Below are 57671 nucleotides of genomic sequence, written 5' to 3'. Positions count from 1 at the left end.
TTATTCTTGCGATCGCAATTATTGGGACAGTTTTAGTGTCTTGGACAGGACTTCAGGGTGGAATTATTCGCCACACAGAAGTAAGAGGAGATATACTGATACTGACACCTGACCATTCAGACACTGAAGAACAAAATAATCATTCCCATGAATAGAAAACCCGAAAGACAACGATTGATATAATTTATCTTACCTACTAGCGTCAGGATAAATTAATTTAATATGAGTCAAACGATTGATAAAGTAAAAGAAGCCTTATCGAACTTAGAAATTATTACCGATCCGAATCAAATTACCAAACTATCTCTAGATTATTATCATTTTAGTCCAATTCTACAACAGCAACTGCAAGATAAACGGGGAGATATCGTTATTCGTCCCACCACAGAAGAAGAAATCGTACAAGTCGCCCAAACTTGCGTTAAATATAAAGTACCCCTAACTGTCAGAGGTGCCGGAACAGGGAATTATGGTCAATGTATTCCCTTAGAAGGGGGTGTCATCCTCGACATGACCAAAATGAATCAAATTCTTTGGTTAGAACAAGGGGTTGCTTGTGTAGAACCTGGGGTGAAAATGGCCGCTTTTGATAAACTCGCTAGACAAACCGGGTGGGAGTTGCGGATGGCCCCTTCTACCTACCGTAGCGCAACCATTGGGGGGTTTATTGGGGGTGGTAGTGTAGGGATGGGATCAATTACCTATGGACAACTACGCGATCGCGGTAATCTTCAAGCTTTACGGGTGATTACCCTAGAAGATGAACCCTGTCTGATTGAGTTACGAGGGGACGAAGTACAAAAAGTTAATCATGCTTATGGCACTAATGGCATTATTACACAATTAGAAATCCCCTTAGCTCCGACTTATCCTTGGGCCGAAATTATTGTTATTTTTGATGATTTTATGCAAGCTGCAAGGTTTGGTCAAGGGTTAGGAGAAAGTGATGGTATTGTTAAAAAATTAATCACCGTTCACGCTGCACCGATTTGTCGCTATTTACATCAATTAAAAGACTATTTACCTGAGAATAAACACGCTGCTATAGTAATGGTTTCAGAATACGATTTAGAAGCATTTCGGGATTTGGTTTATGAATATAATGGGGAAATAAGTTATTTTAAAACCGCAGAAGAAGCCAGTCACCGAACCAGTTTATTAGAATACACTTGGAATCATACCACGCTTCATGCTCGTAGTGTTGATCCGACGATTACTTACTTACAAACTTTTTACTTTACCTTAGATAAGGTAGAACATTTCTATGAGCATTTTGGGGATGAAGTAATGATTCATTTAGAGTTTATCAAGTTTCAGGGTAAAGTAATTCCTGCCGGGTTACAGTTGTTTCATTTTACAACAGAAGAAAGAGTCAATGAAATCATCCGTTATCACGAAGAAAATGGTGCTGGCATTGCTAATCCTCACACCTATCTATTAGAAGGAGGCGGACGAAAAACCATTGATTCTCCACAGTTAAATTTCAAAAAAGAAGTTGATCCTTATGGTTTAATGAATCCTGGTAAAATGAAAATTAATAATTAGAAATTAACAAAAAAACTCTAAGTTTAGAAAGGAATAGGGAACAGGCAAGAGTGAGAATTTTATCTTCAGAAATCAAGTGAATTGTTTGTCATGTTTCCTTTCACGAAGCAAATTAAAGTCGTTTAATGAGGAATATAAATGATGACAATGTTTGGGTTTTTGGGGGGTACTATTATGGCTGTTGAGTCTGGTTATAAAGTTTGGCCCCATCCTAACTCGGAGAAAATTTATAATCGATTGAGTGATGCAAAATGGTTTTTAGCAGTAAGATGGTGTGATAATCTTCTAACCCCTGCTGCTATTATCAATAATATGGGAGAACTCACTTTTATCAATCAATTCGTTTTGAAAATGGGAGAAGAAAAGTTTATTCCTCAGCAATATCGATTAGATATTTTTGCTAAATGTTTGCCTTTATTACCTAATGAAATCGTTACTTATGAGTTAAACAATTCAGAGAAAATTTTAGAAATACGAGGATTAGAAATAGATTCTCGCTACGGCAAAGTTGCCTTAGTTACAACAATTTCAGTCGATCATTAAAATAGCGATCAGTCTTCAGCACTCAGCAATCAGTATTATAAGAAAATAGCTGATAGCTTCTTAAAAATTAAGAAATAGTTAGGGTGTGTGATGACCACCCTCTTGAATTGTCATAATAAGTCTTATTTTAATCCCAATGAAGTAATAGTTTTCAGATTTTTCAAAAAACTCTATTTTAGAAAATTAGCAACACGGTTATGCCTTTAGAAAACGCCAATGCTTTAGAAGAAATTAAACGACTTAAGGCTGAAATGGAACGTTCTGTAATCGGTCAAGATTACGTTGTGGAAAGGCTCTTAATTTCCCTAGTTGCTAACGGTAATGTACTCCTAGAAGGATTACCCGGTTTAGCAAAAACTCGCTCTGTAAAAAGCCTTGCCAAAACCCTAGAAGTCGGTTTAAGTCGGATTCAATTTACACCAGACTTACTTCCTTCTGATGTCACAGGGACAGAAATTTATCAAAACACATCCGAAGGAGGAAAATTTCAGTTTCAACCCGGGCCAATTTTTAATAATTTAGTTTTAGCCGATGAAATTAACCGAGCGCCGGCTAAAGTACAGTCAGCTTTACTAGAAGCAATGGAAGAAAGACAGGTAACTGTCGCTGGTACAACTTACGAACTTCCCAAACTGTTTATGGTTTTAGCCACGCAAAACCCCATTGAACAAGAAGGAACTTACCCCTTGCCTGAAGCACAAATGGATCGGTTTTTGATGAAAATTTACATCGATTATCCCGACCAAGAATCAGAAAAAAAAGTCGTTCGTTTGGTGAGAGGGGAAGAAAAACAAACAGTAGTACCCCCAGGAGAAAAGATAACTGTATCTCAACAATGTATTTTTCAAGCTCGTCAAGAAGTCCAGGAGGTTCATGTTTCAGAAGTCATTGAAACTTATATTACCGATTTAATTTTTGCGACTCGCTACCCCGAAAAATATGACTCTCAACTGGCAAGCTGGATTCGCATTGGTGCAAGTCCTAGAGGTTCTATTAGCCTTGATAAAGCCTCTCGTGTCTATGCTTGGATGCAAAGCAGGAACTATGTGACTCCTGATGATGTACAAGCTATTATCAAAGATGTGCTAAGACACCGCATTGCCTTAAGTTACGAAGCAGAAGCCGATCGCATTTCGAGCGATCGCGTTATTGAAGAAATGCTCAAGTTAGTAGCAGTGGCGTAAAATCATGACAACTGGTGTAACCATTGACCTCAAAGCATTAGCGCGTCTACGGTATCAAGCGAAAGGCTTTAGTTTTTTGCCCCGTCAGCCTATCAATAGTTTACTCGCAGGTCGTCATAATTCTCGGTTGCGAGGACGAGGATTGAATTTTGAGGAACTTCGTCGCTATCAACCAGGAGACGATATTCGTACCATTGACTGGAAAGTAACCGCTCGCACCGGGAAAACCTATACGAGAGTATATACCGAAGAACGCGATCGCCCTACTTTACTGATCGTTGATCAGCGAGTATGCATGTTTTTTGGCTCCCAAAAAGCGATGAAATCAGTCACCGCAGCAGAAGTAGCAGCCCTTACAGCTTGGCGAGTTGTTGATGCTGGAGATCGCGTTGGGGCAATTGTTTTTAATGATTCCAAGATCGAACAAATTCGACCCTATCGAAGTCGCGATCGCGTGATGCAAATTCTCAAAACCATTGCCATCCAAAATCAAGCCTTACGTCTGAATCGAGAGATGACTTCCAATGCAACCATGCTGAATCAGGCTCTGACCTATGGAGTGCGATCGGCTACCCATGATTACTTAATTTGCCTCATTAGTGACCTGAGAGGAGCCGATGAAACCAGTAAGGAACTGATGACGCGACTGGCTCGACACAATGATGTCATTGTTGTGTTTGTCTATGATCCCTTAGAAAAAGAACTGCCATCTGCTGGACGTTTAACCGTTAGCGATGGAGAACAACAATTAATTATTAATAGTAGTAATTCTAAATTGCGACAACAATATCAGAGTAATTTTCAACAAAGATTAAACATAGGAAAAGAAATTCTCTTAAAACAAAAAGTCCCTTTATTAGAAATTAATACCGATGAAGATGCGGCGATTCAATTAATCAGATTATTAGGAGGTAGCAGATGAAAGCAACTGAAACCCTAAAAGATCCTAATTTTGGCAGCTATATGCTCAACGGGTTTAGAGAGATTTCCTTACCAGAACCTCCCCGTTATTTTCCCCAGACAATTGGCTGGACAATACTGGCAAAAATTATATTCATTCTTGTTATTATTTGGGTCATTAAATTTTATCAATATTGGCAAAAAAACCGTTACCGTCGAGCAGCATTGAAGCGTCTTCGGCAATTAGAGAAAGCTCTGCAAACACCAGAAACTAAAGTTAATGCCTTAAAAGAACTGCCTATCCTTTTGAAACAAACGGCTTTAGCTGTTTATCCTCGGCAACAAGTTGCGTCATTAACTGGTCAAGCATGGCTTACTTTTTTAGAAAGTACCTATTCAGGAAACTTGCTCACCCCAGAACAAGGAAAAATACTCACTCAATTAGCTTATCAATCTAATCAGATGATAAGTCAGCTATCGTCTGAAACTGTAATTGATTTGTTTGATTTTGCTCGTCATTGGCTCGCTAAACATCAAGAAACCTCAACCTAATGTCTAACAATTAAGTAATACCAAATTCGCTTTTAAAAGACTGTTACTAAAGAAAAAATAAAACCCGATTTTGTAGGGTGGACAAGATTTTTAGAAATAGGGTTAACTGCTATCGAAATTTTTAACAAGCAACCGATTAGAATATAAGTTAAGAGAATTAGGAATTGATATTAATGATCTTTATATGAGTTAAAACATAACCTGTTAGTTCTTGTTTGCTCATTTTACTAATATGATATAATAAAAATGGTCATTTTATACTTAAGAAAGGGAATTGAGTGAGTATGTCAAGTTCTAAAAATATTTCCTTCATAGAAGCTCAAGGAAAGCTTTTAACTCTTATGGAAGAAGTTAATAAATCCCATAAACCTGTAACAATTACTGGTAAAAATAGTAACGCTGTTTTAGTCAGTGAAGAAGATTGGAAATCCCTTCAAGAAACCCTTTACTTAAAATCAATTCCAGGTATGTGGGAATCCATTGAAGAAGGAATAAATGAACCCATTGAGGATTGTTCAGACTCTCTTCCTTGGTAATAAATTTATGGCTTGGCAATTAAAATATTCTAAACAAGCACAAAAAGATTCTCTCAAAATAGGTTCAACTGGACTAAAAAGAAAAGTATCAAAAATTCTAGAACTATTAGAGGAAAATCCGTATCAATCTCCACCAAGTTTCGAGAAACTTAAAGGGACATCAGCACCTGTTTTCTCTCGTCGGATTAATATTCAACATCGCTTAGTTTATCAAGTTTTTGATGATGAAAAGATTGTCAAAGTTTTGCGGATGTGGACACATTATGGAGAATGATAAATGTAGGGAAAATTCATGAATCCTTTCCACAGATTAACGATTATCCCTTGTTTTGTAGAGAGGTTTCATGAAACCTCTCTACAGTGGTGTCAAAAACAGTTATTAAGCTTATTTTTTCTTAGCTAACTTGCGCTTAAATGCACCACCAAAAGCAAGAGCAGTTCCTGCACCTAAAATAAAATAGTTAAAGGTTCGGGGATAGGTTGAATACCAGGTTGAATACCGATACTAAATACCCCTGGAAACAATGAACAAAAATGTGTTATCCTAAATTCAATAAGTATGATAAGCATATTTGAGTTAAATATTCTCCATTCAACGCCATCTATCAAAATTCCTATTAAGCGAAAACGATGCAAATTATTTCTAAAAATAAGGAAATCCCATTAAGATTATGGACTGTTGAAGACTATCATCGTATGGTTGAAGTAGGACTATTACAACCTGATGAAGCGGTAGAATTAGTTGCTGGTCAAATCATACAAAAAATGAGTCCTCAAGGAACACCTCATGCGACAACCATTAGAATTGTTAGTCGTTTGTTAGAAAAAAGGTTAGGAGAAAAAGCATTAGTTCAAACCCAATTACCCATTCAACTGAATAATTTTTCTGAACCTGAACCTGATATTGCCATAATTGTAGCAGATGAATTGCTCTATTTAGATCATCATCCTTTCCCCTCAGAAGTGTATTTAATTATTGAAATAGCTGACAGTACCTTAAAAAGGGATTGTCAAATAAAAGCTATAGATTATGGAAGTTCTGGCATTAAGGATTATTGGGTTTTAGATATTAATAATCGTTGTTTGCACCTTTTTAGAAATGGGACAGAGCAAGGTTATGAAAAGGAGACAATTCTTCAAGAAAATGAAACCGTGTCTCTCTTAGCTTTTCCTGATCTTAAAATCGAGGTAGGTGAAATGTTACCACCGAATCCCCAAAACTATTAAAGTATCTTATGCTTGCAAAATGGGGGAATACATCACAATTTTTGTTCAAATGATTGAATTTGCCAGACCCTACTTGTTTGTATTAATGCCCTTGCCTTTATTGGTGTGGTGGTTGAGTCCTCCTTATACCACACCCCAAGAAGGTCTTCAAGTCCCTTTTTTTCAAGATATCGTCAAACTAACAGGGAAAACCCCAAATCGAGGGGCGACGGTACTCCAGCCTAACTGGTTACAAAAACTGCTCGTTCCTATCTGTTGGTTATTAGTGGTCATCGCCATAGCCCAACCTCAATGGTTAGGCGAACCCATCACTCAAGTTCAATCAGCTAGAGATTTAATGTTGCTGGTCGATTTATCCCAGTCGATGGAAGCTAAGGATTTTCAAGACCAACAAGGTAATAAAATTGATCGTCTTGAAGCGGTTAAATTAGTGGTGGATGATTTTATCGAACGACGAGAAGGAGATAGAATCGGTTTAATTCTTTTTGGCACTAAAGCTTATCTGCAAGTTCCCTTTACCCAAGACTTAGAAACCGCCAGATTTCTGCTGGATGAGGCTCAAATTGGCATGGCAGGCGCACAGACCATGTTAGGAGATGCCATTGGCCTAGCCATTCAAACCTTTGAGGACAGCAAAACCGAGAATCGAGTCTTAATTTTACTCACGGACGGTAATGATACAGGGAGTCAGGTTCCTCCCGATCAGGCTGCTAAATTTGCTGCTCAAAGAAATATTGTCATTTATACTATTGCCATTGGGAACCCAGAAACCGAGGGAACTGAAAAGATTGATGAAGAGACATTACAATTAATAGCAGATCAGACTGGTGGTCAGTTTTTTCGAGGAAGCGATCGCCAAGGACTGATTCAAATTTATGATATTCTCGATCAACTAGAACCCCAAGAGTTTAATAGTCGGTCTTATCAACCGAGACGAGATTTATTTTATGTTCCTGTGGCTCTATTTTTACTGATTGCTTTAAGCTATCATCTGGTCATGTCAGTGAAGAGTTTAAAATCACAAGAAAAGTTTTAAATAGACATTTTTTGCTAACTAGAGACTATGATTAGTTAAACCGAACTCAGGTTATATTAGTAAAAAACTATAGCACTAGGGTTTATGGTGAGATGAACTGTGTTTCTGTGGCCAAAGCAGCATATCTTTTAGGGATTTCCCGTCAACGAGTACAACAATTACTTTACGCCCAGAGAATTGAAGGGGCGTTTAAAGAAGGACGACGCTGGCAAATTCCTTTGTATAACGGCAAAATGCCCAAAATTATTCCAGGGAAGCGAGGTCCAAAAGGAACTTGGCGTAAACGTCCTCAAGAAGCAACAACTTATATTCATGTGAATCAACAACTGATTCGCGATAATCTTAAAAAAACGGAGAAAGAGCCTGTGATTTGTATAAAACAAGGCAGTAAAGTTAAGTATTGCCATCAAGTTAACATTTTAGACGGTTTATGCCAAATTATTTATGATCCTTATAATCCCAAACCCTGTGGCGCAACAGTTTGGGTGGAAATTGATCCAACTATTATGCAAGTGATCGCTTCATCTAATCCCTTAGTCACTCACGCTTTTGGCTGAATTAAGACATTTTAGCGACTACTCAGCCCAATCTACAAGATCGGCGATCGCACTTAAACGTCTTCAATTGAAGCACGGTTAATGCCGTAAATCTGCCGTTTTGATTTTTTAGCAATCACCTGGTTGTATACACGCACTTCCTCTGTAGTGAGAAGCTTCGTGGTGGAAGAACGACAAGGGGCATCAAAGTCAAATAGAACCCCTAAACTCGGAGATACTGGATAGTAGAGTTCAAGTTCCTGTGGAGATACGCCCGGCTCAAGATTAATTGCTTTCATGTTCACCATTGGTTGGTCGCCAGTAATGAAAGGAATAGAATTGGCACGGAGAAAAGTTACGCGCAGAGTCTTTCTACCAAGCCAAAGTGACCGACCGACGTTGCATGAGAAGATTGTGCGCATTAAACCGAAGGATGCCTCAGCATTGAAATCCGGTATTTTCTTAAGGACGCTCGTCATGCTCTCCAACATTGTCGGTGTACGAAAGTATTGTGAAGCTAGAAACCAAGTGTGAAAGATAGATTTTTCTGCATCGGTAAGCAAATTAGGATCTTCGTTACGAAGTGATTCAAGAAAAGGAATTGCCCGCTGTTCGAGTCCAGCCAGCATATCTTCCTCTAGATTATTGATATATTCATCCAGGACATCTTTGAACTCAGGAGATCCAGTTTCCTGATATTTGCGTTTGAGCTTGAATAAGAATGTGAAGTGAGGAATCCACCCCTCAGCGATCTCGCGTAGGTCTGATGCTAGTGGTTCTATTGCCAACTTTTTGACAACTAAAAGGTCAAACTCAGACATCTCGCGAAGGCGATAGAAATCCCTTTCATTGGCGACGTTTTGTGTGCTGGTTGAAAATACATTTTTACCAAGACGGTGGCACCATAAATTTCCATTGGATGCCCATGCTTCTAGATAATGTCTCCATACATAGTGTTGACGACGTTTCTTCATAGTCCTGTTTTGGGCAAGAGGTCTTTTCAAGAATCCATTGTTACCAATTTAGCAAGTGAAAAGGGGAACCTAGCTGCAGTAAGGCGTGGACGATCAAACCATTTATCATACCAACTCCTTTTGAATAATCACCGATTATAGAATACAAAACGGAAACTTTCGATCTAAGATACCCTATAATTACACTACCCAGAAACGCTTTAAATATTGCCCTCTCGACAAACCTAATAACTATATCTGCCAATTAGGGTCAAATGTCTAAGTCCATCATGATTATAGAATAAATTATGATTGAACTCTCCCAGTTTCACTTTATTTATCCCCTGTGGCTGCTGGCTTTAATTCCTAGTCTTACACTATACTTTCTACTCCAACGGCAGCAAGAAGCCACTTCTCAATGGCGTAACCTAATTTCAGCGAATCTTTTACCTTATTTAATCGATAAAAAGGGAGAAAAAGAGAGAGTACGCCCCTATAGACTGCTTTTGGCCGGATTTATTCTAGCGACTCTTGCTTTAGCTGGGCCGACTTGGCAACGAGAACCTTCCCCTTTTGCTGAAGATGAAGCACCACTGGCGATCGCTTTAGACCTTTCTCCTTCGATGACGGTGACTGATATTCAACCGTCACGCTTAGAACGGGGAAAGCAAAAAATTCGGGATCTCTTGGCGTTACGCAGCACGGGATCAACTGCTTTAGTCGCTTATTCCGGTAGCGGCCATTTAGTCATGCCTTTAACGGAGGATTCTCGCATTATAGAAACCTATTTAACGGTTCTTTCCCCCAATCTGATGCCAATACCTGGGAATGCTCCTAATCAGGCTTTAAAGGTTGCTGACACAGCCTTATCAAAAACCACTGTACCAGGTAGTATTTTATTTATTACTGATGGGATTGGAGTTGACCAAACTCAAGCATTTATTGAATATTCCCAGCAAAGTGAGAATGATATTGTGGTTTTAGGCATAGGAACCTTAGAAGGCGGTAATATTGCTGATGCTAATAATACAACTTCAACCTATAGCCGTCTTGATCGCCAAGGGTTGGAAAAGTTGAGTCGTCAAGCAGGGGTTTATGTAACCTATGTCAGCTTAGATAATAGCGATGTCGAGCAAATCTATCAACATATTCAGAAACACCTAACCGACATAGAAAAGTCAGATAGCGATCGCTGGCGTAATGAAGGTTATTGGTTAGTCTACCCCTTAGCCGGATTGTTATTATTATGGTTTCGTCGTGGGTGGACAATTCAATGGTTGGCGGTGTTTTTGGTCGGTTTTCTCCTGTGGGAATCTCCTGTTTTAGCTGATCCCTATGGGAATCAGGGCATTTATTTAGCTGAGCAACCGTCTTCTTTCGTTAACCTCTGGCTTACCCGTGATCAACAAGGTCGTTGGTTATTTGAACGGGGTAATTATGCAGACGCAGCCGAAAGATTTGATAATCCTTTTTGGAAAGGAATTGCTTATTATATTAATAAGGATTTTGAGCAAGCAACTCAGCAATTTTCTGAGATTAAACCGAAAACACCAGAAATCTATTTCAATTTGGGTAATGCTTATGCTCAACAAGAAGATTATAAAAATGCTCTGAAAAACTACGATCGCGCTTTAGGAATGCGTTCAGACTATGCTGATGCTCAAAATAATCGCGATCTCGTTCAAAAATTATTAGAAAAAGAAGAGGAATTAGCCAAACAACGTCCCGAAGAACAATCAGGAGATTTAAAAGCTGACAAAATAGTCGAAGACGATACGCCTCCCTCAGACGACGATCAAGATAATGATCATCCTCGACCCAATTTAGATGGTATCGGTAATACTGCGATCGCTGATTTATGGCTGCAAAATGTGCAAACAACTCCGGCTGATTTTTTAAAACAAAAGTTTCAATATCAACTCGAAACTAAAGATCAATGAAACAGATAATCGAAAAAAGATGGTTAAGTAGACTCAAAAAAGCCTTAATTTTACTGCTTATTTCCTTTATATGCAGTGGAATTTTAACGTCTAATGCTCTAGCTGATGATCATCCTGATGTATTTTTACGTACCAGTTTAGAACCCAAAAATCCCATCGTTGGACAACAAGTTACCGTTAATGTTGATGTTTTTGTTAACAGTTGGTTTGCTAAAGCACCCCAATTTTCAGACATTCAAATTGACGATACTATTGCTTTTCTGCCTCCCAATGCTACGTTAAATCTGACTAAACGCATCAAAAATCAAACTTATGCAGGTCAGCGTCACAGCTATTTCCTGTTTCCTCAACTGCCAGGCCGTTATTATCTTCCTACTATTTCGGTGAAAATCATTCCAGGGGGAGGCACAGGAGAAGCCATCACTTTGTCTACCCAAGAGACTAGCTTTATGGCTCAATTACCCTCAAAACTAGCCTCTGAGTCTTCAGACCCCATTATCGCTACATCCAATCTGGAGGTCAAGACAGAGGTTAACATAAATGGGAATTCAGAATTAAAGTCATTGCAAGTCGGTGATACCATTGAACGCATAGTGACGATCGCTGCTGTAGATACATTAGCAACATTTTTACCGTCTATTAATCCTGGCGATACATCCGGTTTAGCTGCTTATCCCGATCCACCTTTATTAACTAATCGTTTTGAAAGAGGTCAGTTAACAGCCATTAGAAGCGATCGCATCTCTTATATTGCCTCTGAACCAGGTCGATACCAATTACCTTCTTTATCCATTATCTGGTGGAATACTCAAACCCAATCTTTAGAAAAAACGGATATTTCTAAGGTTAAAATTCGAGTAAAAACACCTCTTAAACAATTATTTATACAAGGGTTGATTGGCCTCACTGGGGTTATATTTTTGTTGGGTATATTTTTTTACTATCGCCAAAAGTTACAACTTTTTTATCAAAATTATCAACAGAAAAGAAGTGAAGATGAACCAGTGATTTTTCAGCGTTTACGTCAAGCTACTTTAAATAATAATGCCCAAAAAACTTGGAGAGAATTGCTAAAATGGCTGAATTCTACAACTAAAGATTCTAAAACTCTTACTGTAAATGATTTTTTAAGTCAAGTCAAAGATCCTTCTTTAACTCAAGAAATCAAACAACTTGAAGCCCTTTTATTTGGAAAAAATAGTAATAAAGATAGCAATTTAAACTGGTCGGGAGCTAAGTTGGAAAAAAGTATTCATCGAGTTAGAAAACATTGGTTACATCTAGCATCTAAAACCAGTCAAATGTACTCAATAGACTTAGACATTTTACCGCCTCTTAATCCACACTTTTAGCTTATGTTTTAACAAGCTATCAGTTATCAGTCGTCAGCTATATTTTTATAATACTGACCGCTTTTTTAATCCTCATCTTAATAAATTACGGCTATCCTCACTGCATCCCTTGCCAAAAAACGATAAAGTGTAAATATACTATGAAGAAATGTAACGAGAAGTAAGCCAAAATTTATGTTTGAGAATTTTACTGATAAAGCCATCAAAGTTATTATGCTTGCCCAAGAAGAGGCGCAACGCATGGGACAGAACTTAGTCGGGACAGAACACCTGTTATTAGGATTACTGGGTCAAGGAAACTCTTTATCCGCTAAGATTTTACAAGGGATGGGGCTGAACTTAAACACAACAAGACAAGCCATAGAAAGATTAAGGGGCAAAGGGGCGGGATTTAGTCCAAACAATTTACCGTTTACACCTACGGTTAAACAAATTTTAGAAAAATCTTTCGAGGTAGCCAGAAAAGATAATAGTTATGTCACCCCAGAATACATCTTTTTGGTACTGCTATCTGACCCCAACACAGTAGCAGTCAAAGTTTTAGTCGCTCAAGGTATCGACATTAAGGAATTACGCACTACCTTAGTGAAAAGGCTAGGAGAAGAACCTGTACCTGTGACCGCAGGACAAAAAACCTCTCCATTCGATAGTTTTTCCCAACCTAAACCTACCTTAGAACAGTTTGGGACAGATTTAACTAAAAAAGCTAGAGAAGGGCAATTAGACCCCGTAGTGGGACGAACGCGAGAAATAGAAAGAGTCATACAAATACTCGGTCGTCGTACTAAAAATAATCCTGTTTTAGTGGGAGAACCTGGGGTGGGTAAAACTGCGATCGCAGAAGGATTAGCTCAGCGTATTATAGAAGGGGATATTCCTGAACTGTTACAGAATCAGAGAGTTATTGCCCTCGATATGGGGTTATTAGTGGCCGGCACTCGTTTCCGAGGTGAATTTGAAGAACGACTAAAATCCATTGTCAAGCAAGTTAAAGAAGACGGCAACATTATTCTTGTTATCGATGAAATTCATACCTTAGTCGGTGCAGGAAGTATGGGAGGGGCGATGGACGCTTCTAACCTCTTAAAACCTGCTTTAGCGAGGGGTGAATTACAATGTTTAGGGACAACAACCTTAGATGAATATCGTCAACATATTGAAAAAGATACAGCCCTCGAAAGACGATTTCAACCGGTGATGGTAGGAGAACCTTCTGTTGAAGAAACTATCGAAATTTTACAAGGATTACGTAAAGAATACGAAGCTCATCATCAAGTCAAATTTTCTCAACAAGCTTTAGAAGCTGCTGCTAATTTAGGAGAGAGATATATTAGCGATCGCTTCTTACCTGATAAGGCTATTGATCTCATTGATGAAGCCGGATCTCGCATTCATTTACGTCATTCTTTACAGAAGAAAATGCAGCCTTCTTTTGAAGCCGAAAAAGAAGCGCCTGTCATCAATCCTGACTCTTTAGTTCCTGTTGTTGATGAAGAAGATATCGCCCAAATTGTTACCGCTTGGACAGGTGTTCCTGTTAACAAGCTGACAGAAACTGAGTCAGAATCTTTGATGTATTTAGAAGATAATTTACATGAGAGGATTATCGGTCAAGAGAATGCGGTAAAAGCGGTATCTAAAGCGGTTCGCAGATCAAGAATTGGTTTACAAAACCCCAAACGTCCTATTGCTAGTTTCATTTTTGCTGGACCTACGGGAGTAGGTAAAACGGAATTAACCAAGGCATTAGCTCAATTTTTATTCGGTTCAAAAGATGCCATGATTCGGTTAGATATGTCTGAATACATGGAACGTCATACGGTTTCTAAATTAATCGGAACTGCTCCTGGTTTCATCGGTTATGAAGAGGGAGGCCAACTAACCGAAGCGGTACGTCGTAAACCTTATAGTGTTGTTCTCTTTGATGAAATCGAAAAAGCTCATCCCGATGTCTTCAATTTACTCTTACAACTGTTAGAAGATGGAAGACTCACCGATAGTAAAGGCCGCACTGTCGATTTTAGAAACACCTTAATTATTATGACTTCTAATTTGGGGTCAAAAGTAATTGAAAAAGGCGGTTATAACTTTGGCTTTGAAACCGAAAATGATGAGGAAAATGTTCAGTATAAGCGAATTCAAGAAGCGGTTAATGATGAATTAAAACAGCATTTTCGTCCTGAATTTTTGAATCGTTTAGATGAGATGATTGTCTTCCGTCAATTGACTAAACCTGAAGTCACAGAAATCGCTGATATTTTATTAGGAGAAGTGGCTCAACAATTGTATGAACAACGTCAAATTACTTTAACGGTTAGCGATGAATTCAAAGGGTTAGTGGTTGAAGAAGGCTATGATCCCAGTTACGGAGCAAGACCCCTACGTCGCGCCATTATGAGACGTTTAGAAGATAGTTTAGCTGAATCAATTTTAGCTGGAAATATCCAAGATGGTGACACTGTAAACGTGGATGTTTCTGAGGATAATCAAGTCATGGTTCAGTCTACTTTACAACCGAATTACGCTTACGTTGATCGCTAATTTGTCTCACTAAAAATTAAATATTCTTTCCCAACAATGCGCCATATTTTTATAGAGAATATGGTGCTTTTTCTATTTTATTTTCAAAGACAGTAGGGTGGGCAATGCCCACCTTACAATACAATTATAGTTTATGGATGAATCGTTCCATCTGGCATAATAGCACCTCTAAGTTGTACTCCTTTCCAATTAACTCCTTTAAAAGAAGCACCTCGTAAATTGGTATTTTCAAAATTAGCGTCTGTTAGAATGGGATTATCTAGGTTAGCACCACTCAGATTAGCACCACTTAAATTAGCACCAGTTAGATCAGTATGTTGCAAATTAGCACCACTTAAATTCACGCCTCTGAGATCAGCGTATTTGAGCTTAGTAATTATTAGGTTAGTTCCCTCCAAGTTAGCATTTTGAAAGTTATTTCCACCTAAAAAATAAGCTCCCCGCAAATCAGCATTTTTTAAGTTGGCATTTTGAAAGTTAGTTTTATCAATGGAAGTTTCTTTAAAAAGAGATCCTTCTAGGTTAGTGTTACTGAAATTGCTAAGCATAATTTTTGCTAGCTCAAAATCACTGTTTTTTAAGTTAGCGCCACTTAAGTTTGTCCCCCATAAACTTATACCGTCTAAGTTGGCATTTTCTAAATTGGCACCTCTTAAGTCACCATCGACTATCTCAGAATGTTCAAAATTAGCACCTTTTAAATTTTTAAAAGTTAGTTCAGCCTGAAATAACTCACATGCAGGACAATTACCAGTTCTCCACAGTTCAAAAAAAGGATCTATCCTGAACAAAAACATGAAAATTATAGAGCTAACGAAGATTAGAATAAGAATAATGGGAATTGCTATTTTTCGCAAGCAGACAAAAAATCGTTTAAAAAGCTTGAGAAAGAACCTTATTAGATAGAATAAAAAAGATACAATATAGTTCATAAATTTAGACCCCAGGGTGGGCAAATCCGAAATTTATTCTAGACGACCTCTAAAAGAAAAAACTTTGCCCACCTTAGAGAAATAGCTTTAAATGTTCGTTTAATAAACATTCCCTTACATCTGGAACATTAATAATAATAAGTGTTGATGTTGGGTTTCTACAGGCTATAGTGCTGAAAAGCAACAGTAATAGACAAAATGAATGTAGAATATAAGATGAATTTAATTATAAATTATAAATTCTTTATTCTTACCTCCCTACAGCGAGTTTTTTTGTGAAACAATTATCCCTCGAAACCATCAAACAAGATTACCCTTATCAATATTTTGGGGCCCATTTTAATGAGACAGAAACCACATTCCGAGTCTATGCACCCCGTGCAACAAGGGTTAGCCTGATGCGTGAGGGGAACGGATGGGATAGTTTTGCTGAACCAATGACGAAAAATGAAGACGGGGTTTGGGAGATTACCATTCCTGAAAATCTGACTTGGAGCGAATATAAATATTACATTGAGAATAATGGTGATTATCTAAGCGAACCCTACGGAATGGGGCGTATTGATCCATTTAGTCCCCAGTTAGCTTCGACTTGGGGAGACGATGGCACTCGTAACTTTAATAGTATTGTCTGCGATCGCAATTATTTTAACTGGACGCATAAACATATTGATCTTCCCCATGAACCCATGAGCATCTATGAGATGCACCTGTCTACCTTTCATGATGGAAATTACCGCGACATTGCCCATAAAATTGTCGATCATCTGGGTTATATGGGGTTTACCCATGTTCAGATTATGCCACCCTTTCAAACTCCCATACATCAATCTTGGGGCTATTTGGTAGGATGTCCTTACGCTATTTATGAACGTCACGGAACCATAGATGACTTCAAATATTTAGTTAACCACTGTCATGCTCACGGTATTGGGGTTATTGTCGATGTTCCTCTGGGGTTTGGGGTGCAAGACTGGGACTGTGGACTAGCAAACTATGATGGAACCGATCTTTATCATCATTCTGGGTCAAGAGGTTGGAATAATCAATGGAATACTCGCATTTACAATGTGGGAGATCCCTATGTTAAAAATTATCTCATTGGCCTGTGTACCTATTTACATCATGAATTAGGGATAGATGGGGCGCGTATTGATGCAGTCGCGTCACAAATCTTTTTCGATTATGATCGCGGATTTTGGGACTGGCCAAGAAACGATCGCGAACAAGTTGAGTTAGAAAACTGGGATCTGTTCAACGGTTTAGGCGGCGATCGTTATTTTGAAGAACGAGGCTACTGGTTATCTGAAGCGGTTGATTTTGCTGGATTACGTTTTCTCAAGGACTTACACGCCCGTTTACAACACACTGCACCCAAGTTTATCACCATCGCTGAAGAATCCCGACGGGTATTCCCAAAACTAGCTGCCCCTGTGGACGAAGGAGGACTAGGGTTTACCTATGCTCAAAATATGGGAGAAATGCACCGCGTTCGCAATTATTTAAAAATTCCTATCGAACATCGTTTAATTGAACATATTGAGATTCTAATCCATAATAACAGTGCGGAAAAAATGGTTAACGCCATGAACACCCATGATGAATGTGCTAATGGGAAGGTGCGACTAATCACAGAATTGGGTAATCATATTCCTCTCATTGGTTTAGCTGCCTTATGTTGGTTTCGACCGGGCGCACCAATGATTTTTCAGGGGGATGAGTTTGGGGAAGAGGGCTATTTTGATGTATTTCAGGGGGTTGACTGGTCAAAAACAGGGGATTATGCAGCCCTTCATCAGCAACAAATATCTAACAATTTTCATGATCTTAATCAACTGCTTCGTAATGAACCAGCATTAAGGAGTCATAAAATCACTTCTATGATTCGGAATGGTTCTAATAATGAGCGAAAATGGTTTAGTTTTATCCGATGGGGTGGGGATGTTGGTTTTGAGTCTAGTGATCCCAAAGATCACAAAGATGATATTATTTTCGTCCGAAATGAAACTCCTTATCAGGTTGAGTGTAATGTAGAGATATATGTGCCGGTGATTGGGGAATACAAGGTTATTTATAATTCCATTGACCAGCGTTATATTGGCTCTCAGCATTATAACCAACATGATCCCTATTGGACTATTCACAGTTCAGGCCAATTTCTCTATTTTGATGTTCATCCCTTTCAAAATATTGCTTTTAAATTGAAATAGGTCAATATGCGTGTCCTTATCCTCAACCCACCTCATCCTGCTATTGGTAGTCGTATTCCCCGTGAACAACTTCCCCCTTTAGGACTTCTGTGCATCGGTGGGCCTCTATTAGAGGCGGGTCATGATGTAACCCTACTTAATGCTGAACTAGGCCCTCTTTCTCATGATGAGATTATTGATCGAGTTCTCAAACATCAGCCACAAGTCTTATTAATAGGTCATTCTGGCTCAACTTCAGCCCATCCCATTGTCGCTGAATTGACACGTCATATTCGTGCAATCATGCCTAACTTGATCATCGTTTATGGCGGTGTTTTCCCAACCTATCACTTTTACGACATCTTGCGACAAGAATCGCAAATTGATGTGATTGTTCGTGGAGAGGGTGAGGCCACTGTCCCTAAACTTATGGATGCGTTGGAGAGGGGTGAAACCCTTGATACGGTAGAAGGAATTGCTTATCGTAGCAATGGACAAATTCGAGAAACACCATCCGCAACTATGATCGAGGATCTCGATGCTTATCGCATTGGCTGGGAGTTAGTGGATCTCAAACAATATAGCTATTATGGGGGTAAACAAGCTGTTGTCATCCAATTTTCGCGAGGATGTCCTCATCTGTGTAACTATTGTGGTCAACGGGGTTTTTGGGCGCGTTGGCGACACCGTAACCCTAAAAAGTTTGCTCAGGAAATCGCTTGGCTTCACCGAACCCACGGAGTAGAATTATTTAATTTAGCGGATGAAAATAATCTAATACAAAGAATATATAATAAACAACAACAACAAAGACCCCTTTTTTTATACAGTGTTACACTATATCTTAATACTTTTTTGTATCTATATGGTGTAAAATGTCTTTAAGTCTTCAGAAGGGCATCGACCCTCATACCCAGGAGATCATTTGGTTAGTGCTTGATGAGGATTACCAAGTGGTAGAACCAATTCAGCGTTACCTAACCTTCCTATCAGGAACAAAATCCCCCAACACTGTCGAATCCTACGGTTACGGGTTAAAAGCTTGGTGGGAGTTCCTACAAAGTAAAAACCTCGACTGGAAAGAAGTTCAGTTAACGGATTTAGAAGACTTCGTTCATTGGTTAAGAATAGGAGATACCAGTAACATCGTGTCCATGCAACCTGTGAAAGCAAAGCGTAGTGAACGCAGCATCAATCTGGCACTAACGGCTGTTACCACCTTTTATGAGTACCACGACGCTCATAAAAACATTGACCCCAAAAAGTTTGACCGTCTCATTACTACCAGGGGAAATACTCGTAGAGGGTTATTAGATGGCATTAGTAAGTCCAAACCAACCAGACAGAAATTAGTCAAACTCAAAGAACCTAAAAAGTTTCCTGGTTGTTTAACAGATGAACAAGTCGAAACCTTAGTTAATAACTGTCACCGACTTAGAGATAAATTCCTAATCCTCTTACTTAATGGAACAGGCATTAGAGTCGGGGAATTACTGGGATTACAGCATGAAGATGTAGGAGATGGTAGCGATTACTTTATCCATGTCAGAAAGCGTCGTCATGGCAATGAAGCTAGGGCAAAAGGACAAGAAAGAACCATTCCTGTTATTCCTGAACTACTGCAAATGTATAACGATTACCTCATTTATGAGTATCCAGAAGTCGAATCCAACTATGTTTTTGTCAACATCTGGGAGGGTGCAATAGGGATGCCCATGAAAGCCCCTGTCATTAATACTATGTTTACTCGGTTGAGTAAAAAGACAGGAATTAAAGTGTATCCTCACCTCTTTCGTCATACCTACGCTACCCGTTTATTGAAAGCAGGAATGAGAGTTGATAGGGTTAAATATTTACTAGGACACGCATCAGTTCAGACAACCTTAGATATATACTCTCATATTATTGATGAAGCAGATTTAAACTCAGTAATTAAGTTAGAGGAAGAAGAATGAATCAGTTTGATTTTACCGATGATTATCAGAATCTAATACAAAACCAAGAAACAAGAGGACTGCTATCTAATCCTTTGCTTAAAAAAGATATATGGCATACAGTAGATGATTTAGGATTAAAAGTTAATGAGCATCAAAAAACATTAACAATTAATTTCAGTGACGTGAAATTAGACTGGTTCAGGTTTGTTGTTAAACTCTATATCCTAGTCAGAAGTCGATTAAAACTATCACCAGGTTATTTAAAGGATAATGTCAGTCATTTAAAAAGGTTTTCTAGATTTTTAGAAGCTAATTCAGTTTATAGCTTTGACCAGATCGATAACCAAACTTTTGATGATTTTGACTATTATTTACGGTCATTAAACATTTCAAAAAGAACAATATCCTTGCACTACGTCACTCTCAAAAACTTCTTTGATACTTGCCGATTAGAGGGATGGGTAGAAATTAATACCTATTGGTTTAATGGTAGGCGCACAGGAGTTTCTACTCCGAAAAATGATGAAATCAATTATATTCCTGAAGAGGTTTGGCATCAGTTAGACCAAAACCTTCATCATTTACCAGAGCAACTACAAAGGATGGTGCTAATCATCAGAACGACAGGAATCAGAGTAGGTGAATTACTGAACTTACCGTTAGATTGTTTAAGAAAAAGAGGTGAACAATGGCGACTAAGATTTACAACTGAAAAATATAAAACTGAAGATGAATTACCAATTATTCCTGACTTAGTAGTAGTTATTAAAGAACAACAGGATTATATAAAAGATCACTTTGAAGATAGCTATAACAATTTATTTTCTACTCATTCTGGAAATCATAGGAAAAGATTGAATCCGCAGCCCAAAGTGATGAATACATTAACATTTAATACTTGGCTTAACAAGTTAAGCAAGCAATGTAATATCCAATCAAAAAATGGGCAACTTTGGCATTTTTCTTCCCACCAGTTTCGCAGGACGGTTGGAACAGTGATGACCAATGCAGGGGTTAGAGATTTGATTATCCAAAAATACCTGAGACATCGTTCACCAGATATGCAAAATCATTACAAACATTTGCTTAAACAAGTTTTAGGTGAAGAGTATCAAGAATTAATGAAGGATAAAAAGTATGTAGATATCTCAGGAAAAGTAGTAGCTCGTTATCAACCATCTAATCCTATTACTGAGTTAATGAGACGCAAAATGTATCAAATTACAACTCAATATGGAGAGTGTCATCGACCAATTTTAAAGTCACCTTGTCAGACAGTTAATGCTTGTTGGCGGTGCGAACATTGGCGAACTTCCACTGATGATTTAGTTTACTTGAAAGATGATTTAAAACGATTAAATGAAGAAATTAATGTTGCTGAAAGCCTAGGAATGGTTAAGCAACAGCAAGGGTTAGAAGATGATTGTAATAGTTTAGTCACTCGTATTCAAGGATTGGAGGCTGTTGATGAGTAAGATTAATTGGGAAAAAGATTATCAAAGAGAATTTATTTGTCCCCATTGTAAAAACAGTAAATTAAGGCTACACGGTAGTAATCAGAAGAAAAAGAGACTATTCAAGTGTTTTTGTTGTTTTAAAAAATTTAGTGAATCTATTGATATCAACCTTCAATCAATGACTGATGTAGATACCCATACAATTTGGTATGTAGGTTATAAAGTTCCTCATTTTATTTGCCCAAAATGCCAGGAAGAGGAAATGAGTTATTTTACAATAACACAGGGAAAAAAGCAGTTTCGATGCAAAAGCTGTGGGCATCTGTGTTTTGATTCAATTGATTTAACTCAGAGTAATCTATCTCGCTATGGTCAGCAAAATTCTATTGTACAGCCTTTTAGGTTTGAAGATAATAAATGGGACTTAAGAGCGATTAATCCTTGTTGTACAACAAAAAATAGTAGATTTATTGTTAATTTTCAGTCTATCAAGTTGGAATGCTTTAGAACACTGGTTAAACAATATGCTTATCATCTCTGCAAACTTAATAAACCTTCTGGTACTGTTGATAAACATATTATGGGATTGAGAGCTTTTAGCAGATATCTTAATAATAAAAATCTAACATTTAATGACATAAATCGCAGTGTAATTCTTGATTTTTTAAGTAGCCAAAAAACAGGATGTGATGGACTAAGAAATAGATTATGGACGTTAAGAGATTTCTTTAGAGTTGGCAATGTTCATGGTTGGTTCACCATTAACCAAGACATTATTCGAGATGAAGATTACCCAAAAGTAATTAAAGGTAATCCTGACCCTATATCAGATGTCGTTAGAGAACAAATAGAAGCTAATTTACATAAACTACCCGAACCCATAGCCCGAATGTGGTTTGTTGCTTTTTTCACGGCAATGCGTCCCAATGAATTAGCTTTATTAAAGAAAGATTGTTTAATTCAAGAAGGACAGCATTGGAAGTTAGTCTGGAAAAGAAAAAAGACCAATGATTACCATGAAATCCCTGTTACTCGCACCATAGCCAAAGTAATTCAAGAGCAAATTGAATACATTAATAGTTTATGGGGGGCTGATTGGAAATATTTATTTTGTCATTATCATAATCTTTCTCAATCTGACATTAATCATCCTAAACTTAAACCTGTTAAAAAGGTCATTCCCCAACATGGAACTCCATTACAAAAAGCGATAGTTTGTCTAATTAATAATCTCAATATTAGAGATGAAAATGGAGAATTAGCATCATTTAGTACCAAGTTAGTAAGACCCACTCGGTTAACTCAACTCTTTAATCAAGGGCATGATTTAGCAGTAGTAAGTGTTTGGGCAGGCCATCAAAGATTAGCAACGACTAGCACTTATTACACACAGGTTAGTTGTGAACTAATTGAAAAAGAAGCAGGGCATATACAACAGGCTTTATTTAATGCTGATGGTCAACCATTGTATTACGAATCAATGCCAAAAAGCTTTTGGGAAAATCCAGTTTCTCATCAATTAGAACTGTCTGGTAATCACATTAATACCCCCATTTATGGTTATTGTGGACTTGATTTAGACCAACGTTGTGATAAGTTCAGAGCTTGTTATACCTGTCAATCTTTTGTCGCTGTTCCTGAAAAGCTTCCTCAATATCTCAAAGTTCGTGATGAACTAAGAAATAAAGAAGCCAAAGCCTTAACCAGTGGTCAAGACGTATTAGTTGAACAATTTAGCAGACAAGCTGACCAACTCGACAAAATCATCGCTAGTTTACAGGAGGCAGCATGAGCAAAAAAACCAAAGAGGAAAGAATTAAAACCCTCAAAGCCACACAAGAAGCCCGAAAACAAGAAACCTTAGATAAGGTCAATAAAGCTATCGAAAGGTTACTCAAAACAGGGGCAAAAATCAGCTTTCAAGCCATTGCTAGAGAAGCCAATGTTAGTGTTCCTTATCTATACAAATATCCTGAACTCAAAGAACGCATCCAACAGCTACGTTCACAACAAAGGAAGATGCCAAGTCATCAGGTTAATCAACCTCCTGTTAATGCGAAAACCCATTCTCAAATGGTGGGTCGTCTCAAGAAACGGATTCAACAATTAGAAGAGGAAAATAAGGAACTAAAACGGAAAAATGAAGCCTTAGCAGGACAAGTTTATCGGGTTCATACTTTACAAGAGCAAGTTGAGAGACAAAAAGACCTGATTGTGACCCTTGAATCTCGTCTTAAAGAGCCTCCTAAAGCGGAAGTCATACCCATTACCAGCAAAGCCAAAGCTCAGATTAATGACAGTATTAAAACTCAATTAGATGAATTAGGAATCTCCCTCAATACTACCCTAACTAAAACCATTAAAGGAGCTTCTGAAGATACCGTATTAGCTGCTGTAGAAGCAGTTAAACATCAATTAGATAAGAGTGAAGTTGATAATCCTGGCGGACTATTAAATAAAGCCATTAAAGAGGGTTGGATTAAACCTGAACCTACTTCTGTTCCTTCTTCTCCCACTCCCAAACCTCAAATTTACCATTCTCAAGAGGATGAAGAGAAGAAAACTCTCTCATCAAAAGACTTAGCTAAACTCAGTAACTTATTCAAGGATAAATAATCATGACTAATAACATTCCCCCTCAGAATATCGAAGCAGAAGAAAGCATTTTAGGAGGCATACTCTTAGATTCTAATGCCATAAGTAGAGTGGCTGATATGTTACCCCCTGAAGCTTTTTATGTAATGGCTCATCAACAAATTTATCAAGCTGCTTTAGACCTTTACCATAAAGACGAACCCTGTGATTTTATGACAGTCAAGAGTTGGTTAAAAGACCATAAACTCTTTACCAAAGTAGGGGGAGAAAATAAGTTAACTCAGTTACTTGATAGGACGGTTTCTGCGGTTAATATAGACCGTTATGCTACTTTAGTGGTTGATAAGTATCAACGCCGTTTGCTGATTAATGCAGCCCGTGAGATTGAAGAATTAGGCTATGATACGGTAACGGAATTACCGGATGTTTTAGAACAGTCAGAAGAAAAGTTATTTAAGGTCACAGTTGACGAAAAAGATCCTTTTCAACCTCAACCGATTCATGACTGTCTGAGGGACGTTTTCAATGAGTTGGAAGAAGGGAAAAGTCCTGCTTATTCTACTGGGTTAGCTGACTTAGATAAGTTAACAGGAGGATTAACCAGAAAGGATTTAATTATTATTGCTGGTCGTGCTTCAATGGGTAAGACTTGGTTTTCTATTTATTTAGCTAATCATGTTGCTCTGACTTACAAAGTTCCTGTGGTTTTCTTCTCAGCCGAGATGTCTAAAACTCAGTTAACGAAACGCTTTCTAGCCATACATTCAGGGATAGATTCATCACGATTAATGCGGAATGAAATCTATCAGGATGAATATGATTCTTTGGTTAAAGGATTAGGAATACTGAGTGAGTTACCGATTATTATTGATGATACTCCTAGCTTAACATTAACCCCTTCAAGAATGCGCTCTGTCCTGCGTCGAATTAAAGCAGAAAGGGGAATTATTGGGTTAGTGGTGATGGATTATATTCAAAAGCTAGGGGATAGAGCAGCAGGGAATAGAGCGCAAGCGGTGGGTAAGTTTTCAGGGGCATTTAAGGATATGGCTAAGGAGTTTGATTGTCCGTTTCTTGCCTTGGCACAAATTAACAGAGGCGTGGAAGGACAAGCTAACAAACGTCCGTTTATGAGTGATATAAAAGACTCTGGGGATATTGAACAGGATATGGATTTAGGATTACTTTTGTATCGGGATGAGTATTATAATCCTGAGACTGATGATAAGGGAATTATGGAAATTAATGTAGCTAAAAATAGAAATGGACAAACGGGAGTTTGTCAGGTGCAGTTTAATCCTGTAGTTGGAGCATTCTTCAATAGTTAAGTTCAGTCAATATCTCACTATCTCTTTTGAATATTTCATAAAACGATTCTGAATAGAAGTCTCCTAACTAACTCGTTCTGTTAAAAAGACATCAATTATAGCACATAGCTGATTTAATTCTTGATGCTTTTGGCTAATCAAATTCTTGTCTTTATAATGTTTTTCAAGATTTTCCTGATGTATTTTTTCTTGTTTCTTCAAGAAATCCTCGCAACATATAATAATTTGATCTATGCCTTCTTTTGCCTTTGTTAAAATTGATTTTAAAATAGTAGCAATAAATTCGTCTAAATCTTTTTCAATTGGCTTTTGAGATTTTTCAATCTGTTGAATCGTTTCTTCTATTACTTTATTTTTTATGGTATCATGAATATTATCGACATCTAATAAACCTAGCCCGAAAGAACTAGCAATCCATGATAATATTGCAGCTATAATTATTCCAATAAATCCTACCCCGGTAAAAGCTAATAATCCCAGTGCAACAGCACCTCCTCCTAATCCACCAAACAAGACTCCTCCTCCTCCTGTGATATCTACTTGAACAGCCTTAATCAACTGAGAAACTTTTTTGCTAAGTGTTAGGTTATTTTTTTTGTCTATTGACTGTAAATTTTGATCAATGATAGTCATTTTTCTTGTTATAAATTCCTCTAATATTTCAATTTTTGGTAACAAAATGTTTTTTACTAAATCATTATCTACCCATGTATCTATATCTTTTTTCAAACAAGCTACACATTGATTAGTATAGTCTTTAGCTAGTTTGTTTTGATTCCATAAATGCGAATACTCAGATGTCCATGATGATTTTTTCTGATATAGCCGATGACTTAACCCTTCTAACCATCGATTGAAAGACTCTTTGGTTTGGACGCTTGCTTCGCTTAATAATTGCTCCATTTTTTTCTGAAATTGTATATCATACCCCGTAGCTTCTCCTATTTGTTCTATAATCTCTTGTTTAGCTTTTTCAGAAAGGGTAACTTCATTGTTGAGGAAGCTTTGATATTCTGTTAAATCGGCTATACATCGCTGAATTACTAACTTCAATTCATGGAGATATTTTTTAATTACTAAATAACCTCTTTCTTCACTCATAAATTTTTCTAAGGTTTGAGCAAAGCATTGAAATTCTCTTAAATACTCACTCTCAGCTTGATTAATAATAGAATCTAAAGCTTCTTGAGCAGATAAAAAATGAACTCGATTATCTCCACTTATTAAGGCGGGTGGACTAAAAACAATATTTTCAATTCGTTCTTTAACTTGTTGACGATCCTTTTCTCTTCGCAAGAGATCCCATTTATTAACCACAAGAAAAATATTTTCAGCAGAAACTTCTGAGTTGTCTCCATTTAAAAATTGTTTTAACTCTTGAAGAACTTCTTTTTCTCTTTGAGTTAGGGGACGAGAAGCATCCGTTAGAAAAATAATGGCATCCGTATCTTCGAGAATTTGCTTAGTTATAGCAGTACGGTCAGGATGTTCATTTAACCCTGGAGAATCAATAATTATTACCCCATTTTTACACAAAGCTAAATTGGGATGCTCGAAGATAACTTCTTTGATAGGGTTTTCTATTAGTTGTTGATTGATATCACATTGTTCTAATGCAACCTCATAGTCAATAGTGACTTTATCCTCATATTCTTCAAAAGGAATTTCTTCTTCTGTACCATTTTGATAGTGACAGATAACTCGTTTTTGCTCTCCATATTTTAAAAGACTCACTGTTCCACTACAAGGGATGGCTCTAGTGGGTTGAATTTCTTCTCCTAATAGCGCGTTTAACAGGGTTGATTTTCCTTGACTAAAATCTCCAATAACCGCCACTCTGAACTGTTGTGATTTCAGAGATTGAGAAACTTTTTCCATATCTTTTATTAACGTCTCAGTCAATAATCCCTTTTCGTGGCTATCTTTCAAAATTGAAGATACTTGATTGAATAATACTTCTAGCTGTTGTCGATGGATTTGGAAATTTTCTAATTCTTGATAGGAAATACTTGCTTTAGGAGGAGAGATATTATCCTGATTATCAAACTTATTAATATTCTGTTTTTCTAATTGGGGTAATTGTTCACAAATCTGTTGAGCAGCCAAAACAAAGATTTTGTCAAGTTCTCGAAAACGACAAGGATCTAATAAGGAGTGTAAATCAGCTAAAATATCTGGTTCAACATTTTCTTGATTAGTTAATATTGCTTCAAGTGCCTTTTGATATTGACTTTCAATCTCAAGAACAAAAGCAATGTGCTTCAGGTATTTCTGCTCACTTATATCAATTTTCCCATCGGAAACTGATATTTCGTAGCCTAAACTGAGAAGAAGTAGCTTTTCTGATTCTGATAAAGATTCTGTAAGAGTAATTATATTATTGACAGAATAAAGTTTCTCTTGTTGAATATTTTTACTAATAATTTCTGCTAATTCATAAAGATTATCTGCATGAGAGCATAAACACTGAAGAGTTATTTCTAATTTTTCTTTCTCCTTCTCTGCTACTATTCCATCGGCACAAATTACCCCATTTAAAACCGCTAAAACAGAAGTCAGAAAAATCACCGGGTGGCTAATATTTTGTGTTTCTAACTTTCGACCTGTTAACTGTGATATTAAACTGTCAACTTTTGAACTCATTAAGGACATATTCATAGATTTTAGCTTCATCAAAGGGGTCTGAATTTAACATTCCCAAATGTCACTAAAAAATCAACAACATTCCCAAAAAATACGGATGAGTTAGTCAACCTAATCCATTAATCTGGACACAGATAGTTCTTTACACCAGGAAAACAGCAAAATGTTGTTTCAGTTCTCTCCCCTCATTGAAGCAGGAATCGCAGCAGGTAAATATGCACCTGTTATGTCTTCTGGGGTTCCCATTGGACTTGCCAGAGATGTCGCTACAGGCCAGTTTGTTGCTCATGCCCAAGGTTTGATCAATACGGTAGGAATGCCACTTAACCCCCTAATTTCTCCTATTCAACTGCTGTCCAGTGGCGCACAAATGTATCAAACCCACAGAGGTTTTCAAGTAGTTCAACAAGGGCTTCAATCTCTTCAGGCTAGTGTAGGAGTTTTGCAAGCTACCACTGCTGTCATTGGGGTAGGAGTGGCCGCAGGGGTTGCTCTTTCTGCTGTCAATCTCTATCACACCCTAAAATTAAGAAAAGCTGTAGAAAGACTCGAAATAAATGTCGAAAACGGCTTTATTGATTTAAAACAAGTCTTGAAAGATCAAGGACGAGAGATTATTCAACTCATAGAAGAAGTCGCTCAAGATATTAAATTTGAACAACATCGTTTAATTTTAGTCAAAGCCTATGGCTTGTTTACAAAAGCACTAGATCGTTTGCGTTCAGCCCTTTACTTACAGGATCTTAGCCGTAGAAATGCTGAAATCGATGCAGCACGGGGAATGTTATTTGAAGCCTTAGCAGACTATACTAATCCTCAATTACTTGAAGAAATATCCGCCCCAGGAATCCTACGCCGAGCAGAATGTGCGTGGGGTATAGAACAAACCATTATTGCAACTTACCAAATGCAAGGAGAATTATCCGTTGTCGGAGATCGCCTTGAGTCCCTTCAAGGTAAGATCCGTCAAGATACAGTTAAACTCGTTGAATCTTTGGAAACTGAAGACGAGCTTGATTTTCTGTTTCCTGAAATCAGCCGAATTCGTCATCATGATTTAGTTGTCATAGAGTCCTGGCAAACTCAAAATGATTGGATCAAGGCTCTCCCTTCTGAAGACCTTAAATTACTTCAAAGTGCTGATTTTAGCCAGACAGATATTCCCCCTAATGCCAGTCAACAAGAAAGCCAACTTATCCTCTCAGAACCCCTAGAACTTTCACTTTATAAAGACTTACAAGAAAAGTCTCATCCTGGTTCTCTACGAGATCAGTTATTGTTCATGATGGACTCTAATTTACGTCAAAATGCTGAATCGTATATTAGTCAGCAAGCAAGTTTATTGGGACATGAAACCTTAGCTTTATCTAATTTACAAATCGCTTCACATTTAACCATTGCTAATCTTTACTGGTATTTTAAATAGCCACAATTGAACAAGCCTCGATGTACATTCTTCACCAAGTTAAATCATTTCATTACTCGTACTCACTCCCCTCCGCTTTCATAAACTAAAAAATGCAGTGTTGATTTCTTCAAGCCTACAGTTATCATGAGGTATTATAATTTATGTTGTATAAATTTTTGAATTTTGACTTCAATCATTTATTGTATAAAACGTAAATAACAACAAAAGGTATGTATATCGATACTTGTCGCGACTGTGTACTAGATAACTGGAATCCCACGGTTAATAAAAAAGTCTGGCGAGAATTGTGTGAAGCGATTATTGCTGAGAATTTACCCATTACTATTATTGGTTCAACTCGCGCGGATGATATTGTTCGCGATGCAGACATCTTGCATCTTTATCGTCAAGCTGGTGTCGAAAGGTTTTTATTGGGGATGGAAAATACCGATGAAGCTACCTTGAAAACAATCCGCAAAGGAAGTAATATCAGTACCGATAGAGAAGCGATTCGTTTATTAAGACAGCATGGAATTCTATCTTTAGTTACTTGGGTAACGGATTTTGAGGATGTAAGCGATCGCGATTTTGTGCGTGTTTTAAAACAATTATTTTGGTATGATCCTGACCAAATTATGTCACTTTATGTTACTCCCCATCGATGGACTCAATACTATAAAATTGCGTCTGAACGTAGGATTATTGACTTAGATCAACGAAACTGGGATTATAAACATCAAGTCTTAGAAACTTATAACATGAAGCCGTGGCGTATTTTCCTGTGGGTCAAGTTGATTGAAATTTTCCTTCAGTTACGGCCTAAAGCTTTATGGCGATCTTTTTTTCAACCCGATCAAGCTGCTCGATACGGAATGTCTTGGTACACTAAAATGGGTCGCCGTGTTTTGGTTCATGAATGTTGGAATTTCTTGTTTCGCGATCGCAGAATTAGTAATGGACCGACGCTTAAACAATTTTGGGGAGAATCTCAAGAAGATCGAGAGATTCCTTTGCAACTTCTAACCCAGTCTAAGAAGACTTGAACTTTGGCAAGACTAAGAATAGATTGTTTAACATCAACCTAAAATTGGCAAATAAACTATAAAAAAACTTCCTTTACCGACTGTGCTTTTAACCCATATTCCGTAAATAGAAGTTGTAAAGTTGAATTATCCTAAAATCACTTTATAATTTGAAAAAATGCTTAAAATTATAACACCAAGACTAAAACTAAGGGAATGGAAAGAAGAAGATAAAGAACCATTTTTTAAGCTAAATTCTGATCCTAGAGTGATGGAATTTATGCCAAAACGCTTATCAAAAGAAGAGAGTGATCAATTAGTTGAACGGATAAAATTACAGTTTAAAGAAGATGGATATAGTTTCTTTGCGGTAGAATTAATTGAGGATAATACATTTATTGGATTTATTGGCTTATCTATTCCTAAATTTGATGCCTTCTTTACTCCTTGTGTTGAAATTGGTTGGCGTTTGGCTTACGATTATTGGGGAAAAGGTTATGCTACAGAAGGAGCAAAAGCAACTCTTAATTATGGATTTAATGAATTAGGTTTATTAGAAATTGTCTCTTTTACTGTTCCTCAAAATGTCCGTTCTCGTCAGGTTATGGAACGTATTGGCATGAAATATATTGATGAATTTAATCATCCAATCTTGCCAAAAGGACACGCCCTAGAAAAGCACGTTTTATATAAAATAGTTCAAAAATAACTCATGAGTAATCAATTAAATAAAAATTAATTAACTATTGATTATTTATAGCCAATTTCCAACTAAGGTATAAGCAGACCAATAAAAAGGATGTTTATACCAACGATTCTTTAACATCGATAATTGTGCTTGTCTTAAAGCCTCTGCTTTTGATAATTTATTAGTGGATAATTGCTTATAAAATTGCTGCATAATAACTGCAGTAGCTTGGTCATTAACTGACCATAATGTTGCTAGGGTACTTCTGGCACCAGCGCGTACAGCAAACCCGGCTAATCCTAATGCAGCGCGACTATCTCCTGATGCTGTTTCACAAGCACTTAAGATTAATAATTCTATGGGTTTGTTGTCTCTGGGATCATTTTCTGTGAGTAACTTTTCTAATTCTAATACATTAATATAACTATCCCAAGCAACGATATAAGTTTGTTCAAATTCAGAACTAAATTGACCATGAGTAGCAAAATGAACGATAGGAAATGATTGATTCTCTAAAATATTTTGTAAATTATCTAAAGTAAATTCTTCATTAAGTAAATCTGTCGTACGAACTTGTTTTTGAATTGCTCTTAATTCTTGTTTGACATAAAATAAAGGAACTAATCCGTCTTGTTCAAATGTTTCGGTTAGTCCTCCAAAAAGTGTATTTAATCCTTGATTTTGTAAAGGTTTTGGCGATAATAAACTGAGTCCAGGACTTAAGACTACTTGATAGTTTTCGATCAGATATTGTTTACCATCATATAAAGCGCTCATGGGAGCATTTCTAAATATTCCATCAGGTACAAATACTAAGGTTTTAATCTTATTTTTGTGTAATTCACTAAGAAAAGGATTAACTAACCATTCATATAAAACTTTACCATCTGCAAAAAAGGCTCTTTGACTTCGGATAACAATATTATAGCGAAATTGTTTGACTTGTTTTTCTAATTCTTCTGGAGAAATGTCAGTGATATGAACTTGCAAAGATTGATTCGGTAAACTGACTAAAACAGCCAAGCGATCGCTTAAAATTAAAGGATAAATAATAGCAGCACTCCGGTCAATTTCAGCGATATCAACTGGTTCATTTTCAACACAAATGTCATTGAAAAAGTTGTTGAGTTGGGCTGCTTGTAAGGCTTCAATTTGTTGACGAGCTTCTTCTAAGGTTTCTTGACTAACAATTTCTTGATTATTTTTTGGTAATAATAAACTCAGTAATTCTCTATAGACAGGTTCAACTTTTTCTTGAAAAGAAAATTTATATTCTCTATTATTAGCTAAATCATCTCTTAAACTTTTCAGAGTATTGACGGCTCCCAAATAAGCGGAAATGGCTTCTTGTTTAAGTTCTAAATTATATAAAATTCTTCCTAATTGCCATTGTAATATATAAGTTATATTATTAAGTTGTTTGGCTTGAGATTTTATTAAGGCTTGTTCTGTTAATTGTTTTGCTGTTCGATTTAATTCATCGCTGGTTAAATTAATTTGATTAATATCAGTAAATTGATAGATTTGAGAACAATCAAATAAATCACTGACCATAGTATTTTGCTGTTGACAAGTTTGCGTAAATGCAAGTTTTTCATATAGTTTTCCTAAATCACCAATCGCATAAATAATTCCTTTTTCATAGTTAATTATTTCAGCTTCTTGTTGAGCATTTTCTAATAAAATTTTAGTATTTTTCCAGGAGGGCAATAAATCAGAGAAGTTAGCTAAATTACTCCATTTTAGTAAACGATTAGCTAAGTAAATTTGACTATCAACTTTAGTTTGATTTAAAGGTAATTGTGGTAAATTGTTCTTTATATCAATTAATAATCGTTGTGCTTCTGTCCATAATTGTTGGCTAATTAATAAATTTAATTGAGCTAATTGACTCTTTATTTTACTTTCTAAATTAGTAGATATTAGTATAGACTGCTGATAATTTTTTCTTGCTTCTTCAATGTCATTTTGTAATTCCAAATTTTGTCCTAAATTAAACAAAATAGAAGCCTTTACATCAGAAGAAGCGACTTGAGAAAAAATATTATCGAGTATGAATTGAGAACTATCTAAATTACCCTGCTGCCGTATAATTTGCGATAAACTTAACCATCCAGCTTGTTCTAAAGGTGTTAAATTATCAGATAATGGAGCAGTTATATTATCAAGGGTTAACTCATAACATTTTAAAGGATTATCCATTAGCTGATCTGCTAGCTTTTGACAAGCTTGTGTATATAATCCTAATGCTTGTAATGCTCTAGCTTGATTAATATTTGTGCGAAGAATACCAGAATCATTTTTGATTTTTTCATAGTTTTTTGTGGCTTTTTCCCAACTAGATAAAGCAGCCAAAGGATCACCTTTAGCTAAAAATAATGTTCCTTGAATATTTAACGCTTCAGCTATAATAGGGAGGGCTTTATTATCCTGTGATTGAGATTGTAACAACTCCAAACTATTATTAATAAAATGGTTTGCTTGTTGCCATTGTCCCAATTGACTATAAGCTAAAGCGAGATAACTTAAGACTCTCCCTTGACTAAGAATATCTTCTTGTTCTTGATAATCTTGCAAAGTTTTTAACCAAGTTGCGATCGCTTGATTGATATCTCCTTGTTGATACCATTCTCTGCCTTGTTGTTCGGGTACTAATGGAGGGTATGCAGCAATAACTCTATTCAGAGGAAGAATAGACCAAGAAAGAGTTAAACTCAAGCTAAGAAATAATAACAGTAAAAAACGAAGCAAAGAAGGGATAATAAACAGCATTTTACCTGGGTTTGTTGCCTTTTACCGGCTGATTGCAGCATCAATCTACTCTAAAATAACACTACGGATAATCTAGAGATTTTCTATAAAATTTTCAGATCCCTAACGCGATCGCATTATTCTAAGATTAAGACAGGGTAAATTGCTGATGAACCTATTCTCTGTGGCCAAACCCAAACCATCCTCGAAATGATTTTAAACACTTCAAAAACTATGAAACATACCCTTTCTGTCCTAGTTGAAGATGAAGCCGGCGTTTTAACCCGTATTGCTGGTTTATTTGCTCGTCGTGGGTTTAATATTGAGAGTTTAGCCGTGGGTCCGGCTGAACAATCTGGCATTTCTCGTATTACAATGGTAGTTCCTGGAGACGATAATACAATTGAACAGTTAACCAAACAACTCTACAAATTGATCAACGTCCTTAAAGTTAACAACATTACCCAAACCCCTTGCGTCGAAAGAGAATTAATGTTGGTAAAAGTCAGTGTCACTGCTACTAATAGGGCCGAGGTGTTAGAAGTGGCTCAAGTCTTCCGAGCTAGAATTGTGGATATTTCTGATGATACAGTAACCGTAGAAGTGGTGGGTGACCCCGGAAAAATGGTGGCCATTGTGCAAATGTTAAACAAATTCGGTATTCGGGAAGTCGCACGGACTGGAAAAATAGCCTTAACTCGTGAATCTAGGGTAAATACAGAGTACCTTAAGTCCTTAGAAGCCAAAATTCAGTAACTCACTCTATTACTTATTTCAACGAGTATGGAGTCAGCAAAAAAAGAGAATTTTGATTGTTTTACGGATATCCTAACCAGATAGGGTGTTATTTCCCTAGTCTGTTCCTTTTCTCAACTTGTACTATAGTATTAAGAGCCAAGTTAAAATACTGCTGATCTAAGTTCCTATTATTTATTAATTGAGTAGGAAAAAATGTCAGAAGTTGCAACTAAGCTCAACATCAAATGCTAGATTACACAAAAAATCTCTATTCGTCTATGCGATAGGGTTATTCAACAACTATAATCAATAGGAGTGTTTAAGAGATTAGCAATTATGAGCAACATTGACGACCAAATCCAACAGGAAAGAGAAAACGCAAAAAACGTCTGTAGCACTGACGGTAGTGATTCTGGAAATTGTGCAGCTGCTTGGGATGCAGTAGAGGAACTTCAAGCAGAAGCTTCTCACCAACGTCAAAAACAAACCCCAAAAAGTAACTTTGAGCAATATTGTGACGATAATCCCGATGCAGTTGAATGTCGAGTTTACGATGATTAGGGAAAATAAGTATTTTAATTGGCTTATTGTTCTTTAAATTTATCTAAAGCTTACAGCAGTGAAGGTTACCTAGAATTTTCACTGCTTTTTTGGCAAAAATCTAAGATAGTAGAGACTTTAACAATTCAGAATAAAGATAAGATAACCTTTCCTCCTAGGGAAATAATATTATCTAAAACCTTACCTTTTAAGTTAGAACGTTTTTACAGAAGAGAGCAAATTCTCTTGAAAAAAATAACTTCTCATATCTGATTTATGACGTTTGACTTCGTTAACAGTGGTCAAAAGATCATAAAAATGTAAAACTAAACAAATGTTAAATATTTGATAATCCATTAGTTTATTATGTCAGTCTTGGCCGCGATCGCAGTTTTAATCATATTAATTGTTGTACATGAGTTGGGTCATTTTTCAGCAGCTAGGTTACAAGGAATCCATGTAACTCGTTTTTCTATCGGTTTTGGCCCCGTTTTAGCTAGATATCAGGGAAAAGAAACAGAATACACCCTTTGCGCCATTCCTTTAGGGGGATTTGTGGGATTTCCTGATGATGACCCCGAAAGCGATATTACCCCTGATGACCCTGATTTACTTCGGAATCGTCCCGTTTTTGATCGTGCTATTGTCATTAGTGCAGGGGTTATCGCCAATCTTATTTTTGCTTATTTTCTCTTGGTGGGACAAACCGCTACCATTGGGATTCAAGAGTTACAACCGGGGTTAAGTATTCCTCAAGTTGATGAAAATTCGGCGGCCATGGTAGCCGGTATCGAATCGGGAGATGTAATTATTTCAGTGGATAATCAATCCTTGGGAGACTTTCCCGATGCAACAACCGTATTCATTGAAAAGGTTAAAAATTCTGCTCAGCAACCTCTCGATTTAAAAGTGAAAAGAGAGGATAACATTGTCGATTTAACCGTCATTCCCGAAGCTAATGAAGAGGGAGAAGGAAAAATCGGAGTAGCATTATTACCCAATGTACAATTAAATCGCTCTCAAAATATCCTCGAAGCTTTCAGTTATAGCGCGGAAGCTTATCAAAATGTCACCATGTTAACCTTGCAAGGATTTTGGCAATTAATCAGTAATTTTCAAGAAAATGCCAAACAAGTGGCAGGCCCTGTAAAAATTGTTGAATATGGAGCAAGTATTGCTCAAAATAATCTGGGTAATTTGTTTCAGTTTGGTGCTTTAATTAGCATTAATTTAGCGATTATTAACACCCTTCCTTTACCTGCTTTAGACGGGGGACAATTAGTCTTTTTATTAATCGAAGGGTTATTTGGTAAACCCTTACCTTTAAAACTTCAAGAAGGTATTATGCAAACGGGTTTAGTATTACTCCTCAGTTTAGGTATCTTTATCATTATTCGGGATACAGTTAATTTAACGGTTGTTCAAGATTTAATTCAACAAATCGGTTTATAATCTTAAAAGAATTAAGATAATCAATTAAGGGAGATAGTAACTTACTGTCTCTCTTTTGTTTATGAAGTAAAATAAAATAACTGCATCCTCAGTCAGATTAGCCTTATGCAAACAACTATCCCTAAAAATGTATCAATCGAAGATTACTTAAAACAAGAAGAAAAAGCAAGCTTTAAAAGTGAGTATATCGAAGGAAAAATTATTCCAATGGCAGGTGGAACAGTTAATCATAATCAAATTGCAGTAAATATTACAACTGAACTTAATTATGCGTTTAAAAAGCGAGATTATCGGGTGTATATGGGAGATGTTCGCTTGTGGATACCAGAAAAAAATATTTTTACTTATCCAGATATTATGGTAATTGAAGGAGATCCTATCTATTATGAAAATCGTAAGGATACCATATTAAATCCTAGTTTAATTATTGAAGTTTTATCTCCTTCTACCAAAAACTATGATAAAGAAGGAAAGTTTTCTGCTTATCGAACGATTCAAGGGTTTTCTGAATATATTTTAGTTAGTCAAACTAAAATTTATGGGGAAAAATTCACCAAAACTGACGCTAAAACATGGTTGTTTCAGGAATTTTACGAAGAAGATCAATCTATAAAAGTACAATTAGAAAATATATCTTTGCAGTTTGATGATATTTATCATAAAGTTGATCTTTAAGTTTATTCTCACTTGAAACAGTAGAGATCAACCACTGCTGACCCCTACAATAATTAATTAGAATGGTTTTGTGGCAACAATTGTTCGATGACGATGATCACTCGGAACCGTCGTTTGATAATTGAAACCTAACTCTTTTAAGGCATTTTCTACATTAAAAGTATAGTAATCATCACTATGAGGTTCGGTACTTTTCATCAAGGTAAATAATACTGGTGGTAAGTTTTGAATGACTTCTGACCTAGGGTTATTATCAACAATACCAAGAACACCTCCAGGACGTAAAATACGTAACGCTTCTTTAAAAATAGCGATCGCAGCATGACGGGGTAATTCATGCAGAACAAACTGAATGGTAACGACATCAAAAGAATTATCGGCAAAGTTGGTTTTTTCAGCTAAACCGTGTATCCATTGACTAATTTCTTGCTGTTCATCAGTGACTTTAGCCACAGCTAACATATAGGGAGATAAATCTATTCCTATGGTGTTTATAGATGCATTTTGCCGTTTTTTATAGTAACGATGTAATGTTTTCGTTGAAATGCCGACAGAACAACCAATATCAAGGATATTCTTAACTTGAGGTGGATTATAGGGTTCTAAAACAGCATGAAAACTAGATCGAAGTCGTTTTTGTGCTTCTTGCCAGGTTAACTCTTCATTTTTCCAGACTCGAAGACCTAAAGATTGTGTAGCAGGAATAGCTTCAAAAGCAGCTTTCCAGCATAAGTTACCTTCTTCGTAAGCATGAAAAGGAACCAGATAATAATCAGGATAAACGATATCAGGGTTAGTAATTTGTCCGAGTAAGCTTTTAGCCGGAGATTTTTCTAAGGTTTGACAGTTTCCTTCCCAAGAAATACCGTTTTTTTCTGCTGTTTTGATAATAACTTGTCTCGCTTGGTGGGTCATGAGGCGATAAATAGGCTTTGTTTGTATCATTACATTGACAAAGCGCGAGAGAAAATCATCACCTGTCCAGTCAGGTTTCACTTTATCGGCCATAATTTGAAAATGAGGATTAATGGTTTTAAGATACTTTTAACTATATCACTATTGAGTAATATAAAGTATTTTGTTGATTAAACTAAGCAATTAAACTTATCTAATCCTAAAAATAGGCGATCGCTTTAATGAACCTAATAAATTGTTTTAAATTTGGTCTATGGTCACGAGAATAACCTTTGCTTATGGTAATTAGCACTAGCTTTTTAAGTTGAATATTCTTCTTGTAAAAGAGGAGTTAATTCATTGGTTAAATACCTTCTATGAACTAAGAATGAAGAAGAGTCTAGATGAGAAAAGCTAGTTAAAAATTCATAGTTTTAAACAACAGCTAAAGCAATGTTCAAAAAAATTGATGATAAACGTTATGATAAATAAGGTTAAGGAGTGTTAAGCTTGGGGAATATGGCCGACTCAAACAGCATACGTATTCGGGGTGCGAGACAACATAATCTAAAAAATATCGATCTTGAACTACCGCGCGATCGCCTGATTGTCTTTACAGGGGTGTCCGGTTCAGGAAAATCATCTTTAGCGTTTGATACCATTTTCGCTGAGGGACAACGACGTTATGTAGAGTCCCTGAGTGCTTATGCAAGACAGTTTTTAGGACAGTTAGATAAACCGGACGTAGATGCGATCGAAGGGTTGAGTCCGGCTATTTCTATCGACCAAAAATCAACATCCCATAACCCTCGTTCAACGGTAGGAACGGTAACGGAAATTTATGATTATTTAAGATTATTATTTGGCCGTGCGGGAGAACCCCATTGCCCTCATTGCGATCGCTTAATTGTACCCCAAACCATTGATCAAATGTGCGATCGGGTTATGGAACTCTCAGATCAAACAAAATTCCAAATTTTAGCCCCTGTAGTCCGAGGAAAAAAAGGAACCCATAAACAACTCTTGTCTAGTTTAGCATCCCAAGGATTTGTACGGGTACGAGTTGATGGAGAGGTTAGAGAACTTTCGGATAATATTGAATTAAAAAAGAATCATTTTCATAACATTGAAATTGTTGTGGATCGCCTCATTAAAAAAGAAGGAATAGAAGAAAGATTAGCAGATTCAATTAGCACTTGTTTAACCCATGCAGAAGGGTTAGCTGTAATAGATATTATCGGAGAAGAAGAAAAAAATAGACACTCAGAAATCATGTTTTCCGAGAACTTTGCTTGTCCTGAACATGGCGCGGTCATAGAAGAATTGTCACCTCGTTTATTCTCCTTTAATTCTCCCTATGGTGCTTGTCCAAACTGTCATGGATTAGGAAGTTTACGGCAATTTTCTCCTGAGTTAGTCATTCCTGATCTCAACGCTCCCTTATATGCAGCCGTTGCTCCTTGGTCAGAAAAAGATAATTCTTATTATTTATCATTACTTTATAGTATTGGACAAAGTTACGGCTTTGAAATCCAAACTCCTTGGAATCAATTAACCCAAGAACAACAAGACTTATTACTTTATGGAAGCGATGAACCGATCTGGTTTGAACAAGATTCTCGCTTTGATACAGGAAAAGGATACTATAAAAATTTTAAAGGAATTTTAGCTATTTTAGAGCGAAATTATCAAGATACTAGCTCAGAAACTATTAAACAAAAGATGGAGAAATACATTGTTGATCAAATTTGTGAAGTTTGCCAAGGAAAACGCCTCAAATCAGAGTCATTATCTGTTCGTTTAGGAGAATGTAGCATTGACGAGTTAACCAGTGTTTCTATTGATAAATGTTTACATAAAGTTGATAATTTAGAATTAACTTCCAGACAAAAATTAATCGGAGAATTAGCTCTAAAAGAAGTTAGAAACCGCTTACAATTTCTTCTTGATGTGGGTTTAGATTATTTAACTTTAAACCGAGGAACAGCAACTTTATCAGGAGGTGAAGCTCAAAGAATTCGTCTCGCTACCCAAATTGGATCAGGGCTAACAGGAGTATTATATGTATTAGATGAACCTAGTATCGGCTTACATCAACGAGACAACGGACGTTTATTAAATACTTTAAAAAAGTTACGAGATTTAGGGAATACTTTAATTGTCGTTGAACACGACGAAGAAACCATAAGAACTGCTGATCACCTCGTTGATATTGGTCCGTTAGCAGGAATTCATGGAGGAAAAATTGTTTCTCAAGGGGATTTAAAAGCCCTATTAAAAGCTAAAAAATCCTTGACTGCTGATTATTTATCGGGAAAAAAAGTAATTAAAACACCAGCAAAGCGTCGTGCGGGAAATGGCCATAAACTATGCTTAAAAAATTGCTGTGCTAATAATTTAAAAAATATCGACGTAGAAATCCCCTTAGGAAAATTAGTGGCTATTACCGGGGTTTCAGGGTCAGGAAAATCCACCTTAGTTAATGAATTATTATATCCTTCCTTACAACATCATTTAACCAAAAAAATTCCCTTACCTAAATCTCTGGATGAAGCAATGGGACTCGATGCTATTGATAAAGTTATTGTGATTGATCAATCCCCTATTGGAAGAACACCTCGATCTAATCCTGCAACTTATACAGGAATTTTTGATAGTATTAGACAGCTATTTTCTGAGACAGTAGAAGCTAAAGCTAGGGGTTATAAACCGGGTCGTTTTTCTTTTAATGTTAAAGGAGGAAGATGTGAGAATTGTGGAGGACAAGGGGTTAATGTAATCGAGATGAATTTTTTACCCGATGTGTATGTTCAATGTGAAGTTTGTAAGGGTGCAAGATACAACCGAGAAACCCTACAAGTTAAGTATAAAGGTCATTCTATTGCTGATGTTTTAGACATGACAGTAGAAGAAGCATTAAGCGTATTTGAAAACATACCAAGGGCAGTCAATCGATTACAAACCCTAGTCGATGTTGGCTTAGGTTATGTTAAATTAGGACAACCTGCCCCTACTTTATCAGGAGGAGAAGCACAACGGGTTAAACTAGCCTCAGAATTGTCTCGTCGTGCAACTGGAAAAACCCTATATTTAATCGATGAACCTACCACTGGATTATCGTTTTATGACGTTCATCACTTATTAAATGTCTTACAAAGATTAGTAGATAAAAGTAACTCTATTTTAGTTATAGAACACAATTTAGATGTCATTCGTTGTTCAGATTGGATTATTGATTTAGGACCCGAAGGAGGCGATAAAGGGGGGGATATTGTTACCGTTGGAACCCCTGAAACGGTAGCTAAACATCCCACTTCTTACACAGCAAAATATTTAAAAGAAGTTTTAGAACAATACCCAGTAGAAGCAATAAAAGAAGATAATTAATTCAGAAATTCTACTTTATGAACGGAAACGACTATAGCCAGTCTAACTGAACTGTGAAAAAGCATTGTAGTTTTTAAAATCAGGAGGATTAATCTGTTATCATTAGTTTGTTTCTTTTTGAAGTTACTCTTTTGCTTTTACCTAAGCAGAGCTTTTTTTGTTCACAACTCATTGAGAAACGCTATATAAAATAAAAGATATTCCTAGAAACTATCAATAATGATTACTATTGCACTACCCAAAGGGGCATTATTATCAGATTCCATTGAACTCTTTAAGCGCCTTGGATTAGATTTTACTGCCTTCTTAGACTCCAAAAACCGTCAATTGCAAATTACTGATCCTACCAATACCGCCAAAGGTTTATTAGTTAGAGCAACAGATGTGCCTGTTTACGTCGAATATGGACAAGCACAACTAGGCATAGTTGGCTATGATTTACTATTAGAAAAAACCCCAGACGTTGCCCATCTTGCCGACTTAAACTTTGGGGGTTGCAGGATGTCCGTGGCTGTTCCCAAAACCAGTCCTTACCAAACCCCCACAGAATTACCACCCAATGGCAAAGTTGCCTCAAAATTTGTAAACTGTGCTAAAACTTATTTTCAACAGCTAGATTTACCGGTAGAGATTATCCCCCTATATGGTTCGGTTGAACTCGGACCTATTACCGGAATGTCAGAAGCAATCGTCGATTTAGTCTCCACAGGCCGCACCCTCAAAGAAAATGGCCTAGTGGAGGTGGATACCCTATTCCAAAGTACGGCTCGCCTCATTGCTCATCCCTTAAGTTATCGGTTAAATTTAGATAATCTTAATGATTTAGGCGAACAAATCAAAAATTCTGTGTCAAAATCATAAAAACAATTGACCCTAGAATATTATTAATGGAGGAACAAAGACACGCAAATTCAACAAAAAAACGACAAACCGTAGTTAATGCTACAAAATCCTACATTAATAATAACTACAAAAAAGCTGTGTTAAAATCAGCTTACAAGGGCAAGCAGCAGGTGATGGATTAATAAAGATATGTTTGAACGCTTTACAGAAAAAGCTATTAAGGTAATAATGCTGGCGCAAGAAGAAGCACGCCGACTCGGCCACAACTTTGTGGGGACCGAACAAATTCTTCTTGGCCTCATCGGTGAAGGAACCGGAGTCGCTGCCAAAGTTCTCAAATCAATGGGGGTTAACTTAAAAGATGCTCGTATTGAAGTTGAGAAAATCATTGGCCGAGGCTCTGGGTTTGTCGCCGTTGAAATTCCTTTTACCCCAAGAGCAAAACGAGTTCTAGAACTCTCCTTAGAGGAAGCTAGACAATTAGGACACAACTACATCGGGACAGAACACCTTCTTCTAGGTTTAATTAGAGAAGGGGAAGGCGTGGCAGCCAGGGTTCTCGAAAACCTTGGTGTTGACCTCTCTAAAGTCAGAACCCAGGTCATTCGCCAATTAGGGGAAACCGCAGAGGTAGCCGCCGGCGGTGGTACACCAGGCAGAACCAAAACTCCTACTTTAGACGAATTTGGTTCCAATTTAACCCAGTTGGCCGCTGATGGGCAACTTGATCCCGTTGTCGGACGACAAAAAGAAATTGAACGGGTGATCCAAATTCTCGGTCGTCGTACCAAAAACAATCCCGTTCTCATCGGAGAACCTGGTGTCGGTAAAACAGCGATCGCAGAAGGTTTGGCACAACGCATTGCTAACAAGGATATCCCTGATATTCTCGAAGAAAAACGAGTTGTCACCCTCGATATTGGTTTATTAGTCGCTGGAACCAAGTACCGTGGGGAATTTGAAGAACGACTCAAGAAAATTATGGACGAAATTCGTCAAGCTGGAAACGTGATTCTAGTGATCGACGAAGTTCATACCCTTATTGGTGCTGGTGCAGCAGAAGGGGCGATCGACGCTGCTAATATTCTCAAACCAGCGTTAGCGCGGGGTGAATTACAATGTATTGGGGCAACCACCCTCGATGAATACCGTAAACACATCGAACGGGATGCAGCCTTAGAACGTCGTTTCCAACCTGTGATGGTAGGAGAACCCTCTGTAGATGAAACCATTGAAATTCTCTACGGACTCAGAGAACGCTATGAGCAGCATCATAAGCTAAAAATCTTAGATGAAGCGTTAGAAGCAGCAGCCAAACTGTCAGATCGTTACATTTCTGACCGTTATCTCCCCGATAAGGCCATTGACTTAATTGACGAAGCTGGTTCACGGGTACGGTTAATCAATTCTCAACTGCCTCCTGCGGCCAAGGAATTAGACAAAGAACTACGGACTATCTTGAAGCAAAAAGACGACGCGGTTCGCTCCCAAGACTTTGATCGCGCTGGAGAATTGCGGGATCAAGAAATGGATATTAAAGAGCAAATTCGTTCTATTTCCTCTGCTAAGAAAGGAGAAGGAGAAAACGACGAACCCTTTGTGGATGCTGAAGAAATCGCTCACATTGTGGCTTCTTGGACTGGGGTTCCTGTGAACAAGTTAACGGAAACCGAATCTGAAAAACTTCTCCACATGGAAGACACCTTACATCAACGTTTGATCGGTCAAGAAGATGCCGTTAAAGCGGTTTCTCGTGCCATTCGTCGGGCAAGAGTTGGGTTAAAGAACCCCAACCGTCCCATTGCTAGTTTTGTCTTCTCTGGACCTACTGGTGTCGGTAAAACCGAGTTAACTAAAGCCTTAGCGACTTATTTCTTCGGGTCAGAAGACGCTATGATTCGTCTGGATATGTCCGAATACATGGAACGCCATACGGTTTCTAAGTTAATCGGTTCTCCTCCAGGATATGTGGGATATAACGAAGGGGGACAACTAACCGAGGCGGTTCGTCGTCGTCCTTATACCGTTGTGCTATTCGATGAAATTGAAAAAGCACACCCCGATGTCTTCAATATGCTTCTACAAATCTTAGAAGATGGTCGTTTAACGGACGCTAAAGGGCGTACAGTGGACTTTAAGAACACCTTATTAATCATGACCTCTAATATCGGTTCTAAGGTCATTGAAAAAGGTGGCGGTGGCCTCGGATTTGAGTTTGAAGACGACCAAAATGAAGCACAGTACAACCGTATTCGTAACCTCGTTAACGAAGAATTAAAGCAATACTTCAGACCTGAATTTCTCAACCGCTTAGATGAGATTATCGTCTTCCGTCAGTTGAACAAAGAAGAGGTCAAGGAAATTTCCGAAATTCTTCTCAAGGAAGTGTTTGCACGGTTAACTGAGAAAGAGATTACTCTACAAGTTACCGACAAGTTTAAGGAACGGTTGGTAGAAGAAGGGTATAACCCTGCTTACGGTGCAAGACCCTTACGTCGTGCCATTATGCGTCTCTTAGAAGATGTTCTTGCTGAGGAGATTCTCTCCGGACGAGTTGGCGAAGGTGATATCGCTGTGGTTGATATCGGCGAAGATGGCAAAGTTAAAGTTGTTTCGGGTGATACCCAACCCGTTTTAGCTAAAGCGACTGACTCGTAACCATTTAAGATTTAACCCTCAAGCAACGGTAGAAGTTTCGTCCTTCTGCCGTTTTTTCTTGTTGAATAATTTACTAAAAACATTACTGTAAGATGGGCAATGCCCACCCTACGAAGTTTTACAATTTTATAAATATCCTCATCATAATGTGTAACGCTATAGAGATTACGGAGACGTTCGGCTTTTATTGTAAAATAACAACCAGAAACCTGTTATCGCAAAAGCGCAGAAATTCAAGTCAATTTGGGCAATATTGAAGACGTGGCAAAGAGTTGGGAAAAACTGGCACATCTCTATGAAGATCGAGGAAGGATTCAAGATGCAGAATTATGGTATCGCAAGGCAATAGAAGGTTCACAACAATCAGCTAATCAAAAGGCATTGTCAGAAATTCTTAGTAACAATGAGAATAACTTCTGTTCACCCCAAGTGTTCTTGATTTTGTATATATAAAAAGGTATATTCAAAGTATGGAATTTGAGTGGGATGAACAAAAAAATCAAACCAACATAATTAAGCATGGTATTTCGTTTCAAGAAGCTTTGGAGATATTTAACGACCCAAATCTACTAACTTATATAGATGATCGCTTTAACTATGAAGAAACAAGAGAACTATCAATTGGTCAACTATTCCTGCCTAAGCAACCAGTTATTGTGGTTTTAGTAGTCCATACAGACAGAAACAGAGTAACCAGAATCATATCTGCACGACGAGCAAGTAGAAAGGAGAGAAGACTCTATGAGCAACAATCAATTTAGACTTGATATGTCACCCGAAGAAAGACATAGTAAGTTAGTCAATATGTCAGATGAGGACATAGACTATTCGGATATTCCTGAGCTTGATGAAGAATTTTTTAAGAATGCGAAGTTAGTAAAACGAAAACCAGCAACAGAAGCTATATCAATCCGAGTTGATACCGAGACTCTAGAATGGTTTCGCAATACCGCCAAAAACAACCCTAAAATAAGAGGTTATCAAACCTTAATTAATGACGTGCTGCGAACCTATGTAGCCCACCAAGTAAGTAAGACTGAAACCTCACACTAATTATCAAAGAGTGATTGTTTATTGATGGTATTAGAGGCGATCTCATCAACTCCGACCTATAATAAAAGTAAGGCTGTTACAAAACTTTACGGGTTAGGGATATGCCACGCATCGTCGTCATTACTGGATTTGAATCATTTAATCTTGACTTATACCGACAAGCAGCACAGTTAGCTCAGTCCCGTTGTCGGGAGTTAGAAATAGAGATATTTAGCGATCGCAGTCTTTCGCAAGAACCAGAAATTATTGAGAATGCCCTGAAGGATGCAGATGTATTTTTTGCTAGTTTAATCTTTGATTATGACCAAGTAATTTGGTTAAAAGAAAGAGTACAAAATATTCCTATTCGGTTAGTTTTCGAGTCAGCTTTAGAATTAATGAGTTTGACTCGCTTAGGAAAATTTGTCATTGGGGAAAAACCCAAAGGAATGCCTAAACCTATTAAATTTATTTTAAGTAAATTCTCCAGTGGTAGGGAAGAAGATAAACTTGCTGGTTATTTAAGTTTCTTGAAAACAGGACCAAAGTTATTAAAGTTTATTCCAGCAAAAAAAGTTCAAGATTTACGCAACTGGTTAATTATCTATGGATATTGGAATGCAGGAGGAACGGAAAACTTTGCCTCGATGTGTTGGACAATAGCAGAAAAATATTTAGACATTGAAGTAGGAGAAATTCCCGAACCCATTGAAACTCCAAATATGGGTTTACTGCATCCTAAGTATGACGGTTACTTTACCTCGCCTAGAGACTATTTAAACTGGTATCAACAACATAAATTTTTAGATAATCCTCTGGTTGCCATTCTTCTATACCGTAAACACGTTATTACCAAACAGCCCTATATTCCCCAATTAATTTATTCTTTTGAACAACAAGGATTAACCCCTGTTCCCATTTTTATCAACGGTGTTGAAGGTCATGTCATTGTCAGAGATTGGTTAACTACTACTTATGAAACCCAACAACGAAATGTAGGTAATATAGAAATTCGGTCTTTATCAAAAGATGCCATTGAAGTGGATGCTATTGTCTCTACCATCGGGTTTCCTTTGGTTGGGGGTCCTGCGGGTTCGATGGAAGCAGGGCGACAAGTTGAAGTAGCAAAACGCATTTTAACCGCTAAAAATATACCTTATATTGTTGCTGCACCTCTTTTAATTCAAGATATTTATTCTTGGACAAGACAAGGTATAGGAGGATTACAAAGTGTAGTCTTATATTCTCTTCCTGAGTTGGATGGTGCGATTGACACTGTACCATTAGGGGGTTTAGTGGGTAATGATATTTATATTATTCCTGAACGAGTGAAACGATTAACAGGAAGACTAAAAAAATGGATTCAGTTACGGAAAACTGAAACGAAAGATCGTAAACTTGCAATTATTTTATATGGGTTCCCTCCTGGTTACGGCGCAACAGGAACTGCCGCTTTATTAAATGTTCCCCGTAGCTTACTAAACTTATTACAGGAATTAGAAAAACAGGGTTACACTGTAGGGGAATTACCCGAAGATGGTGAAATAATTATCAATGAGGTAAAAGAAGCAGATGAAGCGATTATCACACCTAATGATGATATCAATGGAAAGACAACTATTAATGTCAGAAAATTAGAAAAATGGTTAGGTTACTTATTAACCACTCGTATCGAAAAGCAGTGGAAATCATTAACAGAAACAGGCATAAAAACCTATGGAGATGAGTATCAAATTGGAGGTATTCAACTCGGAAATATTTGGATTGGAGTGCAACCACCATTAGGTATTTCTGGTGATCCCATGCGGTTAATGTTTGAAAAAGATTTAACGCCTCATCCTCAATATGCAGCCTTTTATAAGTGGTTACAAAATGATTTTTGTGCCGATGCTATGGTACATTTTGGGATGCACGGAACGGTTGAATGGTTGCCAGGTTCACCATTAGGAAATACTGGCTATTCTTGGTCAGATATTCTACTAGGAGATATCCCTAATTTATATATTTATGCTGCTAATAATCCCTCAGAATCAATCTTAGCTAAACGTCGAGGATATGGTGTTTTAATCTCTCATAATGTTCCCCCTTATGGACGAGCAGGATTATACAAAGAATTAATGGCACTGCGAGAATTAATTGCCGAATATAGAGAAGATCCCAACAAAAATGAAATTTTACGAGAGGGAATTATTCAAAAAATTGTTGACTCTGGTTTAGCTTCTGATTGTAAGTTTGAAGAAGGAAGAAAATTAGGGATTGAGTTTACCGTAGAAAATGCAAAACTATTTAGTAAACACGCTTTAAATGAGTATTTTGTCAAGGTTTACGAATACTTACAAATTGTAGAACAAAGACTATTCTCTTCTGGTTTACATACTTTAGGTGAAATTCCTAATCAAGAACAATTAGACTCCTATTTAGAAGCTTACTTTGGAGAAAAATTAAGTGAAAGAGAAAGAAAAGCAATTACCTCTCAATCTCCAGAATTACAGTATATTTTAGAGTCAGCTAATGGTAAAAGTGAAACCATACAAGAAGCCATTTATATTAGAGATTTACTGAAACAAACCCCCGAAGAATTAACTAATCTGTTACGAGGTTTAAATGGTGAATACATACCCCCTGCACCGGGAGGGGACTTACTCAGAGATGGAACAGGTGTGTTACCCACAGGACGAAATATACACGCCTTAGACCCTTATAGAATGCCATCTCCTGCTGCTTACGAAAGAGGCCGAGAAATCGCTAAAAAAACTATCCAACAACATCTAGAAGAACAGGGTAATTATCCTGAAACTATTGCCGTTTTATTATGGGGTTTAGACGCAATTAAAACCAAAGGTGAGTCTTTAGGTATTTTATTAGAGTTAGTGGGAGCAGAACCGATAAAAGAAGGGACTGGACGTATTGTCAGATACGAGTTGAAACCATTAAAAGAATTAGACCATCCGAGAATTGATGTTTTAGCCAATTTATCAGGCATTTTCCGTGATACCTTTGTCAACATTATTGAACTCTTGGATGACTTATTCCAACGTGCGGCAGAAGCAGAAGAAGACCCCCAAAAGAACTTTATTCGTAAACATTATTTACAATTAAAAGAGCAAGGTGTAGAAAACGCTTCAGCGCGACTCTTTTCTAACCCTGCTGGTGATTTTGGTTCTTTAGTAAATGATCAAGTCGTGGACGGAAACTGGGAATCTAGTGACGAATTAGCTAATACTTGGGAAAAAAGAAATTCCTTTAGTTATGGACGCAAAGATAAAGGACAAGCAAGACCCGAAATTTTAAATAAACTATTAAAAACCAGTGAAAGAATTGTCCAAGAAATTGACTCAGTGGAATATGGTTTAACGGATATTCAAGAATATTATGGCAATACAGGAGGCTTGAAATTAGCAGCAGAAAAACAAAGCGGTAAAAAAGTAACCGCAAGTTTCGTTGAAAGCTTTTCTAATGATGCCAACCCCCGAAAATTAGAAGACTTATTAAGGTTGGAATATCGTACAAAATTACTAAATCCGAAATGGGCCGAAGCAATGGTTAACCAGGGTTCAGGAGGTGCGTATGAAGTGTCCCAACGGATGACAGCGTTGATAGGATGGGGAGGAACAACGAATTTTAAAGATAATTGGGTGTATGATCAAGCTGCACAAACCTACGCATTAGACCCAGAAATGGCGGAAAAATTACGCAAAGCAAATCCTGAAGCATTTCGTAATATTGTGGGAAGAATGATCGAAGCGAATGGAAGAGGTTTCTGGGATGCTGATGAGGAAACCTTAGAAAAATTACGTAATTTATATGAGTTAACCGAAGAAGAATTAGAAGGAGTTATTAATTAAATAAAAGATAGCTTTGTGATTGTCAGAATCAACTCGACCATGCTACAATTCCTGAGTAACAATAGAACGGATATCTTGAATAAACTCTGAGGGAGTTTGAATTATAATCCCTGTTTTTTGGGCAACTTCTTGAGTGAAATCCTTAGTATTTAAACTAAGTAATCTATCGGCTTTAACTAATAAAGCAGCAGCAAGAATAGGTGCATCTTTAGGTTCGATAATATCAATGTAAGCTGAAAACTCTTCTAGAGAAGGATTAGGTAAAATCTCAAGATTTGTGTTATCAATAATTTCATTAAAAACAGGAATAGCTTTAGGAAGTTTTTTATTAATATTTCTCTGACATTCTTCTAACCCTTGCTCTGAAATTAATAACTTAAATAAACCTATTTCTGCCATTGTTAATACAACTCGACTCGCACCAGTTGAAGATGCAGACCCTGCAATTAAGATACTAGAATCAGCAAAAATTGATTTCATTATTCATATTTTTCTTTATATATTATCTTTCTTTCATGTTCTAATCCTTCTAATAACTCCTCTAAACTGACATCTTCTTCTTCTCGAATGGTAGTTATTTTTTCAATTAATTGAGGAACTTTAGGATTTTTTGATGTTAATATAATTAAACCTTCAATTTCTAAAAAATTTAAGTAATCTCCTTTATGAAGATTAAGTGCATCTTGAATCACTTTAGGAACGATAATGGTTCCATCTTGGTCTAAACGAACAGGAAATGATTTCATATATTGTTTTCCTCATTGGAAACTAACTACAATTCTACCAAATTTTTAATATTATTGAGTCTGATTTTTAGGTAAATTATTAATGCCTGTAATTGCATCAAGGTTGATTAATTCGTTTATTTTGTTGGAAGAGGTTTCTGGGATGCTGAGGATAAAACCCTAGACAAATTTCGTAATTTATATGATTTAACTGAGGAAGAGTTAGAAGGACTTACTAATGTGGTAGATTAGAAATAATTTATCAGAGACTAAAACCCTTGAAATTTATGGCAGGTGATAATTTTCGTATTGAATTAGTATAAACCATTGATTGTCTGTGTAAGTTATGGTAAAAAAAAAACAAAAAGTTTCAATTTATCTACCTCAGTTTTATAATGGGGGGATAGAAAAGGTAATGATGAATTTGGCTGAGAGTCTAATCGAAAAAGGGATAGAGATAGATTTCGTTGTCAATAATATTGGTTTTGATTTAGTTGCATCGGCTTGTCCTCCAGAAGCGAGAATAATCGAATTAAAACCCCCCAATTTTATTAGTCGTCTCCCTAAACTTATTGAATATCTTAACCGAGAAAAACCAACAGTTTTACTTTCTGCTTGTCACTATACTAATGAAATTGCTATCGTAGCAAAATACTTTTTAAAAAGACAAACTCGTATTATTGTTTCTGTCCATACTGCGATTTCTCTTGAAAGCAGTAATTACTCTTTTTTATCCTCTAGAGGATTAGTTCCCTTGGCTATAAAATTGCTCTATCGCTGGGCTGATGGTATTGTAACCGTATCAGAAGGGGTTAAAAAAGATATAATCAATATTACTAATCTCTCATCTAAAAAGATGACAACCATATATAATCCTGTCATTACACCCCAAATTTTCGATAAAGCAAAAGAACCATTGAATCATCCTTGGTTTCAAGCTGATGAACCTCCAGTGATTTTAACTGCTGGTAGATTAGAAGAGCAAAAAAATTATTCGATGTTAATTCAAGCCTTCGCTCAAGTGAAAAAAAAAGTTAATGCTCGTTTAGTAATTTTAGGGGAAGGTTCTCAACGTTCTGCTTTAACTTCTCTTATTAGTGAGTTGGGGTTACAGAATGATATTTTGATGCCAGGTTTTATTAAGAATCCTTACCCTTATATAGCTAGAGCTAAAGTCCTGGTTCTATCTTCAAATTGGGAAGACTTAGGTAATGTATTAGTAGAAGCTATGGCTTTGGGAACTCCTGTAATTTCGACAGATTGTCCATACGGACCTTCAGAAATTCTACAACAAGGTAGGTATGGTGAATTCATCCCTATGAATAATCTTGAGGCTATGATTCAAGCTATGTTAAGAGTTTTGCACGGAAACCAAAAATATGTAGATTCAGAATGGCTAAAACAATTTACAATCGAAGAATCTGTACAAAACTATATGGCAGTATTAGGTATAGATGCTTGAATAAAATGCCAAGATGTTAAAGTGAACCTAATCAATTCTATGAAGATATTTTGACACTTTTCTTGTCAAAAATCTAATGTAAGTAACAGAGTTATTTATGAATCAAACTATTTTCAGTGACCAGAAAAATTTAAAAATACTTATAGTGGCTGAACACGCTTCCTTAAAATTTGGAGGAGAAGCAGCTTTGCCCTTACATTATTTTAGGGTTTGCTGAATATGAGTGTAACCCTTGTTATCAAAAGGTTACACTCATATTCGATGACAAAAAAAGATCAGCTAGTGCAGCTAAAAACCGCTAAAATTGGTAGGGATACCTTGCAGTTGTTAGTCAAGAACAAATGTATCGAAAAGAGGAGCAGCCTTCACCCGCCCCAGAAAATTTTGAATTGCCCTTCGAGGGAAAATTATCCCCAAGTAATCGTTGGGTAATCATGGCAGAACTAATACCTTGGGATGATTTTGAAGAAGAATATGCTAAACTTTTTTCAGCAGAAAAAGGTGCGCCAGCTAAACCATTTAGAATGGCATTAGGGATATTAATTATTAAGGAAAAGTTAGGAACAAGTGATAGAGAAACAATAGAACAGATTAGAGAAAATCCTTATCTACAATACTTTATAGGTTTAAATTGTTATCAACAAGAGCCACCAGTGGAAGCTTCAATGCTAGTTCATTTTAGGAAAAGGATTGATGTAGATTTGGTGAATAAAATAAATAAAGAAATAGTGAAAAAAGAGAAAGAAAAGCTTGATAAAGAAATAAAAAAAAAGGATTTACCCCAAGAAAAAGGAAAAAAACTAAAAAATCGAGGTAAACTAATACTAGATGCAACTTGTGCGCCGGCCGATATAAAATATCCGACAGATTTAGGAATATTAAATCAAGCTAGAATTGAGACAGAAAGAATAATAGACAATCTTTATAAAGCTTTAAGAGGAAAACTGAGGAAAAAACCGAGAATTTCTAGACACATTGCCAGAAAAGAATATTTAAAGGTAGCTAAAAAAGGAAAAGTTTCTTATCAAGAAAGGAGAAAAGCTATAGAAAAACAGTTGAAATACGTTAAGAACAATCTAGGACATATAGAAGACTTGAATCAAGCTGGGGCTTCCCTCAAAAATCTGAGTAAAGACAGCAAATCTTCTAGAAACTATCAAAAAAGTTTATAAACAACAACGAGTAATGTGGGAGAATAAAACCCAGAGTGTTCCCCAAAGAATTGTAAGTTTAACTCAACCCCATATTCGTCCTATAGTCAGAGGAAAAGCAGGAAAACCAATAGAGTTTGGAGCTAAGCTCTCGGTTAGCTGTGTGGATAATTATGTATTTTTAGACCGAATAAGTTGGGAAAACTTAAATGAATCTTGTCATTTAAAAGAACAAGTAGAAAAGTATAGAGAAATGTTTGGCTATTATCCCGAATCTGTTCATGTTGATAAAATTTATAGAACTAGAGAAAATAGAAATTGGTGTAAAGAGAGAGGAATAAGAATTAGTGGTCCGAAGTTAGGAAGACCTCCGAAAAATGTCAGTGAAGAAGAGAAGAAACAAGCTCGCTCAGACGAAAGTTTCCGAAATGCTATTGAGGGAAAATTTGGACAAGCTAAATCTTCGTTTAGCTTGAATCTCGTCATGACTAAACTCCCTGAAACCTCAGAAACTTCTATTGCCATTACCTTTCTAGTTGTCAATCTTTCCAGACTGCTTCGGCAGTTTTTGTCGCTTTATTTGTGGTTATTCATTAATATTAAAACTGATGAACTATTCAACCACAATTATATTAATGAAAATTATATTTATAGCAAATTTATAGAAAGAAAAATTATTAATTGGCAGGGAAATTATCGGCTTTTGGCCGCATAAATTTTGGAGAAACTTTTTCAGCAAACCCTATTTTAGGGTTTTACGAAAACGAGGAATTGAAACATGGTTAATTGTTCATGAAAGAACCAAAAATGAACTTAAAGATTATTTCTCAGAAGATAATGATCGAATTTACTTCATAAAAGATACTTTTTGGCATATTTTTGTCTGGCGTTTAAGTAAATTAGTACCTAAACGCTTATCTTATTTTACTTTTGGATTTATTCTTAGATTAATAACTCAACTGAGTCAACGACAACTTGCTTTACAGCTTATTGAAGAAAAAAAAATTGATATTGTTCATCAACCTATTCCCGTCTCACCAAAAGCTCCCTCATCTCTGTATGATCTTGGTGTTCCTATTATCATTGGCCCCATGAATGGAGGAATGAATTATCCTTCTGGTTTTGAGTATATGGAAAAAAAATGGGTGAGTCAAACGGTCAATCTTGGTAGAAGTTTTGCCAACTTAATGAATACTTTAATTCCAGGTAAATTAAAAGCCACCACTTTGTTAGTAGCTAACTCGCGGACGAGAGCAGCATTACCCACTATTCTTAAAGATAAAAATATAATTGAATTAGTTGAAAATGGAGTAGATTTATCCATTTGGCAAAACTTAGTGAAAAAAGACAATAATCAACAAGTGAAAAAAACCACTAAATTTGTTTACATGGGTAGATTGGTTGATTGGAAAGCTATTGATCTCTTATTATTAGCAGCCAAAAAAGTGATTGAGCAAATACCAATTCAAATAGATATTGTTGGAGATGGTAATGAAAGAGAAAAATTAGAGCAACTTGCTCAGAGTTTAGGGTTAACATCTGAGCAAGAATCTTCAAAAATATCTATAGTTCAATTTGTAGGTTGGCTTTCTCAATCAGACTGTGCTAAACAATTACAAGCAGCAGATGTTTTAATCCTGCCCAGTCTTTATGAATGTGGTGGTGCAGTTGTCTTAGAAGCAATGGCTATGGGAATTCCTGTGATTGCAACTAATTGGGGAGGTCCGGTGGATTATTTAGACGAATCTTGTGGCATCTTAGTGGAACCGAGTTCACGAGAAGCTTTTATTCAAGAACTTGCTTCGGCAATGATAAAGTTAGCGAGTAACCCAGAACTTTGTCAAAAAATGGGAAAAGCAGGATATGAGAAAGTCCGAGATCAGTTTGATTGGGAAAAAAAGGTTGATGTAATCTTAGACATCTATCGAGATAGCATAGATAGATATGCTAAAGAAGAAACTACTCTTGATGCTGATTAAATATATTGAAAGAAAGATAGATACTCGTCCTCAACGATAAATAAAACAAAATAATTAGTAATAAGAAAACTGAACTTTAGAACAAACTTAAAAGATGATTTCTACCTCTTCATCCACTGAAAATATACCTTTGGTCCTGCAACTGTCACCAGCGATCGCCATCACAGACGAACAATTCTTCTCGTTATGTCAATTAAACCGTGATTATCGCCTTGAGCGCAATGCCAAAGGAGAATTAATTATTATGCCCCCCACAGGTTCAGAAACTGGAAATCGTAACTTTAAACTAATTCAGCAACTTGCCAACTGGATCGATGAAGATGGCACGGGAATTGGCTTTGATTCGTCCACAGGGTTTAAATTACCAAATGGGGCAGATCGTTCTCCTGATGCAGCGTGGATGACCTTAGAAAAATGGAATTCCCTCACAGAAGAACAAAAAAGTAGATTTGCGCCTGTTTGCCCTGATTTTATTGTAGAAATACGCTCCCCTAGTGACCAATTGCAATCCCTTCAAGATAAACTACAAGAATATATTGATAATGGCGTAAAATTAGGCTGGTTAATTGATCGCAAAAATCGCCAAGTCTATATTTATCGACCCCAAACAGAAGTAGAATGTTTAGAGAATCCAACAACTGTGAGTGGTGATCCTATTTTGTCGGGTTTCCAGTTGCAAATGGATAAAATTTGGTAATTTAATTATTAGCTTATGTCATTATCTCAAGAAAAAAAAAGTATTTTAATCACTGGTGGTGCCGGTTTTATTGGTTCTAACTTTGTGCATCATTGGTGTAACAATTATCCTGATGATCATGTCATTGTTTTAGATGCGTTAACCTATGCTGGAAATCGTCAAAATTTAGCAGGTTTAGAAGATAGACAAAACTTTAAATTTATCCAAGGGGATATCTGCGATCGCCTGTTAATTGATAAACTCTTAACAGAAGAAAATATTACAAATATAGCCCATTTTGCTGCTGAATCTCATGTTGATCGTTCTATTCTCGGTCCTGATGCTTTTATTCAAACCAATGTCATTGGAACCTTTACCTTATTAGAGAGTTTTCGTCATTATTGGAATGAACAAGGAAAACCAGAAAATTATCGTTTTCTCCATGTCTCTACCGATGAGGTTTATGGCAGTTTAGAAGCCGATGATCCAGCTTTTTCCGAAACCACACCCTATGCTCCTAATAGTCCCTATTCTGCCTCAAAAGCAGGAAGCGATCACCTAGCAAGGGCTTATTTTCATACTTATAATGTACCGACAATTATCACCAATTGTTCTAATAATTATGGACCTTATCACTTTCCTGAAAAATTAATCCCGTTGATGTGTATTAATATTTTATTGGGTAAACCCTTACCTGTTTATGGAGATGGACAAAATATCAGAGATTGGTTATATGTTGGGGATCATTGTTCAGCATTAGAAACAGTTATTAATAAAGGAAAACCAGGAGAAACCTATAATATTGGGGGTAATAATGAAGTTAAAAATATTGACTTAGTAACTCTATTATGTGACTTAATGGATGAGTTAGCCCCAGACTTACCTGTTAAACCGGCAAAAGAATTAATTACCTTTGTAAAAGATCGGCCTGGCCACGATCGTCGTTATGCCATTGATGCTACAAAAATTAAAACAGAATTAGGTTGGACACCGCAAGAAACTGTAGAAAATGGGTTAAGAAAAACGATTCAATGGTATCTCAATAATCGAGATTGGTGGCAACCTTTACTATCAAAAGATTATCAGGAATATTATCAAAAAGTGTATGGATAATGAAAATTTTAATTGATTAAAATGGGGAGATAAGTTAAGAATGACTAACAGTTATGAAACGGATTTTGTACAATGGTTAGATGAACAAGCTAATCTACTTTTAAAATGGAGGGAAATACATAAAGTGATTTTTGAGAATCGTCGAACACCCCAGATGAATCAGAGCTATGATATTTTTGCATCACGAAAATTATCCTAGAAAGTTATGGCTTTGTTATTAACATTCCCTTTCTAAAGACAAAAATCACCTGAATCTCTCAATTTTTTTGACAGTACATAAAAACTAAGAAAATACTCTCATTTTCAAGATTAATTATTACCCTTAAATAAATTCAAGACGGTGATACATTGATTCAGTAGTTTGAGAGAGATAAATTCGCCATAAAGCTTGTAAAATTTCTCCAATAGAACGACGACCTTGACGACAATAAATAATTCCGGCGTGTTCTACTTGTTGTTGATGAAATCTCAAAAAATCGGCATCGTGGGTAAAAATTACTCGCTTTTGAGTTAAAGCAAATGTGTTTTGTTGTTCATCAGATGCACCAATTAAATTGACTTCTGCTGTGGTTGTTACATCAATATTCCGTCTTCTTAATCCCTCGGCAATGGCATTTTCTACATTTTCATCCAAATGAAACTTAATTCTATCAAATAAATTAGACATAGAGAAAGTCAAGCTTTTAAACATTAATTATACAAATTA

50 protein-coding genes (1 of these 50 running past the window's edge) are annotated in these 57671 nt (G+C 36.7%); 41 read left to right on the top strand and 9 right to left on the bottom strand.

The features are described 5' to 3' along the window. The 8 genes from CY0110_RS06475 to CY0110_RS06440 all read left to right on the top strand — a co-directional run. On the top strand, positions 1–155 hold the final stretch of the coding sequence (locus tag CY0110_RS06475; RefSeq protein WP_008274536.1) for a hypothetical protein. The gene continues 355 nt to the left of window position 1, outside the view; 155 of the gene's 510 nt are visible here — the last part of the coding sequence; its start codon lies off the left edge, out of view; it ends in the stop codon at positions 153–155. Positions 156–222: 67 nt separating this feature from the next. Next, positions 223–1545: an FAD-binding oxidoreductase gene (locus CY0110_RS06470; protein WP_008274534.1), complete on the top strand. Its 1323-nt coding sequence runs from the start codon at positions 223–225 to the stop codon at positions 1543–1545. A gap of 138 nt (positions 1546–1683) precedes the next feature. Next, positions 1684–2088: a hypothetical protein gene (locus CY0110_RS06465; protein WP_008274533.1), complete on the top strand. Its 405-nt coding sequence runs from the start codon at positions 1684–1686 to the stop codon at positions 2086–2088. Positions 2089–2285: 197 nt separating this feature from the next. Next, on the top strand, positions 2286–3272 hold the full coding sequence (locus tag CY0110_RS06460) for an AAA family ATPase (RefSeq protein ID WP_008274532.1): 987 nt from the start codon (positions 2286–2288) through the stop codon (positions 3270–3272). A 4-nt stretch (positions 3273–3276) separates the two neighbouring features. Then, a complete protein-coding gene (locus CY0110_RS06455; protein WP_008274531.1) occupies positions 3277–4194 on the top strand; it encodes a DUF58 domain-containing protein in 918 nt (305 codons plus the stop codon). Further along, complete coding sequence (locus tag CY0110_RS06450; protein ID WP_008274530.1) at positions 4191–4724, top strand: DUF4381 domain-containing protein; 534 nt, start codon at positions 4191–4193, stop codon at positions 4722–4724. The genes CY0110_RS06455 and CY0110_RS06450 overlap by 4 nt, the downstream gene beginning before the upstream one ends. A gap of 284 nt (positions 4725–5008) precedes the next feature. Next, positions 5009–5260: a type II toxin-antitoxin system Phd/YefM family antitoxin gene (locus CY0110_RS06445; protein WP_008274529.1), complete on the top strand. Its 252-nt coding sequence runs from the start codon at positions 5009–5011 to the stop codon at positions 5258–5260. Between the two features lie 7 nt (positions 5261–5267). Next, positions 5268–5534, top strand: coding sequence for a Txe/YoeB family addiction module toxin (locus tag CY0110_RS06440; protein WP_008274528.1), 267 nt, complete (start codon positions 5268–5270; stop codon positions 5532–5534). Positions 5535–5645: 111 nt separating this feature from the next. On the opposite strand, the gene CY0110_RS30805 is transcribed toward CY0110_RS06440, so the two are convergent. Then, positions 5646–5714, bottom strand: coding sequence for a PEP-CTERM sorting domain-containing protein (locus CY0110_RS30805; RefSeq protein ID WP_071943791.1), 69 nt, complete (start codon positions 5712–5714; stop codon positions 5646–5648). 176 nt (positions 5715–5890) lie between these two features. Between CY0110_RS30805 and CY0110_RS06435 the strand changes: the two genes are divergently transcribed. The 3 genes from CY0110_RS06435 to CY0110_RS06425 all read left to right on the top strand — a co-directional run bounded on the left by CY0110_RS06435 (position 5891) and on the right by CY0110_RS06425 (position 8080). Next, positions 5891–6487: a Uma2 family endonuclease gene (locus tag CY0110_RS06435; RefSeq protein WP_008274527.1), complete on the top strand. Its 597-nt coding sequence runs from the start codon at positions 5891–5893 to the stop codon at positions 6485–6487. 49 nt (positions 6488–6536) lie between these two features. Further along, positions 6537–7523, top strand: coding sequence for a vWA domain-containing protein (locus CY0110_RS06430; RefSeq protein ID WP_008274526.1), 987 nt, complete (start codon positions 6537–6539; stop codon positions 7521–7523). A 92-nt stretch (positions 7524–7615) separates the two neighbouring features. Then, positions 7616–8080, top strand: coding sequence for a transcriptional regulator (locus CY0110_RS06425; RefSeq protein ID WP_008274525.1), 465 nt, complete (start codon positions 7616–7618; stop codon positions 8078–8080). A gap of 53 nt (positions 8081–8133) precedes the next feature. Here CY0110_RS06425 and CY0110_RS06420 read toward each other — a convergent pair whose 3' ends face one another. Beyond that, a complete protein-coding gene (locus tag CY0110_RS06420) occupies positions 8134–9033 on the bottom strand; it encodes a DUF4238 domain-containing protein (RefSeq protein ID WP_008274524.1) in 900 nt (299 codons plus the stop codon). 287 nt (positions 9034–9320) lie between these two features. Between CY0110_RS06420 and CY0110_RS06415 the strand changes: the two genes are divergently transcribed. The 3 genes from CY0110_RS06415 to CY0110_RS06405 all read left to right on the top strand — a co-directional run bounded on the left by CY0110_RS06415 (position 9321) and on the right by CY0110_RS06405 (position 14845). Then, positions 9321–10952: a vWA domain-containing protein gene (locus CY0110_RS06415; protein WP_008274523.1), complete on the top strand. Its 1632-nt coding sequence runs from the start codon at positions 9321–9323 to the stop codon at positions 10950–10952. Next, a complete protein-coding gene (locus CY0110_RS06410; RefSeq protein ID WP_008274522.1) occupies positions 10949–12304 on the top strand; it encodes a BatD family protein in 1356 nt (451 codons plus the stop codon). Before CY0110_RS06415 ends, CY0110_RS06410 begins: the two co-directional genes overlap by 4 nt. A 174-nt stretch (positions 12305–12478) precedes the next feature. Further along, positions 12479–14845 (top strand): ATP-dependent Clp protease ATP-binding subunit, encoded by a 2367-nt coding sequence (locus CY0110_RS06405; protein WP_008274521.1) that lies wholly within the window; start codon positions 12479–12481, stop codon positions 14843–14845. Between the two features lie 131 nt (positions 14846–14976). On the opposite strand, the gene CY0110_RS06400 is transcribed toward CY0110_RS06405, so the two are convergent. Further along, a complete protein-coding gene (locus tag CY0110_RS06400) occupies positions 14977–15777 on the bottom strand; it encodes a pentapeptide repeat-containing protein (protein ID WP_083794056.1) in 801 nt (266 codons plus the stop codon). A 275-nt stretch (positions 15778–16052) separates the two neighbouring features. Between CY0110_RS06400 and CY0110_RS06395 the strand changes: the two genes are divergently transcribed. Genes CY0110_RS06395 through dnaB form a run of 7 tightly spaced genes read left to right on the top strand, consistent with a single transcriptional unit; the run spans position 16053 to position 25283 of the window. After that, a complete protein-coding gene (locus CY0110_RS06395) occupies positions 16053–17987 on the top strand; it encodes a glycogen-branching protein (protein WP_008274519.1) in 1935 nt (644 codons plus the stop codon). 6 nt (positions 17988–17993) lie between these two features. Beyond that, positions 17994–18851, top strand: coding sequence for a cobalamin-dependent protein (locus CY0110_RS30800; protein ID WP_008274518.1), 858 nt, complete (start codon positions 17994–17996; stop codon positions 18849–18851). Next, positions 18842–19921: a tyrosine-type recombinase/integrase gene (locus CY0110_RS06385; RefSeq protein ID WP_008274517.1), complete on the top strand. Its 1080-nt coding sequence runs from the start codon at positions 18842–18844 to the stop codon at positions 19919–19921. The genes CY0110_RS30800 and CY0110_RS06385 overlap by 10 nt, the downstream gene beginning before the upstream one ends. Beyond that, positions 19918–21378 carry a tyrosine-type recombinase/integrase gene (locus tag CY0110_RS06380; protein ID WP_008274516.1) on the top strand — a complete coding sequence of 487 codons (1461 nt, stop codon included), beginning with the start codon at positions 19918–19920 and terminating at the stop codon, positions 21376–21378. The genes CY0110_RS06385 and CY0110_RS06380 overlap by 4 nt, the downstream gene beginning before the upstream one ends. Further along, positions 21371–23152, top strand: coding sequence for a tyrosine-type recombinase/integrase (locus tag CY0110_RS06375; RefSeq protein WP_008274515.1), 1782 nt, complete (start codon positions 21371–21373; stop codon positions 23150–23152). Before CY0110_RS06380 ends, CY0110_RS06375 begins: the two co-directional genes overlap by 8 nt. Then, positions 23149–23976 (top strand): DUF6262 family protein, encoded by an 828-nt coding sequence (locus CY0110_RS06370; protein WP_008274514.1) that lies wholly within the window; start codon positions 23149–23151, stop codon positions 23974–23976. Before CY0110_RS06375 ends, CY0110_RS06370 begins: the two co-directional genes overlap by 4 nt. 2 nt (positions 23977–23978) lie before the next feature. Continuing rightward, entirely contained in the window at positions 23979–25283 is a 1305-nt protein-coding gene (gene dnaB / locus CY0110_RS06365) for a replicative DNA helicase (protein ID WP_008274513.1), read from the top strand. Positions 25284–25346: 63 nt separating this feature from the next. On the opposite strand, the gene CY0110_RS06360 is transcribed toward dnaB, so the two are convergent. Next, on the bottom strand, positions 25347–27956 hold the full coding sequence (locus CY0110_RS06360) for a dynamin family protein (protein WP_035798705.1): 2610 nt from the start codon (positions 27954–27956) through the stop codon (positions 25347–25349). Positions 27957–28089: 133 nt separating this feature from the next. Here CY0110_RS06360 and CY0110_RS06355 point away from each other — a divergent pair, with 133 nt between their 5' ends. From CY0110_RS06355 to CY0110_RS06345, 3 genes are all read left to right on the top strand, one after another. Next, a complete protein-coding gene (locus CY0110_RS06355) occupies positions 28090–29352 on the top strand; it encodes a hypothetical protein (protein ID WP_008274511.1) in 1263 nt (420 codons plus the stop codon). 212 nt (positions 29353–29564) lie between these two features. Further along, entirely contained in the window at positions 29565–30377 is an 813-nt protein-coding gene (locus CY0110_RS06350; protein WP_008274510.1) for a B12-binding domain-containing radical SAM protein, read from the top strand. A 157-nt stretch (positions 30378–30534) separates the two neighbouring features. Continuing rightward, complete coding sequence (locus tag CY0110_RS06345) at positions 30535–31065, top strand: GNAT family N-acetyltransferase (protein ID WP_008274509.1); 531 nt, start codon at positions 30535–30537, stop codon at positions 31063–31065. Between the two features lie 45 nt (positions 31066–31110). Here the strand turns inward: CY0110_RS06345 and CY0110_RS06340 are convergent, their stop codons facing one another. Continuing rightward, on the bottom strand, positions 31111–33816 hold the full coding sequence (locus CY0110_RS06340; RefSeq protein WP_008274508.1) for a CHAT domain-containing protein: 2706 nt from the start codon (positions 33814–33816) through the stop codon (positions 31111–31113). Between the two features lie 213 nt (positions 33817–34029). On the opposite strand from CY0110_RS06340, the gene ilvN reads away from it, so the two are divergent. The 4 genes from ilvN to CY0110_RS06315 all read left to right on the top strand — a co-directional run bounded on the left by ilvN (position 34030) and on the right by CY0110_RS06315 (position 37200). Then, on the top strand, positions 34030–34551 hold the full coding sequence (ilvN, locus tag CY0110_RS06335) for an acetolactate synthase small subunit (protein ID WP_035798716.1): 522 nt from the start codon (positions 34030–34032) through the stop codon (positions 34549–34551). Positions 34552–34869: 318 nt separating this feature from the next. Further along, positions 34870–35094, top strand: a complete 225-nt coding sequence (locus CY0110_RS06330; RefSeq protein ID WP_008274506.1) for a Calvin cycle protein CP12 — start codon at positions 34870–34872, stop codon at positions 35092–35094. A gap of 345 nt (positions 35095–35439) precedes the next feature. Then, positions 35440–36525, top strand: a complete 1086-nt coding sequence (rseP, locus tag CY0110_RS06320) for an RIP metalloprotease RseP (RefSeq protein WP_008274503.1) — start codon at positions 35440–35442, stop codon at positions 36523–36525. A 105-nt stretch (positions 36526–36630) separates the two neighbouring features. Beyond that, positions 36631–37200 carry a Uma2 family endonuclease gene (locus CY0110_RS06315; protein WP_008274502.1) on the top strand — a complete coding sequence of 190 codons (570 nt, stop codon included), beginning with the start codon at positions 36631–36633 and terminating at the stop codon, positions 37198–37200. A 57-nt stretch (positions 37201–37257) separates the two neighbouring features. On the opposite strand, the gene CY0110_RS06310 is transcribed toward CY0110_RS06315, so the two are convergent. Then, the gene (locus CY0110_RS06310) at positions 37258–38208 is read right to left on the bottom strand and encodes a class I SAM-dependent methyltransferase (RefSeq protein WP_008274501.1); all 951 of its coding nucleotides are present in this window, start codon (positions 38206–38208) and stop codon (positions 37258–37260) included. A 405-nt stretch (positions 38209–38613) separates the two neighbouring features. On the opposite strand from CY0110_RS06310, the gene uvrA reads away from it, so the two are divergent. The 7 genes from uvrA (at position 38614) to bchH (ending at position 49859) form a co-directional block, all read left to right on the top strand. Continuing rightward, positions 38614–41481 carry an excinuclease ABC subunit UvrA gene (gene uvrA / locus CY0110_RS06305; RefSeq protein WP_008274500.1) on the top strand — a complete coding sequence of 956 codons (2868 nt, stop codon included), beginning with the start codon at positions 38614–38616 and terminating at the stop codon, positions 41479–41481. Positions 41482–41700: 219 nt separating this feature from the next. After that, entirely contained in the window at positions 41701–42342 is a 642-nt protein-coding gene (gene hisG / locus CY0110_RS06300; RefSeq protein ID WP_008274499.1) for an ATP phosphoribosyltransferase, read from the top strand. A 171-nt stretch (positions 42343–42513) separates the two neighbouring features. Next, positions 42514–44982: an ATP-dependent Clp protease ATP-binding subunit gene (locus tag CY0110_RS06290; protein ID WP_008274497.1), complete on the top strand. Its 2469-nt coding sequence runs from the start codon at positions 42514–42516 to the stop codon at positions 44980–44982. Positions 44983–45243: 261 nt separating this feature from the next. After that, a complete protein-coding gene (locus CY0110_RS06285; RefSeq protein ID WP_157464544.1) occupies positions 45244–45435 on the top strand; it encodes a hypothetical protein in 192 nt (63 codons plus the stop codon). A 17-nt stretch (positions 45436–45452) separates the two neighbouring features. Next, entirely contained in the window at positions 45453–45743 is a 291-nt protein-coding gene (locus CY0110_RS06280) for a BrnT family toxin (RefSeq protein WP_008274495.1), read from the top strand. Then, entirely contained in the window at positions 45724–46035 is a 312-nt protein-coding gene (locus tag CY0110_RS06275) for a BrnA antitoxin family protein (RefSeq protein ID WP_008274494.1), read from the top strand. The genes CY0110_RS06280 and CY0110_RS06275 overlap by 20 nt, the downstream gene beginning before the upstream one ends. A 101-nt stretch (positions 46036–46136) precedes the next feature. Continuing rightward, positions 46137–49859 (top strand): magnesium chelatase subunit H, encoded by a 3723-nt coding sequence (bchH, locus tag CY0110_RS06270; RefSeq protein ID WP_008274493.1) that lies wholly within the window; start codon positions 46137–46139, stop codon positions 49857–49859. 42 nt (positions 49860–49901) lie between these two features. Here bchH and CY0110_RS06265 read toward each other — a convergent pair whose 3' ends face one another. Next, on the bottom strand, positions 49902–50339 hold the full coding sequence (locus CY0110_RS06265) for a PIN domain-containing protein (RefSeq protein WP_008274492.1): 438 nt from the start codon (positions 50337–50339) through the stop codon (positions 49902–49904). Then, positions 50339–50605, bottom strand: a complete 267-nt coding sequence (locus CY0110_RS06260; RefSeq protein ID WP_008274491.1) for an AbrB/MazE/SpoVT family DNA-binding domain-containing protein — start codon at positions 50603–50605, stop codon at positions 50339–50341. Before CY0110_RS06260 ends, CY0110_RS06265 begins: the two co-directional genes overlap by 1 nt. 325 nt (positions 50606–50930) lie before the next feature. On the opposite strand from CY0110_RS06260, the gene CY0110_RS06255 reads away from it, so the two are divergent. From CY0110_RS06255 to CY0110_RS29855, 6 genes are all read left to right on the top strand, one after another. Then, complete coding sequence (locus CY0110_RS06255) at positions 50931–52046, top strand: glycosyltransferase (protein ID WP_008274490.1); 1116 nt, start codon at positions 50931–50933, stop codon at positions 52044–52046. A gap of 341 nt (positions 52047–52387) precedes the next feature. Beyond that, positions 52388–53912, top strand: a protein-coding gene (locus CY0110_RS28450) for an IS5-like element ISCysp16 family transposase (protein WP_085961791.1) whose coding sequence is annotated in 2 segments (ribosomal slippage) — positions 52388–53181 and positions 53180–53912 — 1527 coding nt in all. Because the reading frame shifts where the segments join, the coding sequence is not laid out codon by codon here. 388 nt (positions 53913–54300) lie between these two features. Continuing rightward, a complete protein-coding gene (locus tag CY0110_RS06240; RefSeq protein WP_232285693.1) occupies positions 54301–55176 on the top strand; it encodes a glycosyltransferase family 4 protein in 876 nt (291 codons plus the stop codon). 94 nt (positions 55177–55270) lie between these two features. Then, entirely contained in the window at positions 55271–55873 is a 603-nt protein-coding gene (locus CY0110_RS06235; protein WP_008274486.1) for a Uma2 family endonuclease, read from the top strand. Positions 55874–55888: 15 nt separating this feature from the next. Next, positions 55889–56965, top strand: a complete 1077-nt coding sequence (rfbB, locus tag CY0110_RS06230; protein WP_008274485.1) for a dTDP-glucose 4,6-dehydratase — start codon at positions 55889–55891, stop codon at positions 56963–56965. A gap of 40 nt (positions 56966–57005) precedes the next feature. Further along, on the top strand, positions 57006–57164 hold the full coding sequence (locus CY0110_RS29855) for a hypothetical protein (RefSeq protein ID WP_008274484.1): 159 nt from the start codon (positions 57006–57008) through the stop codon (positions 57162–57164). A 123-nt stretch (positions 57165–57287) separates the two neighbouring features. Here the strand turns inward: CY0110_RS29855 and CY0110_RS06225 are convergent, their stop codons facing one another. Then, entirely contained in the window at positions 57288–57632 is a 345-nt protein-coding gene (locus CY0110_RS06225; RefSeq protein WP_008274483.1) for a DUF5615 family PIN-like protein, read from the bottom strand. Positions 57633–57671 lie beyond the last annotated feature (39 nt).

The organism is Crocosphaera chwakensis CCY0110 (assembly GCF_000169335.1).
GTDB classification, from domain to species: domain Bacteria; phylum Cyanobacteriota; class Cyanobacteriia; order Cyanobacteriales; family Microcystaceae; genus Crocosphaera; species Crocosphaera chwakensis.
The sequence above is the reverse complement of the archived record's forward strand: the minus strand, read 5'-3'. Positions and strand labels throughout refer to the sequence as shown.

What these genes read in the sequence shown, in the direction of transcription:
- CY0110_RS06470 (WP_008274534.1), top strand. Translation starts at nt 223, where the DNA reads ATGAGTCAAACGATTGATAAAGTAAAAGAAGCCTTATCGAACTTAGAA.
- CY0110_RS06465 (WP_008274533.1), top strand. Translation starts at nt 1,684, where the DNA reads ATGATGACAATGTTTGGGTTTTTGGGGGGTACTATTATGGCTGTTGAG.
- CY0110_RS06460 (WP_008274532.1), top strand. Translation starts at nt 2,286, where the DNA reads ATGCCTTTAGAAAACGCCAATGCTTTAGAAGAAATTAAACGACTTAAG.
- CY0110_RS06455 (WP_008274531.1), top strand. Translation starts at nt 3,277, where the DNA reads ATGACAACTGGTGTAACCATTGACCTCAAAGCATTAGCGCGTCTACGG.
- CY0110_RS06450 (WP_008274530.1), top strand. Translation starts at nt 4,191, where the DNA reads ATGAAAGCAACTGAAACCCTAAAAGATCCTAATTTTGGCAGCTATATG.
- CY0110_RS06445 (WP_008274529.1), top strand. Translation starts at nt 5,009, where the DNA reads ATGTCAAGTTCTAAAAATATTTCCTTCATAGAAGCTCAAGGAAAGCTT.
- CY0110_RS06440 (WP_008274528.1), top strand. Translation starts at nt 5,268, where the DNA reads ATGGCTTGGCAATTAAAATATTCTAAACAAGCACAAAAAGATTCTCTC.
- CY0110_RS06435 (WP_008274527.1), top strand. Translation starts at nt 5,891, where the DNA reads ATGCAAATTATTTCTAAAAATAAGGAAATCCCATTAAGATTATGGACT.
- CY0110_RS06430 (WP_008274526.1), top strand. Translation starts at nt 6,537, where the DNA reads ATGATTGAATTTGCCAGACCCTACTTGTTTGTATTAATGCCCTTGCCT.
- CY0110_RS06425 (WP_008274525.1), top strand. Translation starts at nt 7,616, where the DNA reads ATGAACTGTGTTTCTGTGGCCAAAGCAGCATATCTTTTAGGGATTTCC.
- CY0110_RS06420 (WP_008274524.1), bottom strand. Translation starts at nt 9,033, where the DNA reads ATGAAGAAACGTCGTCAACACTATGTATGGAGACATTATCTAGAAGCA.
- CY0110_RS06415 (WP_008274523.1), top strand. Translation starts at nt 9,321, where the DNA reads ATGATTGAACTCTCCCAGTTTCACTTTATTTATCCCCTGTGGCTGCTG.
- CY0110_RS06410 (WP_008274522.1), top strand. Translation starts at nt 10,949, where the DNA reads ATGAAACAGATAATCGAAAAAAGATGGTTAAGTAGACTCAAAAAAGCC.
- CY0110_RS06405 (WP_008274521.1), top strand. Translation starts at nt 12,479, where the DNA reads ATGTTTGAGAATTTTACTGATAAAGCCATCAAAGTTATTATGCTTGCC.
- CY0110_RS06400 (WP_083794056.1), bottom strand. Translation starts at nt 15,777, where the DNA reads ATGAACTATATTGTATCTTTTTTATTCTATCTAATAAGGTTCTTTCTC.
- CY0110_RS30800 (WP_008274518.1), top strand. Translation starts at nt 17,994, where the DNA reads ATGCGTGTCCTTATCCTCAACCCACCTCATCCTGCTATTGGTAGTCGT.
- CY0110_RS06385 (WP_008274517.1), top strand. Translation starts at nt 18,842, where the DNA reads ATGTCTTTAAGTCTTCAGAAGGGCATCGACCCTCATACCCAGGAGATC.
- CY0110_RS06380 (WP_008274516.1), top strand. Translation starts at nt 19,918, where the DNA reads ATGAATCAGTTTGATTTTACCGATGATTATCAGAATCTAATACAAAAC.
- CY0110_RS06375 (WP_008274515.1), top strand. Translation starts at nt 21,371, where the DNA reads ATGAGTAAGATTAATTGGGAAAAAGATTATCAAAGAGAATTTATTTGT.
- CY0110_RS06370 (WP_008274514.1), top strand. Translation starts at nt 23,149, where the DNA reads ATGAGCAAAAAAACCAAAGAGGAAAGAATTAAAACCCTCAAAGCCACA.
- dnaB (WP_008274513.1), top strand. Translation starts at nt 23,979, where the DNA reads ATGACTAATAACATTCCCCCTCAGAATATCGAAGCAGAAGAAAGCATT.
- CY0110_RS06360 (WP_035798705.1), bottom strand. Translation starts at nt 27,956, where the DNA reads ATGAAGCTAAAATCTATGAATATGTCCTTAATGAGTTCAAAAGTTGAC.
- CY0110_RS06355 (WP_008274511.1), top strand. Translation starts at nt 28,090, where the DNA reads ATGTTGTTTCAGTTCTCTCCCCTCATTGAAGCAGGAATCGCAGCAGGT.
- CY0110_RS06350 (WP_008274510.1), top strand. Translation starts at nt 29,565, where the DNA reads ATGTATATCGATACTTGTCGCGACTGTGTACTAGATAACTGGAATCCC.
- CY0110_RS06345 (WP_008274509.1), top strand. Translation starts at nt 30,535, where the DNA reads ATGCTTAAAATTATAACACCAAGACTAAAACTAAGGGAATGGAAAGAA.
- CY0110_RS06340 (WP_008274508.1), bottom strand. Translation starts at nt 33,816, where the DNA reads ATGCTGTTTATTATCCCTTCTTTGCTTCGTTTTTTACTGTTATTATTT.
- ilvN (WP_035798716.1), top strand. Translation starts at nt 34,030, where the DNA reads ATGAAACATACCCTTTCTGTCCTAGTTGAAGATGAAGCCGGCGTTTTA.
- CY0110_RS06330 (WP_008274506.1), top strand. Translation starts at nt 34,870, where the DNA reads ATGAGCAACATTGACGACCAAATCCAACAGGAAAGAGAAAACGCAAAA.
- rseP (WP_008274503.1), top strand. Translation starts at nt 35,440, where the DNA reads ATGTCAGTCTTGGCCGCGATCGCAGTTTTAATCATATTAATTGTTGTA.
- CY0110_RS06315 (WP_008274502.1), top strand. Translation starts at nt 36,631, where the DNA reads ATGCAAACAACTATCCCTAAAAATGTATCAATCGAAGATTACTTAAAA.
- CY0110_RS06310 (WP_008274501.1), bottom strand. Translation starts at nt 38,208, where the DNA reads ATGGCCGATAAAGTGAAACCTGACTGGACAGGTGATGATTTTCTCTCG.
- uvrA (WP_008274500.1), top strand. Translation starts at nt 38,614, where the DNA reads ATGGCCGACTCAAACAGCATACGTATTCGGGGTGCGAGACAACATAAT.
- hisG (WP_008274499.1), top strand. Translation starts at nt 41,701, where the DNA reads ATGATTACTATTGCACTACCCAAAGGGGCATTATTATCAGATTCCATT.
- CY0110_RS06290 (WP_008274497.1), top strand. Translation starts at nt 42,514, where the DNA reads ATGTTTGAACGCTTTACAGAAAAAGCTATTAAGGTAATAATGCTGGCG.
- CY0110_RS06280 (WP_008274495.1), top strand. Translation starts at nt 45,453, where the DNA reads ATGGAATTTGAGTGGGATGAACAAAAAAATCAAACCAACATAATTAAG.
- CY0110_RS06275 (WP_008274494.1), top strand. Translation starts at nt 45,724, where the DNA reads ATGAGCAACAATCAATTTAGACTTGATATGTCACCCGAAGAAAGACAT.
- bchH (WP_008274493.1), top strand. Translation starts at nt 46,137, where the DNA reads ATGCCACGCATCGTCGTCATTACTGGATTTGAATCATTTAATCTTGAC.
- CY0110_RS06265 (WP_008274492.1), bottom strand. Translation starts at nt 50,339, where the DNA reads ATGAAATCAATTTTTGCTGATTCTAGTATCTTAATTGCAGGGTCTGCA.
- CY0110_RS06260 (WP_008274491.1), bottom strand. Translation starts at nt 50,605, where the DNA reads ATGAAATCATTTCCTGTTCGTTTAGACCAAGATGGAACCATTATCGTT.
- CY0110_RS06255 (WP_008274490.1), top strand. Translation starts at nt 50,931, where the DNA reads ATGGTAAAAAAAAAACAAAAAGTTTCAATTTATCTACCTCAGTTTTAT.
- CY0110_RS06240 (WP_232285693.1), top strand. Translation starts at nt 54,301, where the DNA reads ATGAATTATCCTTCTGGTTTTGAGTATATGGAAAAAAAATGGGTGAGT.
- CY0110_RS06235 (WP_008274486.1), top strand. Translation starts at nt 55,271, where the DNA reads ATGATTTCTACCTCTTCATCCACTGAAAATATACCTTTGGTCCTGCAA.
- rfbB (WP_008274485.1), top strand. Translation starts at nt 55,889, where the DNA reads ATGTCATTATCTCAAGAAAAAAAAAGTATTTTAATCACTGGTGGTGCC.
- CY0110_RS29855 (WP_008274484.1), top strand. Translation starts at nt 57,006, where the DNA reads ATGACTAACAGTTATGAAACGGATTTTGTACAATGGTTAGATGAACAA.
- CY0110_RS06225 (WP_008274483.1), bottom strand. Translation starts at nt 57,632, where the DNA reads ATGTCTAATTTATTTGATAGAATTAAGTTTCATTTGGATGAAAATGTA.